The organism is Salinivibrio sp. SS3 (assembly GCF_001722105.1).
Classification (GTDB): Bacteria; Pseudomonadota; Gammaproteobacteria; order Enterobacterales; family Vibrionaceae; genus Salinivibrio; species Salinivibrio kushneri.
On sequence record NZ_MEBQ01000008.1, the window covers coordinates 1 to 57671 of the forward strand.

A 57671-nucleotide genomic window follows, 5' to 3' on the forward strand; every position below is an offset into this window, starting at 1 on the left:
GTAAATCCACCGAAGCTTCAATACTGCCGTTTCCGCTCGACTTGCATGTGTTAGGCCTGCCGCCAGCGTTCAATCTGAGCCATGATCAAACTCTTCAATTTAAGTTCTTTTGTTCGCTTTCCTATAAAGGAAAGACAAACGGCTCGATAAATACTGTTTTGTTCGTCTCTTACGAGACAAACGAATTGACTGTGCCGAACAACTGTAAAAGTTGTCGTTTGGTCACTCAGTTCATCGAATAAATCTTTTTGTCTATTCTCAACGAGTGCCCACACAGATTGCATAGGTCAAATTGTTAAAGAGCGTGTTGACTGAGTGGTTGGCATTTCGTGACTTGCGTCTCGTTGCCCCGTCAACAGGAAGCGCAGTATAGAGATCTCAGTTTTTCCCGCAACCCCTTTTTGCAAAAAAAATGTCACCTGAACAAAAAGCGTACAGAACAAGACATTTTGCCTACTTTACCTGCTATATTTTGCCGCTCGTGTTCACCTTGGCTTACATGTCCGATCGTGTCTTTCACTCTTCTCTACTCAAAATGAGGCATACATCATAAAAATTGGCTGGTAGCATGGCTCACCTGTTTCTCACTTGGGAGTCATCGATATGAAGCATTGGCTTTTTCTAGGGTTTGCTATTGTGGCAGAGGTGATTGCAACCGCATCACTCAAAAACAGTGACGGCTTTTCTAAGCTCGTTCCTTCGATATTAGTGGTAGTGGGATACAGTTTCTCTTTCTATCTACTCGCCCTCACTTTACGCGCCATTCCTGTAGGCATCGCCTATGCGATATGGGCGGGAGCGGGCGTGACATTGATAGCGCTCATTGGTTGGTTGGTGTTCGACCAGAAGCTCGATACGCCGGCGGTGATTGGGATGACACTGATTGTTGCCGGTGTGGCCGTGATGAACTTATTCTCATCCACTTCAACACACTGACGATTAAAATCGATTCTGGCAGCACACAACGAAAAAACCCAGCCGAAGCTGGGTTTTTTCATTTCAGGGGGGAGAGGCGATTACATCATGCCGCCCATTCCGCCCATGCCACCCATACCAGCAGCAGCGCCCATATCAGCACCACCGTCTTTTTGTGGCAGATCGGTAACCATGGCTTCAGTGGTGATCATCAGACCCGCAACAGAGGCAGCGAACTGTAGTGCACTACGTGTTACTTTGGTTGGGTCAAGAATACCCATCTCAATCATGTCACCGTATTCGCCAGTTGATGCATTGTAGCCAAAGTGGTTATCGCCAGATTTCACTTTGTTAGCAACCACTGAGTCTTCATCACCTGCGTTGGTCGCGATTTGACGAAGCGGTGATTCCATGGCGCGCAGTGCAACACGGATACCCACGTTTTGCTCTTCGTTGTCACCTTTCAGCTCGCCAACTTTGCTCGCCGCACGGATTAGGGCAACACCACCACCGGCAACCACGCCTTCTTCAACCGCCGCACGTGTTGCGTGCAGGGCATCTTCAACGCGATCTTTCTTCTCTTTCATCTCGACTTCTGTCGCCGCACCGACTTTGATCACTGCAACACCGCCAGCCAGTTTAGCGACGCGCTCTTGCAGTTTTTCTTTGTCGTAGTCTGAGGTTGCTTCCTCGATTTGCTGGCGAATCTGCGCAACACGCCCTTCAATCGCCGCTTCCTCACCGACACCGTCAACGATAGTGGTGTTGTCTTTAGTGACAGTGACACGCTTGGCTTGACCTAGGTCTTCCAGCGTCACTTTCTCTAGATCCATGCCGATTTCTTCAGAAACCACAGTGCCTGCCGTCAAGGTTGCGATATCTTGCAGCATCGCTTTACGACGGTCACCAAAGCCAGGGGCTTTCACGGCAGCGACTTTGACGATGCCACGCATGTTGTTGACAACCAATGTCGCTAGCGCTTCACCTTCAAGATCTTCTGCAATGATCAGCAGAGGACGAGACGCTTTAGAAACCGCTTCAAGGGTTGGTAGCAGCTCGCGGATATTCGAGACTTTTTTGTCGATCAGTAGGATAAATGGGTTATCCAACTCAACGTTACCGGCTTCTTGGTTATTGATGAAGTAAGGAGATAGGTAACCACGATCGAACTGCATGCCTTCTACGACGCTCAGTTCGTCTTGCAGTGATTGACCTTCTTCAACGGTAATAACACCGTCACGACCGACTTTTTCCATCGCTTGAGCGATAATCTTACCAACAGTGTGGTCAGAGTTCGCAGAAATGGTACCCACTTGCTCAATCGCATTATTGCTGGTGCAAGGCGCAGACAGTTTTTTCAACTCTTCAACCGCCGCAACAACCGCTTTGTCGATACCGCGCTTTAGATCCATTGGGTTCATGCCCGCCGCGACTGCTTTCAAGCCTTCATTGACGATAGATTGCGCCAATACAGTTGCAGTTGTCGTTCCGTCACCCGCAGCGTCGTTCGACTGAGACGCCACTTCTTTCACCATTTGTGCGCCCATGTTCTGGAATTTGTCTTCCAGTTCAATTTCACGCGCAACAGAGACGCCATCTTTGGTGATGGTTGGGGCACCGAATGATTTGTCTAGTACTACGTTGCGGCCTTTAGGGCCTAGTGTGACTTTCACGGCATCAGCCAGAACATTCACACCTTCGAGCATTTTCGCACGCGCGTCGTCACTAAATTTAACGTCTTTAGCAGCCATGATTCTATTCCTTTCTTACATTATTGATTGGAGGTGAAATGAATTATTCAACGATTGCCATAATGTCGCTTTCAGACAAGATCAGAACTTCTTGACCCTCGATTTTTTCCGTCTTGGTGCCAAAGCCTTCAGAGAAGATAACAGTGTCACCCACTTGAACGTCCAATGGCTGCACATTGCCGTTTTCAAGAATACGGCCTTTGCCTACCGCCAGCACTTTACCGCGGGTAGACTTTTCTGCAGCAGAACCAGTTAACACGATGCCGCCCGCTGATTTAGACTCAGCTTCTTGGCGCTCAACGATAACGCGATCATGTAGTGGACGAATGTTCATCGGTCGTCTCCTGAATTAGTAATGATGTTCCGTTTGATGAAGTAAGTATGCACACAGGCCGTACATGCGTCCGGTTCCTGATGTAACTCCCTATGTGGGGACGCCCTTTTTCTTTCCCAAGGGTTTTACAGTAATTTTTTTGTTTTTTTAGACTGGCAACTTTCTCCGATTGTGAGGATCCGCTAGGGTAAGCCGTCCCAACCCAGTGATAAGCGATTATGAACGACAAACACGGGCTGCTCTCCGCCCCGATCAACCTCACATTGCGTAAGATGACCGTGCCCATGGTATTTGGGCTGTTCGCGATCATCATGTTCAATGTGGTGGATACCTTCTTTATTTCACTGCTTGGCACGGAAGCACTCGCTGCGGTGAGCTTCACCTTCCCGATCACCTTTGCGGTTAACTCCATCACGCTCGGGTTAGGGGTCGGCATTGCCGCCTTGGTGGCGCGATTGCTTGGTCAAGGCGATCATCAAGATGCCGCGCGGGTGTCGAGTCACGGCTTGATCTTGGCGGTATTCATAGTGATGGCCGTCGGTTGGCTGGGGGCGGCTACCATCAATCCAGTGTTCTCCGCACTCGGGGCAAGCGACAACTTATTGCCGTTGATCCACGACTATATGCAGGTATGGTACCTCACCATTCCATTACTCGTGGTACCCATGGCAGGAAACGCCGCTATCCGCGCCACGGGCGACACCAAAACGCCGGCGAAAATCATGATGGTCTCCGGCCTGATTAATGGGACGCTCGACCCCTTACTGATTTTTGGCTTGGGTCCGTTTCCCGAGCTGGGCGTAAAAGGGGCCGCCATCGCCAGCGCCGTCAGTTGGGCGGGGGCATTGATAGCCGCGCTAAGTATACTGATTCGCCGTGAACGGCTACTAATCGCACCACAATGGACCAAACTGGCGACTGACGTGCGTCAAATCCTTAAAATTGGCATGCCCGCTGGGATGACCAATGCCTTAAACCCGGCGGCAGGTGCCATTTTAATGATGATGCTCGCCTCGCAAGGGACAGAGAGCGTTGCCGCCTATGGCGCCGCGCAACGCATTGAAGCCATTTTATTAATTGTGATGATGGCGATGACGTCATCGCTCACGCCCTTAATGTCGCAAAACTTTGGCGCGCAATACCATCAACGGGCCTTTCAGGCACTGTTTAGCGCGATGCGCTTTGCCATCTTATTCCAGTTTGCCCTGTACTTGTCGCTGTGGCCTTTTATCGATCTGATTGCGAATTTGTTCAGTGACGATGTGCGGGTTCAACAAGAAATTGCCCACTATTTGATGGTGGTTCCGGCCAGTTACGGCTTACAAGGCACCTTAATGTTATTGGTCGGCGGCCTGAATGCTATGAAGCGTTCATTGCATTCGTTCGCCTGCAACCTCGTCCGTTTGTTTGTCTTCTTGGTGCCCTGTGCGTGGCTGGGCGGCATGGTCAACGGCACCCATGGCCTGTTTGCGGGAATCGCCATTGCTAATCTACTGGCCGGTATTATGGCGTACCTGTATGCCGTGGTGCTGCGCCGTCAGACACTCGCGGCATCATTGTCCGTCTGAGCCAACTCATGAACGCGGTGCTGCAGAGCGTCTAACGCCTGATAAAGCGCTTGATACTGCGCCGCACTGAGTCCCTCAAGCATGGCTGTTTCCCACTCCAATACCTTGGGGACAATAGTCTGATAATGGGTGCGTCCTTTGTCGGTCAAATGGACTAACGCGGCGCGCTGATCACCTTGGCACGCGCGTCGCTCTACCAGTTGGTGCTGCTCTAAACGGGTAAGCAAGCGCGACACTTTTACTTTATCCAGCCGCGTTTCTGCGGCTAAATCTTTCGCCATCACGCCATCCCGTGCCCCCAAAGAGGCCAGCACGCGCCATTCTGGACGCGATAATCCAAACTCTGCTTCATAACGTGCCGCAAGACTATCGGCCACCAACTCCGCCGTGTGAACCAGCTTATAAGGCAAAAAGCTATCGAGCGCTAAATGAGGAAGGGTCATACCAGTTAGTTTCAAGTGAAATCATATAACCTACTTTACGAGAGGCTTCGATAAGATGCAAAGGTAGTGCTTTGTTTACACTTACGATTTTTAGGCGGCAAAAATACTGAACACTCAAAGTAAAATATTTGTTAACAGAGCGTTGCTTTTTCTCGTCTCTGATCGCTAGTATAAACGGATAGATTGTTTCTTTTGAAACTATTTGGCCGTCCCGGTGAGCACGGCCGCCCAGCACAAGGAGCGAGTTATGCGAAAGTGGTTTTCATTCCCCATTCGTGAAGGGGATGCCTCACGTCAAGCCCACTGCGACTTTCCCGAGGGAACCTACGAGCGCGAGTGTGGCAAGGAAGGCTTTTTTGGCCCGGCCAGCCATATGTATCACCGCCATCCCCCGACGGGCTGGAGCGAGTGGGAAGGCCCATTACGACCGCATGCTTTTGATACCAACCGAGTTGAAACGCAAGGCACGTCGCCAATGGATGCACCTGTGCTGTTATCCAATGCCAACGTTCAGGTTCGCTTATGGCGCACCGATACCGCCATGTCTTATCTGGTGCGCAACAGCGATGGCGACGATTGCTTGTTTGTCCATCAGGGCGAAGGCTCGCTGTATTGCGATTATGGCCACTTGCGCTACAGCAAAGGCGATTATTTGATCGTTCCTCGCGCCACCAGCTGGCGACTGGTGCCGGATGAGGCCACCACCTTGCTGATGATTGAAGCGACACATGGCTCCTACATGAGCGCCGAACGAGGCATTGTCGGCGAACATGCGGTGTTTGACCCTGCGGTGTTAGAACATGCGCGCATTGACGATAGTTTTAAAGCCCAGCAATCCGACAGCGAAAGCTGGCAGGTGATGATCAAATCGCGCCAACAGCTTAACCGTGTCACTTACCCTTATAACCCACTTGATGCCGTGGGCTGGAAGGGCAATCTCACCGTATTCCGGCTCAACTGGCGAGATATCCGCCCGTTGATGAGCCATCGTTACCACTTGCCACCATCCGCGCACACCACCTTTGTCGCGCAAGGTTTTGTGATTTGTACCTTTGTCCCCCGCCCGATCGAGTCAGATCCTGGCGCACTGAAGGTGCCTTTTTACCACAATAACGATGACTATGATGAAGTGCTTTTCTATCACCAAGGTGACTTTTTCAGCCGCGATAACATTGATGCCGGCATGGTGACTCTACACCCTTGTGGCTTCCCACATGGTCCTCACCCAAAAGCCTTTGCTGCGGGCAAAAAGCATCAGAAAAAAGAGACCGACGAAGTGGCGGTGATGATTGATACCCGCATGCCACTTGATATGGGCGACGCGGCGAAAGCCACCGAACTGACCGATTATGTTTACTCTTGGCGCACGCCAAGTGACGCAGAATAGCGAAGGAGAAAGCAATGAAACTGGCTTCACTCAAACACGGACGTGATGGCAAATTGATTTTGGTCTCTCGTGACCTTACTCGCGCCGTCCACGCCGACGATATTGCGCCCACACTACAAGCGGCACTCGATCATTGGGCGACTCTTGCGCCCAAACTGACTCAGCGCTACGACGCGCTCAATGACAATCAAGTCAGTGAGTCCTTTGCCTTTGACCCGAGTGTCTGCGACTCTCCACTGCCCCGCGCCTTTCAGTGGGCCGATGGTAGCGCCTACGTTAACCACGTTGAACTGGTGCGCAAAGCACGCGGCGCACAAATGCCTGAGAGTTTTTGGACCGACCCACTGATGTATCAAGGCATGTCTGATGGCTTTCTCGGCCCACGTGACGAGATTGAATTGGTCGATGATGCCTGGGGCTGTGACTTTGAAGCCGAGCTTGCCGTCGTCACCGATGATGTGCCCATGCACCTAAGTGCCGACAAAGCGGGCCAACACATTAAACTGCTGATGCTGGTCAACGATGTTTCCCTGCGCAACCTGATCCCCGGCGAGCTTGCCAAAGGGTTCGGCTTTTTCCAATCCAAGCCCGCCTCTGCCTTTTCGCCGGTGGCGGTTACCCCCGATGAGCTGGGCGATCACTGGCGCGACCATAAAGTCCACCTACCGATGCATGTCACCCTCAACGGCGAATGGTTCGGCTCGCCCGACGCCGGTGTCGACATGACCTTTGATTTTGCCGAGCTGGTCGCGCATGTGGCGAAAAGCCGCCATGTCAGTGCGGGGACCATTATTGGCTCCGGTACTGTGTCCAACACCGATCGCAGCAAAGGCTCATGCTGCTTAGCCGAAAAGCGCATGCTAGAAATTATCGACCAAGGTGAGGCAAAAACCCCGTTTATGACCTTTGGCGATAGCGTCACCATCGATATGCGCGACAGCCAAGAGGCATCTATTTTCGGTGCCATAGAGCAAACCGTGACCCGTTACATCCCGGAGTAACCTTTATGCGCGCCTAGAGTCTCTAGGCGCGCTTGACGTTGACGCCGTCTAGGAGCTTGTATGCTGCTTTATGATTACAGTAAGTCGACCGCGGCCTACCGCGTCCGCATCGCCCTTGGCCTTAAAGGCCTCACCTACCAACGAGAAACCGTGTCCCTGCTGGATAAACACCAGCACAGCGACGCCTATCGTTCGCTCAACCCCGCCGGTTTAGTGCCTACCTTGGTCGATGGCGATATCACCTTGAGCCAATCGCTCGCCATTATCGAATACCTCGACGAGCGCTATCCACAGGTCAAACTGCTCCCCAGTGATCCAGTGCAAAAAGCCCAGTGTCGATCACTGGCGCTCGACATTGCCTGTGATGTGCATCCACTCAATAACTTGCGGGTTCTGCAATACTTAACCGGCCCCTTTGGCCACAGTGATGACGATAAAATCACTTGGTATCACCATTGGCTAAAGCAAGGGTTCGATGGCTTGGAAGCCAAATTACAAGGATTAGACAGCCCCTTTATTGGCGGCGAAGCGCCAAATTTGGCCGATATTTGTTTGGTCGCGCAGCTTTTTAATGCACGCCGATTTGCGTTTGATTTAACGGCCTACCCAACCCTGACGCGCATTGAATCACAATGCCAAACGCTGGATGCATTTATACAGGCACACCCTGATAAGAGCTAAGGAGAGGACATGAAAGACGGATTGTTGTGGGCGCCGGATAAGGAACGTCAAACCCACACCTTACTCGCCGCGTTTATCCGTGCCGTGAATCAGACTCACGACACCCAGCTGAGTGGCTATGACGATCTTTATGCCTGGTCAGTGCGTCAAAGCGGCGATTTTTGGCAACAATTATGGCAATTTGCCGGCGTGATCGGCGATCTAGGCGAGAGTGTGTGCGATATCGACCCCGAGCACCCTAATCGGGATAGCCAGTGGTTTCCCACCGCACGTCTGAACTATGCCGAAAACCTGCTCAAGCACGCAGAGCAGTATGCCGACCAACCGGCGATGATTTTTAGCGGTGAGCATGAGGTAGCACGCACCCTCACTTGGCGTGAGCTCGTCGATCAGGTGGCGGCCATCCGTCACTACTTAGACACACAGGGCGTTCAGCCGGGCGATGTAGTTGCCGGCTATTTACCTAACCTGCCGGAAACCGTGATTGCGATGCTTGCCACAGCGGCACTGGGCGCGATTTGGACCTCAACCTCACCGGACTTTGGCGTCGACAGTGTGTTGGACCGTTTTGGCCAAACCGAGCCCAAAGTGCTGTTTACCACCGACCACTATCACTACAACGGCAAAATCTATGACTGCCTAAGCAAAGCGCAGCAGGTGGTGGATAGGGTACCGGCCATTGATCGCCTCGTGGTGATCCCCTTTGATGGCGAGCGACCTTCTTTACCTGCTGGCGTGGATAATTGGCAAGATTTATTAGCCCACGATGCGCCGCCGCTTCGCTTTACCCGCGTGGCATTCAATGCCCCACTCTTTGTGCTTTACTCTTCCGGCACCACGGGTAAACCTAAGTGCATTATCCATTCAGTGGGAGGAATATTGCTCAATCACCTGAAAGAGCATCAGCTCCATTCGGATGTGCGCCCCGGCGATCGCTTTTTCTACTTCACCACCTGCGGCTGGATGATGTGGAATTGGCAGGTCAGTGCCTTGGCAAGCGGCGCGACCTTGGTGCTTTATGATGGCTCGCCGTTTTATCCGGATGCGGGGGTACTTTGGCGACTGGCCGAGCAGCACCAGCTCACCCTTTTTGGCACGGCGGCGAAATACTTAGAAGCATTGGAAAAACAAGGGGTGGCGCCGAAAGATGATTACTCGCTGGCGTCGCTGCGCGTCCTGTGTTCGACCGGATCGGTACTTGCGCCCGAGCAGTTTGATTATGTCTATCAAAAGATAAAGTCTAATCTGCAGTTAAGCTCGATTGCGGGTGGTACCGACATTTGTGGCTGTTTTGTTCTTGGCAGTCCACTGTCACCGGTTTATCGCGGCGAAAGCCAAAAGCGCGGCTTGGCGCTGGATGTACAAGTGTTTAACCCCCAAGGCCAAGCAGTTGAGGAGCAGAAAGGGGAGCTGGTGTGTTGCAATAGCTTCCCCAACCAGCCGGTTGGCTTTTGGCACGATACCGATGGCAGTCGCTATCACAATGCCTATTGGAACAAGATTGATGATATCTGGTTTCATGGTGACTATGTGCGCCTGACCGCACAAGGTGGCATGGTGTTTTATGGTCGGTCTGATGCGGTACTAAACCCAGGCGGGGTGCGAATTGGTACGGCGGAGATCTATCGCCATGTAAATCAGCTTAGCGAGATCATGGATTCAGTGGTCATCGGTCAGCAATGGCAAAATGATGTCCGCGTGGTGCTGTTCGTCAAACTCGCCGCCGGCGTGACACTGGATGAGCCACTCAAGCAAACCATCAAAAAAACCATCCGCACCCAGTGCACACCGCGCCATGTTCCCGCCGTGATTGTCGAGGTAAGCGATATTCCGCGCACCAAGTCAGGGAAACTGGCCGAATTGGCGGTACGCGATGTGGTCCATGGCCAAGACGTGGCACAGCTAAGCGCCTTGGATAACCCAGCATCACTCGATCAATACCGTCAGCGCCCCGAGCTTACCCAATAAGCGGACGTTATGATCGAAAAAGGCCGCTTCTTCATGCGGCCTTTTTGCTGGGTTTAACTCCGAAATGGCTTAGCGCAGACGATGGTCATCATCGTCGTCATCTTTGCGCTCATATTCCCCCTCAAAGGTGTTGCTATCGTCACCACGGCCTCCGCGACGGAAAGGATCCTCCCCAAAAGGTCCTTGCGCATTGCCCCCTTGATGGAAGCCACTTTGGCTAAAGCCTGCTTGAGAGACAGTGACGCGTTTCATCACTTGTTTGGCGAGCGCGGCACGCGGTGCTGGTAGCAGCACCAACATCCCCATTGCATCGGTCATAAAGCCTGGCGTTAACAGCAGCACGCCAGCGACGGCCAGCATCACGCCTTCAAGGATTTGCTGGGCGGGCAATTCTCCGCGATTAAGCCTGTCTTGCACCGAGGCCAAGGTCATCAGTCCTTGGCTGCGCACCAAGGAGGCTCCGACGAATGCCGTGATCAAAACCAGCGCCAGTGTGGGCCACAATCCCAACCAACCACCAACCTGAATAAACAGGCCGATTTCAATCACTGGGACCAGAATAAATAGCAGCAATAAGATTGGAAACACGATTCACCTCGCGCTGGAAATGGACTTTTCATCCTAACATCAAAATCCGCCAAACGCCGAACAACGAAACCGAATTTAGCGCTTGAATCAATGTGCAAGAAAGCGCATTTTGTCTATGCGCCATGCTACAGCTGTGACCGGGGTCAGCCCTTTTCACCGCATTATATGCTGTAATGGCGGCTGAAAGGATGTAACAGATAATACATCCAGCCAAAATCTCTGAGGAATGGATTCTACAGCAAAATTTGTGGCGACGTTTTAATCATTATAATAACTTGATGTTAAGGCCAACGCATGTCTCAGACGATTGTAACACCCAATGAAACCTCGATCCTCACTACTGCAACCCGTTTAGAAGAAGATTTACTCGGCCAACGCGCGGTACCTGCCGATGCCTACTACGGTATCCATACGTTGCGGGCAGTGGAAAACTTTACCATTTCCGGTACCCGGATTTCTGATATCCCCGATTTCGTTCGCGGCATGGTTTACACCAAAAAAGCCGCTGCGATGGCAAACCAAGAGCTTGGGGTTATTCCTGCCGATGTCGGTGATTACATCATCAAAGCCTGTGACCAGATTTTAGAAACCGGCAAATGCATGGATCAGTTCCCCTCGGATGTCTTCCAAGGCGGCGCAGGCACCTCTGTCAACATGAATGCCAACGAGGTGATTGCCAACCTTGCGCTTGAACTGATGGGGCATGAGAAAGGTGACTATGATGTGATTAACCCCAACGATCACGTCAATAAGAGCCAATCCACCAACTGTGCGTACCCAACAGGCTTCCGTATTGCCGTTTACAACAGCATTCTCAAGCTGATGGATGCGATTGATTACCTGCAAAAAGAATTCGATGCCAAAGCTGAAGCCTATGCGCATGTCATCAAAATGGGCCGCACCCAGCTGCAAGACGCGGTACCGATGACGGTCGGGCAAGAATTCAAAGCGTTCTCAGTACTACTGCGCGAAGAAATCAAAAACATTAAATATACCGCCGCGCTACTGTTAGAGGTCAACCTCGGCGCCACCGCGATTGGCACCAAACTGAATGCCGCAGAAGGCTATCAGCAACTGGCGGTGAAACGCCTAGCTGAAATCACAGGCTTGCCGTGTATCCCAGCAGAAGATTTGATTGAAGCCACGTCAGACTGTGGATCGTATGTGATGGTCCATGGCTCGCTAAAACGCCTGGCGGTGAAACTGTCGAAGATTTGTAACGACCTCCGACTGCTCTCCTCGGGCCCACGTGCCGGGCTCAATGAAATTAACCTACCTGAAATGCAGGCCGGTTCATCCATCATGCCCGCTAAGGTTAACCCGGTGATCCCAGAAGTGGTGAACCAGGTTTGCTATCGCGTGATGGGGAATGACACCACCATCACCTTTGCTGCCGAAGCCGGTCAATTGCAACTTAACGTGATGGAGCCGGTGATTGGCCAGGCGCTGTTTGAGTCTATCTCCATTCTGGCGAATGGCTGCCGGAACTTGGGTGAGAAGTGCGTGAGTGGGATCACCGTTAACCAAGCCGTGTGCGAACACTACGTGCTTAACTCGATTGGGATTATCACTTATCTTAACCCCTTTATCGGCCACCATGAAGGCGATATTGTCGGTAAGATTTGCGCCGAAACGGGCAAGAGCGTCAAAGAGGTGGTACTCGAGCGTGGTTTAATGACCGAGGCGGAGCTGGACGAGATCTTCTCGGTGGAGAACCTGATGCACCCTAAGTATCGCGGTAAACGCTTTAACGCCTAGTGGGTCAGTCATCAGTGGGTCACTCACAACAGACACCAACTACCAACAGAGACAACAAGGGCGCTGACAGCGCCCTTCTTTTATACCTTAAATTGCCGTTACAACACCTGGGTAATCAGCAAACCACAAGCGATACTGAACACCATACTCAGCAAGCCAGGTGCCATAAAGCTGTGATTAAAAATATACTTACCAATCCGCGTGGTGCCGGTTCGGTCAAAGTCGATGGAGGCAATGATCGGCCCGTAGTTAGGAATAAAGAAGTAGCCATTCACTGCTACAAAGGTCGCAATAATCATCGAAGGCGGCAGCCCCAAGGTAATCGCCACGGGCACCAACACCGCTGTCGTTGCACCTTGGCTGTTCACCATGACTGACAAAGCGAACAGCGCAAACGCAAATGTCCACGGTGCCATCTCAACCAAGCCAGACACCGCCTCTTTGACCATCTCGCCATGGCCACCAATCAAAGTATCACCTAGCCAAGCAATACCAAAGATTGCGACAATCGCACGCATCCCGGCATGGAATACCGAACCTTGGCTAATCGCATTGCCGTCCGGCTTACAGGTCAAAATGATCAGTGCCCCCACTGACAACATCACGATTTCAATGGTATGCGCCATCCCCATTGGCTCGCCATCAAAGGCCGGGCGCAGGGTTGGGAATGCCCCCATTATGACCACGGCTAAGGCACCAAATAAGAACAAGCCAACCGATTTCTTCGCCTCCGGCGTGACTTCGATATCTTCAACGGCCAAATCCGCTTCCATTTCTCGACGAAAGTCGGGATCTTGTAAACGGCGTTGATATTCAGGATCGTCTTTAAGCTCTTTACCCAGCTTATTAACAATCACACATGCCAAGGCAAGGCCAATAAAGGTGCTGGGAATGGTAACCGACAGCACATCAGTAAGGGTAATCCCTTGCGGCTCTAAAAAGGCCACACAGGCAACCACCGCGGCGGCAATGGGACTGGCCACAATCGCAAATTGCGAGGCAATGACCGCCATCCCTAACGGACGAGCCGGACGAATGCCGCTTTTACGACTGACTTCAGCAATCACCGGTAAGACCGAATAGGCAACGTGTCCGGTTCCCGCCATCATAGTGAAGACATAAGTCACTAAAGGGGCAACAAAGGTAATGTGACGTGGGTTTTTACGTAATATATTGGTGGCAATTTTAATTAAAAAATCCAAGCCACCTGCTGCTTGCATGGTGGCTGCCGCGGCGACCACCGCCATGATCATTAATAAAACATCAATCGGCGGATGCGTGGGCTGTAAACCAAACCCAAAACTTAAGACAGCGAGCCCGACCCCGCCCATCACACCTAAACCAATGCCGCCGATACGGGCACCAATTAAGATGCAGCTGAGTACCACTAATAACTCAACCAAGAACATAACTTTCTCCTACTTTGGATAGACGTCCCCACGCGTCCGTTCACATGCATTCATTGTCTATGGCACGCCCATGGCGTATTGGGGTAGATACGATATGACGGCTCCTCCGTCGGCCTATCGCCACTAATAAGCACCATCCTTGGTGGGAGATGTGAGCAACCGCGCTCAGCACCATGGCCAAATCCTAACCAGATGCCGTCACGCGCATGTTGATTCAGGTAAGAAAAAGTAACACTTTTGGCGAACTGACAACAAAAAGTTCGGGAAATGAGATCTTTAACCTGGACGCTGATGGACTTTTCATTCTTTCTCACTGATGTTATGTTATATCATAACAAACAACGGAGAGTCGTTATGAAAGCCAATATCCATCCCGAATACCGTTCTGTCGTTTTTCATGACACCAGTGTTGACGCCTATTTTATTGTCGGCTCAACCTTGCAAACATCACGTACCATCGAGTGGCAAGATGGCAAAACCTATCCTTACTACCCACTGGATATTTCGAGCGCCTCACACCCGGTATATACCGGGAAGGCACGAGCGACGAACAAAGAAGGGCGCGCGGCACACTTCGCGCGTAAGTTTGGCCAAGTAGGCCGCCGCAAAAAGGCGTCGTCATGAAGGTCGTTAACTCACTAAAAAGCGCCCGCCAGCGCCACCCTGATTGTCAGGTTGTCCGTCGTCGCGGGCGCATGTTCGTCATTTGCAAAACCAATCCACGTTTTAAGGCGGTGCAAGGGCGCGCGAAAAAACACGCCTAAGCGTCGGCGACGCACTGCCACTGATGGGGCAGTGCTTCTCGGCGTGCAAACATCTTGATGTGGCTACTGACCGTCTCAGTCACCAAGGTTAAGCTCGCTTCATCATCGGCATGGCATGTAACACGCAACTGGGTTCCTTGCACCTGCATATCACACACTCCCGCAGGGAAATGTACGCGTCCTGTTTGCTCATCCCAGCTCGCCTCGACTTTGCGACCAAAGTGACGACACAAGGTCTGCAAGTAACGTGGGGCATGCTCGGAGTCAATCATCGTCGTCATACTAGGCATCAATGCTCCTTGATAGGTGGGCGCAAGCGCCCACCTCTTTGCGATTAAAATTGATAGGATGCCGTCAATTTAATATTGCGACCGGGCTCGTAATCGAGGATTTCTGCGCCTCGTTTACCTGACGTTGACGCATGCGAGCGATAGCGACTGTCAAACAGGTTGTCGACCCCTGCCGTCAAAGTGAATCCGTCTACTGCCATCGGTTGCCACTGAGCGAACACGTTGTGGACTGTGTAGCCCGGCTTGGTCAAGTTGCTATCAGGAACGGTGGTCGATCGCTGAATTTGAGTGTTCCACCCCAGCAAAACATCCCAACGGGTCAACGCGTAATCCGCATTCAAGGCTACGGTATCGCCGAGGTGGCGGGCGCGACCAAAAATCTGATCCAGTTGATACGCCTCTGAATAACTCACATCCGTGCGACTGTAACTGGCTGACGCCGTCCACTGCTGCCATGCCCAATAGGTACTGGCTTCAAAGCCACGATAGGTGACATCGCCACGGTTGGTGGTTTCATAAGCCCAGTTGCCACCGCCATCTTTGTAGCTGCGCACCACAATTTCATCATCGAGTTCAGTGCGAAACACCGTCAAATTGGCGGTCAACAAGTAGTCTTTTTGCGCCGCTGCATTAGACAGGCGCACGCCAGTTTCATCGGTCCGGCCATGCTCGGCTTTCAAGTCTTTATCCGCGCTTTCACTCAGTGCTGTGGTGGTAAATGACTCGCTCAATGGTGGCGCTTTGTGCAGCTCCCGGCTATTGGCAAACACGGTGAGATAGTCGTTAGCGACAAACTCGGCCCCCAATGCCAACGACACATCATCATAACGCTGACTCGAGCTGGTCGCTCGGCGATCAAAGCTGTCATAACGCGCCGCGGGCGTCACCGAAAAACGTGGGGTCAGCGCTATCTTGTCTTCCACATACAGCGCAATCTTGTCGGCCGATTCCAAAATCTGTACACCCGGTTTGGCAAATTGGGTGTCGTTGTCTTGATTTTCATAGTGCGCACCGTACGCGAGTTGGTGATCGCCAATACGCTGTGACACACTGAGTTTTACCCCAAGGTTCGTGTCTTCCGCCACGTTGACGCCTTTGCGGTCAGCCAGAAATGGGTGGGTGGCAAATTCGGTTTCATCACGGGTGAGTGACAGCTGGTTATAATAGGCCAGCGCTTTCAATTCGATAGCTTGTGACGGGGTGTATTCGTAATTGATCGTGGCGGTATCGCGATCGTAGGTCACTGGCAGTATCATTTCACCGGTACGATTGCGGTTGAAGCTTACACCCATATCAGGACGCGGCAGATAGTCGCCCTTATCGCGATACTTATCATAACTGAGTTCAAAGCGATGCCCACTTGCAGGCTCCCAGCCTACTTTTACTAAGCCATTAGTGATCTCTCCCTCACCGCCAAAGGTGCGATTACCGTCACCATCTTTAAAGTTGTCCCGATCAAAACGGCTAATATATGCCATCGCATCCCATTCATCACTCAACAACCCATAAACGGTCAACGAGCCTTGTTGGGAGTCATTACTGCCCCAACCAGCACTTAGGCGTGCTCCAAATGTCTCATTCGCACGCAAGAGATCGTAGGGATCTTTGGTTTCAAACGCGACCGCGCCCCCCAGCTCGCTGGTGAGAATCGACGAGGCGCCCACCGCGACATCAACACGCTGCAAAATGTCAGGGTTTAAAGTGAGGTTGCTGATGTGGTGGAACATTTTACCGCCTTGAGAGGCGCCATCGACGGTGATATCCAGATCTTGTTCGGTAAAACCACGGATATTAATGCGCTGGGTGAGCGAGTGCGTGCCCCCCACATCCACACCGGGGATATCACGCAATAGATCAGAGAGGTGATCCGGTTGCTTGACGGTGAGATCCGTTTCTCCCAGGTAACGGGATGAGCTGGACACTTGCGTCCCCCATACTGAGACAGTTTCTATGCTTTCATCCTCAAGATTATCAGCAGCCACCGCAGGGGCACATAGAGCACTGGCTATACTAAGCGTCAGCAAGCCCAGACGTGCTGGGACAGGTAGTAACAACGTCATACTTCATTTCCTTCGTGGATAACCCAAACAACTAAATGATACTAATTCGCATTTATGTTACTATTTCAGTGCTTTTCAGGAAGAAAAAACAATTATGCGCACGCATCAAGCTTTTATGCGCAGAGCGTTTATGCATAGCACGTTTATGCGGCGTGTTACGGAGGAATACGATGGCAGCACCCGTCTCTGTTGTTTGCACACAGCGAGAGTCCAGCGCAGATGGTCACGCCGAGATCATGGCTAATCACTCAAAACGGACGCAATCCTTGGTACGGGGACAGTTTTCACATACTTCATGTCCGGGTGGGTTGCATATCGATAGCGGGATCACCGATGAATTATGTGATGCCAATGTCCTCCACCGTGCCCATCAGGGGATCATGCTAGTGATAGTCCTCGAGGGCGTGCTGGAGTTTGCCTACGATGACCACACGTATCGGTGCAATGCATGCCACCAGCCCCAAGCACTTGCCGTCTCCGTGTGCCGTGACAGCACCTTTCGTCGTCGCTTAATTGCAGGGAATCACCTTAAAAAAGTGAATATATTGCTTCCGCCCGAGTGGCTTGATGGGTATGCAGACGAGCAAGCCTTGCCACTGCTTAGTGCCTTGCATCGTCATCATTTAGGCTGTGTACGCTGGCAACCTAGTACCGCCATATTCGACCCCATTCACGCCTTATTACCCCGCTTTAGTAGGCAAAACGAGGCTGATCCCCTGACCCAGCACCTCCATGCACTCACCATCATCAAGCACCTGTGTGAGCAAGCCTCTCATCTCACCATTGAGTCTGTTACCGAACTCATCCCTGCCACCTATGAGCCACAAATCGCAAAAGCCGTCGCGTATATTGAAACTAAGCTGCACACCGCATTAACCTTATCGACCATTGCACACGCATGCGGCCTGAGTCGCAGCACACTGCAGCGCCGTTTTCGTACCCATCTAGGCGTGCCCGTTTCAGATTACATCCGTCGTCGTCGGTTGGTGGTGGTCAAAGAAAAGTTACTGCATGAGGCGATTTCAATTGGCGAAGCGGCTTACTGGGCGGGCTACCATCATCCCTCTAATTTTGTTACCGCCTTTAAGCGTCAGTTTGGCATGACCCCCGGCCAATTGATTCAATCGCAAACCCATACAATGTGATCATGGTATGCGTGTATACTCATCCTATTGGCATGAAAAGGAAAAAGTATGAGACAGGGTCGCCGCTTTGCACTAACGGCTGGGTTATTGATTGCCGCACTGGGTGCTGGTGCGCTTTACATCGTTCGCTCGCAACAAGTCACCGCACCGCCGAAAGCGTCTGATAGCGCACCGGCATTTATCACCGTCAACTCGCAAGCCGCGCTTGATGCAGAGCTCGCCAGCGCCGCGGCTAATCAACAAATCGCTTTGGTTGATTACTACGCCGATTGGTGCATCCCGTGTAAACAATTCGCGCAAAAAACCTTCACTGACCCGGCAGTGGCTCAGCAGCTTAGCCACATGCACCGGATTAAAGTGAACCTGAGTGATAATCGTCCGGAAGATTTTGCGTTAATGCGCAGCCAAGACGTGGCCGGGCTACCCACACTCGACTTTTGGTTAGCCAATGGAGAGCGTCATGCGACCGCCCGCATTACCGGCTTTTTAGCCCCTCAAGCTTTCATGGCGCACCTACGTCAGCATGGATTGCAGCATGAAGTAAAAAGCGAGCACTGATCAATCTCTTAGTTCTCTTGTTACAAAATTGATAAACCCCATATCTGGTGGTAGTTTTATTGAAAACAAAGGGAAGATAGCCGCATTATGGAAGCGCAACACACCATCGTTATCGCCGACGATCATCCACTGTTTCGGAATGCCCTCTTTCAATCCGTGCATATGGCGATAAGCGGTGCCAATCTGCTAGAGGCAGACAGCTTAGACAGTCTAAATCAGATCTTAGCGCGAGAGGCTGAGGTCGACTTGGTGCTGCTCGACTTAAAAATGCCGGGCGCCAATGGCATGTCGGGCTTAATTGCGCTGCGTCACCATTATCCTACCCTGCCGATTGTGGTGATCTCTGCCAGTGAAGAGCCGAGCGTGATCCGCCAGGTACGCGCTCATGGTGCCTTTGGCTTTATTCCTAAATCCAGCGATATGCGTGCATTGGTACAATCGTTAACCCAAGTGCTAGAAGGCACCCCCTGCTTTCCTGATGATCTCGGCGAAGACGATGAAAGCGAGCGCTTATCTGACAAACTCGCCACACTGACGCCACAGCAGTATAAGGTGTTGCGGATGCTATGCGACGGGCTTCTGAACAAACAAATCGCCTACGACCTGTCGGTTTCCGAGGCGACTATTAAAGCGCACATGACGGCCATCTTTCGTAAGCTAGGAGTAAAAAACCGCACTCAAGCGGTGATTTTATTGCAGCAATCTAATATCGAACTTTGATACGCTAGCGCCCCAGACACCGACTTTGGAGCGCTTATGTTAAGTATTCTTGCTACGCAATTCGTGATTTTATGGGCCGTGATCGACCCTGTCGGTAGCGTGCCCATTTATCTCTCACAAACCAGCCACATGTCCGCCAAACAAAAACGCCGTGTCGCGGTGAAAGCCGTGGCAATTGCCTTTGCTATTTTGCTGTTCTTTTTAATTGTCGGTCAGATTTTGCTCGAAGCCATGCAAATCCCCTTGCCCGCGTTCCAAGCAGCTGGTGGTTTGGTATTACTGTTGTTTTCGTTAACCATGATTTTCGGTGAAGGAAAACCCGGCCAAGAAGCCAAAATGCTGAGTGAAAACGTGGATAAAGCCGAAATTGCCGCCACCGCAGTTTATCCGCTCGCCGTCCCTTCCATTGCTTCCCCTGGTGCCATGATGGCGGTGGTCATGCTCACAGATAACAATCGGTACGCCATTGCTGAACAAGCGGTGACCGCTGGGGTGATGTTTTTTGTATTGGTCGCGACCTTGGTCTTACTCCTCGGGGCCAATGTGATTCACAAAGTGATTGGCAACGTCGGCGCGTCGATTATCAGCCGCGTCATGGGGCTGATACTTGCCTCGGTCGCCGTTGCTAATTTGCTCGAAGGGATCCAAAAGTTTTACCACTTAACTTAGACCTTTGGCGCAAATCTTGGCTGGCTCAACCCGAGCCAGCCGTACCTAGCTCACAAAAACCCTGCTTTTTCCGATCATTATCACTTACTGCGCTCGACTAAAGTTGCAATGTCGCGCTGTTCATCCCCTGCTATCGTCTTCAAGTAACATTCCATTAACGTGCTAAACAAGGAGAAGGCGATGGCGTTTCAAAGCAAGGAACACGCGAAAGCCTACTGGGACAGAAACGTAAAACTGATGATCAGTCTGCTGATTGTCTGGTTTGTTGTCTCATTCGGCTGTGGGATCTTATTCGTGGATGCCCTCAATACCATTCAAATTGGTGGCTATAAACTTGGATTCTGGTTTGCTCAGCAAGGATCGATTTATACCTTCCTCGGCATCATATTTGTGTATGCCAAACAAATGCGCAAACTCGATCGCGAGTTCGGCGTGGACGACGAGTAAGAGGACTAACACATGGATTTAAGAACCATTACTTATATTGTTGTCGGGTTCACGTTCGCCCTCTATATCGGGATTGCGATCTGGGCACGCGCAGGCTCCACCAAAGAGTTTTATGTCGCCGGTGGCGGGGTTAACCCTGTGGCCAACGGGATGGCAACCGCTGCCGACTGGATGTCAGCCGCGTCCTTTATCTCTATGGCTGGCTTGATCTCATTCATGGGCTATGGCGGTTCGGTGTTTTTGATGGGCTGGACCGGCGGCTTTGTGCTTCTCGCACTGTTGCTCGCCCCTTATCTACGTAAATTTGGCAAATTTACCGTGCCAGAGTTTGTCGGTGAACGCTTCTACTCAAAAACCGCGCGCATTGTTGCCGTCGTTTGCTTGATCATCGCTTCTGTCACCTATGTTATCGGCCAGATGAAAGGGGTCGGGGTGGCTTTCGGTCGCTTCCTAGAAGTGGACTATTCCACCGGGCTATTAATCGGGATGGTGATTGTGTTTATGTATTCCGTGATGGGCGGGATGAAGGGCATTACCTACACCCAAATTGCTCAGTATTGCGTACTCATTTTGGCTTACACTATTCCCGCAATCTTCATCTCCCTCAAACTGACAGGCAACCCATTCCCACAGCTTGGTCTAGGCAGCACCATGGCAGGCACGGATCAGTACTTGCTCGACCGGCTTGATCAGGTGGTGACCGAACTCGGCTTTGTCGAATACACCACCGCGGTGCGCGGCAGTACACTCAACATGTTTGCCTACACCATGTCACTGATGATAGGTACCGCCGGTTTGCCCCACGTTATTATCCGCTTCTTTACGGTGCCTAAAGTGCGTGATGCACGGACATCCGCCGGTTGGGCGCTGTTCTTTATCGCGATTTTATACACCTCAGCACCTGCGGTGGCGGCGATGGCGCGCTTAAACTTAATGGACACCGTCAATCTGCCTAATGGCGACAACCTTGTCTATGACGAGCGTCCAGACTGGTTTAAAAACTGGGAAACCACCGGGCTTTTGGGCTTTGAAGACAAAAACGGTGACGACAAGATCCAATACACTTCGAACCCAGACACCAATGAGCTACGTGTTGACCGCGATATCATGGTGCTGGCAAACCCAGAGATTGCCAAACTCCCTAACTGGGTGATTGCCCTGGTCGCCGCCGGGGGCTTAGCCGCTGCCTTGTCGACCGCGGCTGGGCTGTTACTCGCGATCTCGTCAGCGATATCCCATGACTTGATAAAGGGGGTCGTCAATCCGAATATCAGTGAAAAAGGCGAGCTACTGGCAAGCCGGATATCCATGGCATTAGCGATAGCGGGTGCAGGCTATTTGGGGCTCAACCCACCAGGCTTTGCGGCCGGGACAGTGGCCCTGGCGTTCGGCTTGGCCGCATCATCGATTTTCCCGGTGCTGATGATGGGGATCTTCACCAAAACCATTAACAAGGAAGGGGCGATTGCAGGTATGGTCGCGGGGATCAGCGTCACCCTGTTCTATGTATTCCAGCATAAAGGGATTCTGTTTGTCGCGGATTGGACCTACTTAGAAAGCCTGGGTAGCAACTGGATACTGGGTATCGAGCCAAATGCCTTTGGCGCGGTGGGCGCTGTATGTAACTTTGTGGTGGCAATCATTGTTTCACGCCTGACCAAAGAAACACCGCAAGAGGTACAAGATTTGGTCGAGCACGTTCGTATGCCATCTGGAGCCGGTGATGCGCAATCACACTAATCCGGTGTTCATCTATCAAGCCCCTTCGGGGGCTTTTACACGGTTTGTAACTTCCAGCCAAGGAGAGGCATGATGTCAACGGTCACGCGTTTACTCACCAATAAACATGTGGTTATTGCGATGCTGGTTGCGCCAGTATTAGCGGTGATCACCTATTTTGCCGTCGATGCCAGCGTGTCTGAGCCGCCTAAAGCCGCTCAGCCAGGACAGAGTTACCCGCTGGCGGTCCGTTCTAACTGTCGCTATACCAGTGGCTTCTGTCAGCTCGAAAATGGTGATATGAAACTCAAACTGGAATCGCAGGGGGTTGATAACAACCGGCTAACGCTGCGGTTAGTCAGCGAGCTGCCGTTGGAGGGCGCACAAATCGGCCTGACAGACATCACACCGCAAACCATGCAAATCCGCGATGAAACAGGCACGACCTGGACGGTTAGCCTCCCCGCTCCAAGCAGTGAGGAGACGCAAATTCGTCTAGCCGTCAGTATGAAGGGGAGCCACTATTACGCAGAAGCGCCAGTGACATTTATCGAGCATAAAACATTTTATACCGAGCACCAACAATCTCAGGACGCTTCATAGCGTCAGCCTCGGCATACGGCGTCAGTACGAAAGGTAACCACTTACGCATCAGGCGACATCAAGGACGCTCGGATCGCCGCCACGATGGTGGCGATTTTGTTTTCATACGCTTGCTCCGTTAGCCAATGACTGACATCCGCCCAGCCATCACCGTCCAGGTGAGCGAGTTCATCAAGGTCAATATGTCCATCAACCGGATTAAAGTGCCCTGCCACTTTAACGATGCCAACATCGGTTTCTAAACGGGGTAACGAAAAAGGGGTCATGATTTTCCTCGCTGTTGTAGTAACGCACGCAACTTGAGCGGCTTTACCGGTTTGGAGAGATACATAAAGCCTAGTCCAGTCACGGTCTGTTGTGTCTCGGCACTGCGGTCAGCACTGATGATCACTCCCTGAAAGCAACACCCTAGTTTTAATTGGCATTGTTGAAGCACTTGCAGCCCGGTTTGCTGGTTCGCCAAATGGTAATCGCTCAGCACAAACTCAGGCTGCCATTGGTCACCGATCGTCTTGATCGCGCCACTCACATCGGGGGCGCAGCGAACGTCGCATCCCCACCGTGATAAAAGCTGCGCCATTCCATCTAAGATCTCTTGTTCATTGTCTACACATAAGACACGGCAACCTTCGAGCTCTCGCGCCGAAGCGGTGGCAGGCACCACCGGGCTTGACTCAATCTTTTCCGCTTGGCTCGCATTCACTGTCATTGAGAACACCGTGCCCCGACCCGGCCAGGACTGCAATGCCAGAGGCTGAGAGAGGATTTGGCTAATGCCCTTCGCGATCGCCAACCCTAAGCCCAGCCCTTGCTCGGCCCCTTCGCGGTCAATGCGGGTGAACTCTTGAAAGATATCTTGCTGACGCTCAAGGGGGATCCCATCACCGTCGTCCCACACCTCAATACGGTAGTCGCGTCCTGCCCGTCGCACACCTAACACCACTCGGCCCTCAGGATTGTAGCGAAAGGCATTGGTCAAAAAGTTTTGTAGTACTCGGCGCAGCAAGTTCTTATCAGACTGAACCCAAACCTGGCTGGTCACAACGCGAAAGTCCAATCCTTGGCGACGCGCTAACACCCCAAATTCCGCTTCAAGCGCATCAAAGACTTCACACAATGGAAAGGACTCAATCCGTGCTTTCATTTTACCCGACTCCAGGCGCGAGATATCGAGCAAGTCACCAATCAACACTTCCGCACTTTCTAGTGCGCTCTCTATATGCTGAGCAACGGCTTCGGTATCTCGATTGGCCGCCATTTCACTGAGTGATGAAGCAAACAAACGTGCCGCGTTAAGTGGCTGCATCAAGTCGTGACTGACGGCGGCTAAAAAGCGACTCTTCGACTGTGAGGCGGATTCGGCCTTGCGGGTGGCATCAATCAACTGGCTATTCAGTCGCTCCAATTCCCGCGTTCGCGCTGTCACTCGTGCTTCAAGGGTTTCATTAGACTGCTTGAGCGCCGCTTCCGCATCCCGAAACGCGGTAATATCGGTGAAGGTCATGACAAACCCCCCGCCTGGCATCGGATTGCCCTGCAACTCAATGACCCGTCCGTCTGGATGCACACGCGAAGAGGTATGCGGCTTTCGTCGTGTTAAGTGCAGCACCCGCTTGCTGACATGTTCTTCCGGATCACCCGGCCCACAGAGTCCGCGCTGGGCATTGAATCGAATTAAGTCCGCGACCGGTCGCCCGACCTGGATAAGCCCGAGTGGAAACTGAAACATATCAATGTAGCGCTGATTCCATGCCACCAGCCGCAGTTGCTTATCCACCACAGAGATCCCTTGATTGATATGCTCAATCGCCCCTTGCAGTAATCCCCGCGAGAAATCGAACAACTCAGAGGCTTCATCAACAATGGTGGCAATTTCTTCCAATTGCATGTTGCGCCCCTGCAGGGCTGATGAAAGGACTAAGCGTGCCGATGACGAGCCAAATACCCCAGCCAACACCCGCTCGGTGTGACGGATCAGCGGTGCACTGGCTTGTTGCTGGGGCATCAGCTCTTCACCACGCTGCTCGGCAAATTGGCTAAACGCCTGACGCATACGCCGACGGCCAACAAAGCGTGCCGCGAGCATTTCCAGCTCAGCCACGGTGACTCGGCTTTGATACAAGCGCGCGTCATCGTTTTCCGGCAGTGGCATGCCAACAAACGCAGCGGCCTGTAAACGCTCACTGAGTGAGGGTCGCGTGAGTAAAGACACCACCACAAAGCCCAGGGCATTCATTAACACACTGAAGGCCAGCCCCCAATCCACGGTATTGAGGTGAGTAAAAGGTGCAAAGTCGGGAGGGGTAATAAGCCAAATCAATAGATTCGATTGCCCATCCCCTGCCAGCATGCCGGTTTGAGTCATCATGGTCACCAGCCATAGTGAAAACCCTATCAGTAAGCCCGCATACACGCCTTTTTTGTTGCCTTGACGCCAGTACAAGGCAACAATCATCGCAGGGGCAAACTGCGCAATGGCCGCGAAGGAGAGAAAGCCGATTTCCGACAACGTGGGCACAGTGAGGATGAGATGATAGAAGCCCCACGCTGCAATTAAGATCAAAAAGATCAGCGCACGGCGAACATTGAGTAACAGCCCAGAGAACTGCGCAAAGTTACGTGATTTCAGTTTCATGCGCCGCAACAACAGTGGCATCACCAAGTCATTGGATACCATGATCGCCAGCGCAATGGTGGAAACAATCACCATCCCGCTGGCAGCCGATGCCCCACCCATAAACGCTAGTAGCGCCACTCCCTCAGCTCCTACCGATAGCGGCAACCGAATCACGTGCGTATCGGCAGGCGCCCCAGGTAACAACGCTTGCCCCGCGTAGGCGAGCGGCAGGACAAAAATCAACATCAGCAACAAGTAGGTCGGGAAGACTTTACGCGCGGTATTCAAATCACTCGCGCGCGTGTTCTCCACCACCATGGTGTGAAACTGGCGCGGCAAGCAAATGATCGCCGCGCCCGTCAAAAACGTGTGGATGATTAAGCTACCCACATCCGGGCGACCAATCACGCCAGAGTCCTCCAAACTCACAGGCAGGCTCGGCGCTTGAAATAACAGCCACACCACAAAGATCCCCACCCCAAGAAATGCGACCAGCTTGACGATCGACTCGAACGCGACTGCCATCATCATCCCTCGGTGGTGCTCCGTACTGTCGATATGCCGCGTACCAAATAACACGGTAAATACGGCCAAGGAGATACACACAAGCCAGGCGATTTGGGGTTGAGCCAAGCCAACGCTTTGCCCTAGCTCTGGGGAAAGCACATCAAGTCCCATGGCGATCCCGCGCAGTTGCAACGCGATATAAGGCAGCACGCCCACCACGGCAATCAAGGTCACCATCACCGCCAAGCCCTGCGATTTGCCATATCGCGCCGCGATAAAGTCGGCAATAGAGGTAATGTGCTCGCGCTTGGCGATCAAAATCATGCGGGCAAGAAAACGCCCCCCAAGGGTAAACACCAGAATAGGGGCAAGATAAATCGGAAGAAATGACCATGGCGAGCTGGACGCTTGCCCAACTGTGCCGAAAAAGGTCCAAGAGGTGCAATACACCGCAATAGAAAGGCTATAAATCCATGGACGCCATGAGCGTAACCAGCGCGGCTGACGATCACCATACCAAGCAATCGCAAACAGTGCGCCCATATAAAGCAGTGAAACAGAGACAATTACCCAGCCTTGTGTCATGGCTCCCTTCCTGACGCAATCCTTTGCCGAATCCTTGAGCTGGGTGTAACACGGTATCGGCGCCCACTCAATCGTCTCGTATTCGCTTTGTGGGCACCCTAGCTAACTTTACTGCAAGCCTAAACATGGTCTATTACAGTTTAGGTCTGCCTATGCCACCTTAGCTTGCTTGGCACGCCAAAATGCCGGTTCACGCAGCGGTAAAACAAAAACAGGCAGCGCGAGCAGTGCCATGGTATAGAAGGTGCCAGAGGGCGATACGGCATAAATCCACCCGCTTGCCGTGGTCAGCGCCGCCACCACTGCGCCCATTGGTAACGCATTGTACGCCGCTTGTGTGGCCACCAATCGCGCCCCACACTCGCGCTGAATATACTGCATCGCGCCCAGGTGCGCGCCGGCAAACGTAATGCCGTGGAGCAGTTGCACCAGGATCACTGGCACCGCGGCGGTCGTCGTCCCTGTGATCCCCCAACGCAGCAATACACCCACAGCCGCCAATTGGAACAAGGCTTTGGATGACCAGCCATTAAAAAGCCGCGCGCCTAAGGCAAAGACGGCTACTTCCGCCACCACCCCGAGGCTCCACAAATAGCCGACAATGCTCTCACTATATCCAGCCTGCTTCCAGTAGATCGCACTAAAACTGTAATACGCTGCGTGGCTGCCTTGCAGCAGGGAGGCGATTAACAAGAACACGACCACCTGACGGTCGCGGAAAAGCTGACGCATCGAGACTTTGCTATTGGTCATATCGCGCTCGCTTTGTGGCATCAATGTCGGCCGACGCAACGTCAGCAACAAACAGGCAGACAAGCCGCCAATCGCGACCCAAGGAATAATCGCCGCCGATTGCTCGGTCACCAGCCACCCGGTCAAACTCGACCCAACAATAAAGGCGATCGATCCCCAAAGACGGGTTCGACCATAGTCGATAACTTTATGGCGCGCATAATAGTTGGCAAGCGCATCTGACAGCGGTACGGAGGGACCAATGGCAAGATTAAACAACACAGTCACCAAAGCAAGCCACCACACATTGGCTCCCATTAAGGGGTGCAATACACACGTCACTAACGCCATGAGCGTCAATGCCCTCAGAGCGGGCAGCAAGGCTTCAACCTGTTGCACACGCGGTGTAAAGACTAAGTTAGCCACACAACGGGTCGCGAAACCGAGTCCTATCAAGGTGCCGATCACACCTGAATTTAGGCCTAGGTACTCAAACCATACCGCCCAAAACGGCAGATACACACCATAGGAAAAAAAGAAGCCACCAAAGTATTCTGACAGCCAGCGAAACGGAGAACATTGGGTTACGGTCATCTCATTACTTCACATTAAGATAGATACCCGCTAAGTGTCGCAGCTCTGTGCGAGGAAAAAAAGACACGTGCACCACGAATGTCGACAAATGCGTGGGGGTGGCCAATCCGTATACGTCCTTGGCTAGACTAAAGTCGGCTAGCGAGATCGAAAAGGGTGAGACACACTGTGAATACCACAGTGAGGAGTGCGACTATGCCTGAACCTTTTGACACCTCTCATGCGCCCTTTGACTGCCTAACCGCATCACAAGTCAAACAATGCCGCCAAGCACTCGACGTTGCCTACTTTCGCCGTGGCGACACCCTGATCCAACCCGGTGATACGGGCGAGCAGCTCTTTATCATTATTAAAGGCAGCGTGGAAGAAGTGTCAGAAGACGGTAAGGAAGTATTTTCTCATTATACCACCGACGACTTATTTGACGTGCCAGCGCTGCTTAATGGCACCGCCAAACATCGATACCGTGCGCTAGAAGATACCCTCTGTCATTTATTGCCTGCTGAGGTGTTTCTCGCCATTTATCATCATAATCACGCGTTTCGAGGCTACTTTGATACCAACCTTCAGCGCCGACAAACGCTGATGGTGCAAGCGCGTCAGCAGCAAAACCTCGCCGAGTTTATGCTCACTCGGATTGATGACAGCAATATTCAACCTGCCTTGTGTGTCGCCTCCGACGTACCCCTGCATGTTGCCACCGCCCAGATGAAAGCCGAGCGCTGCGACTGCGCCTTGGTAGATGATGAAAAGGGCGACTGCGGCATTATCACCCGCACCAATTTGCTTCATGCGCTCGTGCTAGAGGGCTACGATCAATCCGTACCTGTTGGCGAGGTGGCCACACGTCCGGTGATCAGTGTGGAACGCGGCGACTTTCTCTTTCACGCCATGATTAAGATGACACGCCAGCGCGTAAAACGTGTCCGGGTCGTCAATGAACACGGAAACACAGCAGGGATGCTCGACCTTCCTCAGGTACTGAGCCTCTTTTCCACTCACTCTCACGTGCTGAACTTACAAATAGCCCGCGCACAAACCATTGACGAACTGGTGATCGCCGCAAACAGCCAGAGCAAGCTGGTACACACCTTATTTAATAATGGCATTCACACCCGCTTTGTAATGCAGCTTATCGCCACCGTGAATGAGCAAATCATGGAAAAAGCCTTCCGCTTGTTAGTGCCCGAGGCTTACCAAAGCCAGTGTTGCTTGGTGGTAATGGGCTCTGAAGGGCGCGGCGAGCAAGTGCTTAAAACCGACCAAGACAACGCCTTGATTCTCGCCGACGATCTCAACTGGCCCGATTGCCAACAAGTGATGGAGACCTTTTCACACACGCTCTATCAACTCGGTTATCCGCCCTGTCCGGGTCACGTGATGGTCAGTAACCCCAAATGGGTGAAAACCGCCACGCAATGGCAGCAAACCGTGCGTAATCTGGCACAAAGTGCCAATCATCAAAGCGTCATGGACTTGGCGATCCTCGCTGACAGCCAGCCGATCGCCGGCGATCTGAGTCTGATTGATGCGATCCAATCCCCCCTCAACGACACCTTGACCGACAATATGTTGACGCTCAACACCTTTGTCCGCCCTGCGCTCGCCTTTCGCGTCCCTCTTACCGTGTTTGGCTCGCTCAAAAGCAGTAAAGAAGGGCTAGATATCAAAAAAGGCGGGATTTTCCCCATCGTCCATGGCGTGAGAACCATGAGTTTAGAGAAGGGCGTGCGCCACACCAACACCTTTGAGCGGCTGGAGCAGCTTGCCAACCTAGGGGCACTGGCGGAAGAAACGGCGGAAAACCTCTCCGAGGCCTTGAAGTTGTTTATCCGATTACGTTTAAGGCAACAATTGAGTGGCGAGCCACAAAGCAATTACCTCGACGTGGCTCACCTCCCTTCGAGCGAACGCGACTTGCTACGCCACGGGCTGCATGTGGTGAAAAAGTTTAAAGAGTCACTCGCTTTCCATTATCACGTGAGGGACTAATTTGAATTGGCTGACTCGGCATTGGTACCGTCATCGTCTACGACACTCACCCTATCGGGACTTATTTTTGCCCCCCGACTCAAACACGCTGATTTCACTGGACTGTGAGACCACCAGCTTGGATCCGCATCGTGCAGAGTTAGTTACGATTGCGGCCACCCCGATCAAAGGCAACCGGATCCTCACCAGTCACGCCCTCACCTTGACACTGGCCGCGCCAGAAAGTCTGAGCGCCGGCTCGGTCAGAATTCACCAACTCCGCCACCAAGATCTCACCCATGGAGTCAGTGGGGAACAGGCGATCACTGCGCTGGTCGACTTTATTGGTAACCACCCCTTAGTTGGTTACCATATCCGTTACGATAAATGCATTCTTGATCGTTACGCGCGCCAGTACCTTGGCTTTCCACTGCCCAATCCTCTGATTGAAGTCAGTGATATTTATCAACGCAAACTCGAGCGCCTGCTCCCTAATGCCTATCACGACATCAGCATGGAAGCCATTAGTCGTCACCTCGATGTCCCTTTGCCGGCCCGGCATGATGCGTTGGATGATGCGCTCGCCGCGGCATTGATTTATGTCCGCCTCACCCAAGGTGAGATGCCCATGCTGCAATCCAAATAACGCATCGACGCGCGACTGGCGCACGAACGCAACGACAAAGTGGGATCCAGCCCCCACTATCTGGCCTGACAACTGCGCAAATCGCTTAAAAATCAATGGGGTCATCCTAAAGTCTAATTGTCGGACGACCCGATATGTCACACCTTTACTGCATGGTTTTCGTTTGCCAGGCAGCGGTAACGCCTGACATCTCATGACATGGAAGCGCCGCGTGGAGCATCGCGGACACGAGGAGAAACAGGATGAGCGATAGTCACGTATACCCCGTCATGCCTTCAATTGCACAAAAGGCACACGCGGATGAAGCCAAGTATCAAGCACTCTATCAGCAGTCAGTGACCGACCCGGAAGGCTTTTGGCGCGAGCACGGGCAAATTCTGGATTGGATGACACCTTATACCAAAGTCAAACACACCTCGTTTGATACCGGCCATGTGGATATCCGCTGGTTTGAGGATGGTACCTTGAACGTGGCAGCCAACTGTATTGACCGTCATCTTAAAGACAAAGGCGATCAGGTTGCCTTAATTTGGGAAGGCGACGATCCAAAGGACGATGCCACGCTCACTTATCACCAACTCCACCAGCAAGTATGCCAATTTGCCAATGTCTTAAAAGACAACGGTGTCAGAAAAGGCGATGTGGTGTGTCTGTACATGCCAATGGTGATGGAAGCGGCGGTGGCGATGCTGGCCTGTGCCCGTATTGGTGCCGTGCATACCGTGGTGTTTGGCGGCTTTTCTCCCGAAGCACTGGCAGGCCGGATTATTGATTCCAATGCTAAGGTAGTGGTGACCGCCGATGAAGGAATACGTGGTGGCCGTGCGGTGCCCCTGAAGAAAAACGTCGATGATGCCCTCGCCAATCCCAATGTAAAGTCGATTGAAAAAGTGGTGGTCTACCAACGCACTGGCGGCGATATTGACTGGCACAATCATCGTGATGTCTGGTGGCACGAGGCCACTGCGAAGGTGTCTGATAACTGCCCTGCCGAAGAGATGAAAGCCGAAGATCCTTTGTTTATTCTCTATACATCTGGCTCCACAGGCACGCCAAAAGGGGTACTGCATACGACCGGTGGCTATCTGGTGTATGCGGCGATGACCTTTAAATATGTCTTCGACTATCAAGAGGGAGACGTGTTCTGGTGTACCGCGGATGTTGGCTGGATCACCGGCCACAGCTACTTGGTATACGGGCCGCTGGCCAACGGCGCGAAAACAATCTTATTTGAAGGCGTTCCCACTTATCCAAGCACCGCACGAATGAGTGAAGTTGTCGATAAGCACCAAGTGAATATTCTTTACACCGCGCCGACCGCCATCCGTGCATTGATGGCCAAAGGCAATGAAGCGGTCGCTGGCACCCAACGCGACTCACTGCGGATCATGGGCTCGGTGGGTGAACCTATTAACCCAGAGGCGTGGGAGTGGTATCACAGCACCATTGGCAACCAAGCATGTCCGATTGTCGACACCTGGTGGCAAACGGAAACCGGTGGGATCTTGATCACCCCACTGCCCGGTGCCACCGCACTGAAACCGGGCTCTGCAACGCGTCCTTTCTTTGGCGTACAGCCGGCCTTGGTGGATAACATGGGCCATATACTCGAGGGCGCCACCGAGGGTAACCTCGTGATGCTCGACTCGTGGCCAGGACAGATGCGTACCGTCTTTGGCGATCACGACCGCTTCGAGCAAACTTATTTCTCCACCTTTAAAGGCATGTACTTTACCGGTGACGGGGCGCGTCGTGATGAAGACGGCTATTACTGGATCACCGGGCGCGTCGATGATGTCCTCAATATCTCGGGTCACCGAATGGGTACCGCCGAAGTCGAATCCGCGCTCGTCGCATTCGATAAAATTGCCGAAGCCGCGATTGTTGGTGTGCCACACGATATCAAAGGCCAAGCGATCTATGCCTATATCACCCTTAATGCCGGTGAAGTGCCCAGTGCCGAACTCCACAAGGAAGTCAAAGAGTGGGTGCGCAAAGAAATTGGCCCGATTGCGACGCCCGACTTTATCCACTGGACGGATGCACTGCCTAAAACCCGTTCAGGCAAAATCATGCGTCGTATTCTGCGCAAAATCGCCACCGGTGATACCGGTAGTCTGGGCGATACCTCGACATTGGCCGATCCCAGTGTGGTGGATAAGCTTATCGCAGAAAAAGAAAGTGTGGTCTAACCCTCACGAAAGATTGCTTAGCAACCTTTGCCGCCTGCGGGCGGCTTTTTTGATCCCCAGCACACGGGAAACGGAACTCTTTCCCTCCCTCGCAATCACACAAAAAGTAGGGGCATGAGGGGTCACCTCGCGTCAAACCGCCCGTCACTCACCATTTTTTGATAGCAAAAGGACAAAGTGTGCTGATTAGACCAGTATTTTGCTGCGATTTGCGCTGAAGTCTCTATAATTGCTGTCAGTAAGGACAAATTTGCATGGTATGCGCCGTCATAACATGCCCACCGGCTGGAATCCGCATTAAGCTGCACAATAACAGCGAATAGGAGAAGTAAGCGTCAAGATGTCTACAAAAAACCAAGTTTTAGTTTTAAATGGCCCAAACCTCAATTTGCTTGGCAAGCGTGAGCCCGAGCATTACGGCGCCCAGACCCTTAGCCAAATCATGGCGGGCTTAGAGGCACAAGCCGCTACCTTGGGTCTCAGTCTTGAACACTTTCAATCCAATAGCGAAGCTAGCCTCATCGATAAAGTCCACCAAGCCATGGAGACCGTGGACTTTATCATTATCAACCCAGCAGCGCTGACCCATACCTCTGTCGCCCTGCGTGACGCCCTATTAGGGGTCGACATCCCTTTTATCGAAGTGCACTTGTCGAATGTCTACGCACGTGAGTCCTTCCGGCATCACTCGTACTTTTCGGATAAAGCCGTCGGGGTGCTCAGCGGCTTTGGTGCTGATGGTTATGAATTCGCCTTAACAGCGGCCGCGCGTCATTTGGCGTTTGCGGCTGAGTAAAACAAAACATAAAGAAGAGACCTATCATGGATATCCGTAAGATTAAGAAACTGATCGAGCTTGTTGAAGAGTCAGGCATCTCTGAGCTAGAGATTGCCGAAGGCGAAGAGTCAGTTCGTATCAGCCGCTCTTCCCCAGCGGCGCCTGCGCAAATGGCTGCGCCACAATACGCACCGGCACCCGCCCCGGCACCCGCCGCGCCTGAAGCGCCGGCCGCTGAACCTGCAAGCGCACCGCAACCGAGCGGGCATCAAGTGCTTTCACCGATGGTCGGTACCTTCTATCGTGCACCAAGCCCAGAATCGGCCGCATTTGTCGAAGTCGGTAGCCACGTGCAAGAGGGCGACGCCTTGTGTATTGTCGAAGCGATGAAGATGATGAACCAAATCCAAGCCGACAAGAGCGGTGTGGTCAAAGCGATTCTCTGTGAAGACGGTCAGCCCGTTGAATTCGACGAACCACTCGTGATCATCGAATAAGCGAGGGCGCATGTTAGATAAAATTGTAATTGCTAACCGCGGTGAAATTGCATTGCGCATTTTGCGTGCGTGCAAAGAGCTGGGGATTAAAACCGTCGCGGTGCACTCGACCGCTGACCGCGATCTTAAACACGTGTTGCTCGCCGATGAAACCGTCTGTATCGGCCCTGCACCGAGTAACCAAAGCTATCTGAATATTCCTCGCATCATCAGCGCCGCTGAAATTACCGGCGCGGTGGCCATTCACCCCGGTTACGGCTTCCTATCCGAAAACGCTGATTTTGCCGAGCAGGTTGAGCGTTCAGGGTTTGTCTTTGTCGGCCCCAAAGCCGAAACCATCCGCCTGATGGGCGATAAGGTATCGGCGATTGAAGCGATGAAGAAAGCAGGGGTGCCCTGTGTCCCCGGTTCAGATGGCCCGCTGGGTAGCGATCAGGAAAAAAACAAAACCATTGCCAAACGTATTGGCTATCCGGTGATCATCAAAGCATCCGGTGGCGGCGGTGGCCGGGGGATGCGCGTGGTGCGCTCTGAAGCGGAGCTTATCGATGCGATTGCCATGACCCGCGCCGAAGCCAAATCTGCATTTAGCAACGACATGGTTTACATGGAAAAATTCCTTGAGAACCCTCGCCATGTTGAAGTGCAAGTCTTGGCCGACGGTCAAGGCGGGGCGATTCACCTGGGTGAACGCGATTGCTCAATGCAGCGCCGTCACCAAAAAGTGGTTGAAGAAGCGCCAGCCCCTGGAATTACCGCAGAGATGCGTAAATTCATTGGCGAGCGCTGCTGCCGCGCATGTGTTGAGATCGGTTATCGCGGCGCAGGTACCTTTGAGTTCTTATATGAAAACGGCGAGTTCTACTTTATTGAGATGAACACTCGCATCCAGGTCGAGCACCCCGTTACCGAAATGGTGACTGGCGTCGACTTGGTCAAAGAACAACTCCGCATTGCGGCGGGTCAGCCACTGTCGTTCACCCAAGACGACATCCAAATTCGCGGCCACGCGGTGGAATGCCGGATCAACGCTGAAGATCCAGAGCGCTTTATCCCGAGCCCAGGCAAAATTGAACGCTTCCACTCTCCAGGCGGAATGGGCGTGCGTTGGGAGTCACACGTGTACGCGGGCTATCAGGTTCCGCCCCATTATGACTCCATGGTTGGCAAGCTTATCTGTTACGGAGAGAACCGTGACGTCGCGATTGCGCGTATGCGGAATGCCCTCGCGGAAACCGTGATTGATGGGATTAAAACCAACATTCCTCTCCAGCTCGATATTATGAATGACGAGCACTTCCAACACGGCGGTGCCAACATTCATTATCTCGAGAAGAAACTCGGCTTGTCGTAATCATGCCGTTGGCCATCACCGAGGCCATGCCATCAACGTTAGCAACCAAACCGCCGTTAATCGGCGGTTTTTTGCATAAAACCCGCGCTAACTGGCAAAAAATCCCACCCACCCTCAATGCTCATCATGCTGTCATCATCTTGTGCAGCGAGCACAGTATGGATCTGGTAAAATCGCCATATTCCTTTTCCGACACGAGACTCACCATGCCTTGGATCCAACTCAAATTGAATGCAACGTCTGATAACGCCGAAGCGATTGGCGACCTGCTAATGGAAGAAACCGGCGCGCTGTCTGTCACCTTCTTAGACGCTAAAGACACACCGGTTTTTGAGCCCTTACCCGGTGAAACCCGCTTATGGGGCGAGACAGATATCATGGCCTTGTATGATGCGCACACTGACATGCGTGATGTATTGGCTATGATCAGCACCAGCCCACTTCTCGCTGATGACTTTGCCCATAAAGTAGAGCAACTGGAAGACAAAGACTGGACGCGCGCATGGATGGATAACTTTAAGCCCATTCAATGTGGCCAGCGACTTTGGATCTGTCCAACCTGGTGTGAAGTGCCTGATGATAAAGCTGTGAACGTGATGCTCGATCCGGGCCTCGCCTTTGGCACCGGCTCACACCCAACCACCGCACTGTGCTTGGAATGGCTTGATAGCCTAGATCTAAGTGGCAAAACCGTGGTCGATTTTGGCTGCGGATCCGGCATTCTCGCGATTGCGGCGATTAAACTGGGTGCCGAGCGTGTGATTGGTATTGATATTGACCCACAAGCGCTGTTGGCATCAAAAGACAACGCCGAGCGCAATGGTGTCGCCGACCAACTTCACCTCTATCTTCCTAAGGACCAACCGGCCGATCTCAAAGCCGATGTGGTGGTTGCTAACATTCTTGCCGGACCGTTGCGTGAATTATCGAGTGTCATCAAAGGCCTTATCAAACCCGGCGGTCAGCTAGCGATGTCTGGCGTGCTAGAAACTCAAGCGGATGATGTGGCGAACCATTACCGTGACAGTCTCACTATCGACCCGATTGTCGAGCGCGAAGAGTGGTGCCGCATAAGTGGGGATTTACCTGCTTAAACAGCTCATTGGCACCCATAAAGCCTGACACACTCGCCACGCCAGTGCATCAGGCTTATTTAATGAGCATACCGAACTGCTTGATTAATCAGCGAAACGCCATCGATACAAAAAGAACTGTAAAAATCAAGCCATCAATGCTCAAATATTGTCCTTTTCAGATACTGAAAAAATGCGTAAAATGCGCGCCCTTGCTGACTCAGAGCGGCTGAAGAGGATTTAGAGCTTTTGCGTATCGGACCCTACACCCTGGATGTCCCCTTGATCGTGGCCCCAATGGCCGGCGTGACAGATAGACCATTTCGTGAGTTATGCCTTGCACATGGTGCGGGCATGGCGATCAGTGAAATGATGTCGTCGAATCCGGCGTTGTGGCGAACGAGCAAGTCGCAAAAGCGCATGGTTCATATTGACGAATCCGGTCTGCGTTCAGTGCAAATCGCGGGGGCTGAACCCGAGCTTATGGCTGACGCGGCGCAGTTTTGTGTGGAGAACGGGGCGCAAATTATTGACATCAACATGGGTTGTCCAATGAAAAAGGTCAACAAAAAGTTAGCAGGCTCTGCCTTGCTAACGCGGCCTGATCTCATTGAACAAATCCTCAAAGCCACGGTAAACGCGGTGGATGTTCCCGTGACACTCAAAACACGTACAGGCTGGGATCCGGACAATAAGAATTGTGTTGAGATCGCCCGGATGGCGGAAGATTGTGGCATCCAAGCCCTTGCACTACATGGCCGCACGCGTGCCTGTATGTACAAAGGTGAAGCAGAATACGACAGCATTAAGGCTGCCAAGGCAGCGGTATCCATTCCGGTGATTGCCAATGGCGACATTGACTCACCAGAAAAAGCCCAGTATGTCCTCGACTACACGGGTGCGGATGCGGTAATGATTGGTCGCCCTGCTCAGGGACGCCCGTGGATTTTTCGCGAAATCCACCACTATCTCACCACAGGTGAGCACTTGCCTGCCCCTTCGTTAGAAGAGGTTAGGACGATTTTGTTGGGTCATGTTCAAGAGCTTCATCAGTTTTATGGGGAGCTCAAAGGGTTACGTATTGCCCGTAAACACGTGGGCTGGTACCTAAAAGAGCATGACCAAATTGGCGACTTTCGCCGCACCTTCAACGCAATCGAAGATGCACCACAGCAGATCGATGCGCTGCAAGGCTACTTCGACAACGTTGCATAAATACGAGAAGAGCTGACAGAATATGTTCGAACAAAACCTGACTTCCGAAACATTGACAGTAACGACTGTAACTTCACAAGATCAAATTACGCAAAAGCCACTTCGTGACTCTGTAAAAGCGTCCTTGAAGAACTACCTCGCGCAATTGAATGGCCAGGAAGTCAACGATCTGTATGAGCTTGTCCTCGCAGAAGTTGAGCAGCCACTGCTGGATACCATCATGCAATACACGCGCGGCAACCAAACCCGCGCAGCCACCATGATGGGCATCAACCGCGGTACATTGCGTAAGAAACTGAAAAAATACGGCATGAACTGATTGCCGAGGAATAAATCCTTGATAATAAAGCCGTGCCACCTTCTTGGGGACACGGCTTTTTTGTTATCTGTTCCCCTAACATGTCCATTCGATAAAGGCTTAAGGCTTTGCATATCAACCAATTAACCCTGACCGGCTACAATAACTGTTTTACTGCTTCGGCTTTTATTTTACTGCTTCGGCTTTTAATGGTTTGGGATCACGTTTATGCTCATAGACACCTCTTTTAGCGAGTTTAGATAACTAAAAGCTGCCTAACAAATCAGTGGCGATTCAGGCACAAGCATGACACTCAGACTGAAGTTGACCATTTAAGATAACTCCATGCACCTCAGCTGGCGTTTCATGTCTCTGCGCTTAGCCTTGTCTCCCAGAAGTTTTTCGGACCGCTGTCAGCCTCTCATAAAGAATAATCTAGATCGTTGATTTGAAGAACATCACTTGTGGCACGCAAGCTATTTCAGTTGGTCATAACGACAGAGATCATACAATCTGCTGCTTCACCAGCAGATCGAGCCTTTAAAAAACAGTATCATATTAAGTCTTATCAAGCTGAACAGACACCACCATACGCAGCGGCGAGCAAATGAACATAGCTATCGAGGATATCCTAGACCTTAAAACCCTGGTTGAGTCTGACCAAGTCGAGTTCAAACTGGCTGGCGGTAGAGACGGTAAAGGAGCATTGCCCAAAGACTTCTGGTCATCCTACTCGGCCATGGCCAACGGCCGTGGCGGGTGGGTTATACTCGGTGTTCTAGAAAAACATGGTGAGTTCACTCCTGTTGGCGTCAGCGAACCCGAAAAAGTGAAAACAGACCTTTTCAATCAACTCAATGATCGCGACAAGGTCAGTAGCAATGTAATATCCAATCAGGATGTACAACATGTAATGCTACAGGATAAGCCTGTACTGGCTGTTCACGTTCCACCTGCATCTCGCAAGCAAAAGCCTGTTCATCTGAAGAAAACGCCTTTCGGAAATACTTACTTACGTATACACGAGGGAGATCGTCGCTGTGACGATGAAACAGTCAAGCGCATGCTCGCTGAACAGCTCTATGACAGTCGCGACAATGAAGTTCTTTCGGATCATTACAGTTTTGCTGATGATATCAGCATTGATAGCTTGAAGACCTACCGCAACCTGCTCGCAGCACATAGTCCCCAGCATCCATATCTTGAATATGAACTCTTCGAATTATTCAAAAAGATAGGTGGATGGCGAAAAGACCGTGAAACAGGCAAGCAAGGGATCACCATAGCAGGCATACTCATGTTCGGTAATTGGGAAGCTATTACCGCAGCAGCGCCTAATTACTTTGTCGATTATCAAGAACGACCCGAAGCCAAGACTGAACTACGATGGATTGATCGTGTCTGCCCTGATGGCACTTGGTCAGGCAACCTTTTTGATTTCTATCGCAAAGTCTACCAAAAGCTTACAGCCGAACTAAAAGTACCATTCACGCTAGAACAAGGACAACGCAAAGCTGATACGCCTGTTCACACAGCACTTCGTGAAGCACTAGTCAATTGTATCGTCCATGCAGACTTTACTGAGCGCGTTTCTATTTTAGTCGTCAAACGGCCGGATATGTTCGGTTTTCGAAATCCCGGTCTAATGCGAATACCTCTGGAAGAGGTAATTGCAGGGGGAACCAGTGATTGTCGCAACCGTCTGCTACATCAGATGTTTCTTCTGATAGGCTTAGGCGAACGAGCGGGTTCTGGTATGCCAAAAATCTTTAGTGGGTGGAAATCCGTAAACTGGCGCACTCCAAAGCTCTGGGAGAAAATGCCGCCGGCTCAAACATTATTAGAGCTATCTACAGCGAGTTTAATCCCAAATGACATTCGTAAGCTTCTACACCAACAATTTGGTGAGAGCTTTAACAGATTGGATGACTTTGAACAACTCATTGTGACAACCGCAGCGGTGGAAGGGTGGATCAATCATGAACGTGCTTGTCAGCTTACAACTCGTCACTCAAGGGAAGTGACACTCGCTTTACCTCGTTTAGAAGCTAAAGGGTTTCTTGTTTCAAATGGGGAGCAGAAACAAAAGACCTACACATTGCCCGGCGTAACGCTACCTACTCCAGACGAAGTATTTGCCTCTATTAGTACTAGAAATATTGCAAGCTCTCTCGAAACCTCCACATATAACAAGCCTAGCTCCACACATAACGGTTTTAACTCCACATATAACGAAGAGAGCTCCAAACATAGTGCCCCCCCATCAAATAGAGATAACCACGGCCGTCTCATCGCTCTAGAGCATTTTGACTTACCATTTATAGACAGAGTGGAAGAATTGAGCAGTAGCCTCAGAGAAGAGCTAATGGCTTTTGCTCAAGCACCTAGAAAGAAAAAGCGTCTCAGAAAAGAACAGATGACCTCTGCTATCGCCAATGTATGCCAGGGGCACTACGTTTCCGCCGCTGCCTTAGCTGTCATTTTAGATAGAGACCAACAATCAATACGGCAGCAGTACCTTAAGGCTATGGTAGACAATGAGCAGCTTGGTCTGGCCTTCCCTCAGTACAAAAATCATCCAAGACAAGGCTATACCTCATTAGTCCAAGAGGACTAAGGTAAAAGCCAAACAAACACAAGAAACCTGACAATATGGCACGAGCTAATCAATCATTCGTTTGGTTATGATAAAACGGGCTAGCCGTCAATCGGTTAGCCCGTTTTAGTTATCTATGAGCGCACAAAGCGCCCCACCCTAGCAACATGAATTGGAGTCTTCGCTGTCCGCCAGGGTTTCTAATATCGAGCAATGGGTCGCGTCATCGTCGTCCATACCGCAGCAGGCGGCATTTAAACGTGTCAGTGCATGCTTGACCCGCTCAAGCGCGGCTATCTTCTCTGAGACCTCATTCAGGCGCCGCTGGGTGATCCCTTTTACTTCTGCACAGGTGTGTAGCGTCGCCTCTTCGCGAATGTCAGACAGCTCGTGAATTTCATCAAGCGATAACCCCATCTCTTTGCCGCGTAAAATGAACATCACTTGGCTAATGGCCTCATCGGCATAAAGCCGGTATCCACCCTCTGTGCGTGCACTCGGTGCGAGCAAGCCAGATTTTTCATAAAAGCGCAGCGTATCGGTGGAGACACCACAGTGCTTGGCTAGCTCACCTATTTGCAGCAACTTGGTCATCACCGCTCCTTTTCATGTTGGATGAACTCTCTTTTTGTAGCAAAGGCGGGCCCTTATGACCAGCGTTGCATGAGAACCAGAAAGCACTGAGGTGTAAAAACAATAAAAATGTCGCCATCAGCAAATAGCAATCGATTGCGCAGACAAAATCAGATAGAATGGCGCCGTTTTGGCGCTTGCCGGTTTAATAAAGCTCACCCCTGTTGTTATACATAGTGAGCTTTGATAAGCATTCAATCTGTCAGTGAAGAGAACTAAGCCATGGAAAATCTGCGTCCTATTCGTCGCGCGTTACTGAGCGTGTCTGATAAAACCGGTGTGGTCGAGTTTGCCCAAGCACTCGCCCAACGCGGTGTCGAACTGCTATCGACCGGCGGCACGGCCCGTTTACTCGCAGAAAACGGCCTTGCGGTCACCGAAGTGTCCGATCATACCGGTTTCCCCGAAATGATGGATGGTCGTGTGAAAACCCTCCACCCGAAAATTCACGGCGGCATTTTGGGCCGACGCGGTCAAGACGATGCGGTGATGGAACAGCATCAGATCGCACCGATTGATATGGTGGTGGTGAATCTCTACCCGTTCGCACAAACCGTTGCCAACCCAGATTGCACACGCGAGCAAGCCATCGAGAATATCGATATTGGCGGCCCGACCATGGTGCGCTCAGCGGCGAAAAACCATGCCGACGTCACCATTGTGGTGAACAGCCAAGATTATGATCGCGTGCTCACCGAGATGGATCAGCACCAGCAGTCTTTGACACATGCCACGCGCTTTGATTTAGCGATTGCCGCGTTTGAGCACACCGCGGCCTACGATGCCATGATTGCGAATTACTTTGGCACCCAAGTGCCTGCCTACCATCACGCCGAAGACAGCCAAGACTCGCCATTCCCACGTACCCTGACCCAACACTGGGTCAAAAAGCAAGACATGCGCTATGGCGAGAACAGCCATCAGGCAGGCGCGTTTTATACTGAAGCCCAACCGCAAGAGGCCTCGGTGGCGACGGCGACCCAGCTACAGGGCAAGGCGCTGTCTTATAACAATATCGCTGACACCGATGCGGCATTAGAGTGCGTGAAAGAGTTTGAACAGCCTGCCTGTGTGATTGTAAAACACGCCAACCCCTGTGGCGTCGCCATTGGCGAAGACTTACTCAGTGCCTATCAGCGTGCGTATCAAACCGATCCGACCTCAGCATTTGGCGGCATTATTGCCTTTAACCGTGAGCTGGACGGCGACACGGCACACGCCATTGTTGAACGTCAATTTGTTGAAGTGATCATCGCACCTCGCGTCAGTGACGCCGCCAAAGCGGTGGTTGCGGCTAAGAAAAACGTCCGTCTTCTCGAGTGTGGCCAATGGCAAGCGCGCACCACAGGGTGGGATAGCAAGCGCGTCAATGGTGGCTTGTTAGTCCAAGCCCGCGACCAAGGCATGGTCGGTTTAGACGATTTGCGTATTGTCACTGAGCGTCAGCCCACAGACAAAGAGCTAAGCGATGCGCTATTTTGCTGGAAAGTAGCAAAATACGTGAAATCAAACGCGATTGTGTATGCCAAAGACAGCATGACCATTGGCGTGGGCGCCGGCCAAATGAGCCGCGTCTACTCGGCAAAAATAGCCGGCATCAAAGCGGCCGATGAGCAGCTCGAAGTGGCCGGTAGCGTGATGGCCTCTGATGCTTTCTTCCCTTTCCGTGACGGCATTGATGCTGCGGCAAAAGCCGGGATCACCTGCGTGATCCAACCAGGTGGCTCGATGCGTGATGAAGAAGTGATTGCCGCCGCCAATGAGCATGGCATGGCGATGGTCTTTACCGGTATGCGCCATTTCCGCCACTAAGTGGGTGATGAAGGAGAAAACATGAAGGTTTTAGTAATTGGTGGCGGTGGCCGCGAACATGCCCTAGCGTGGAAAGCCGCGCAGTCATCGAACGTCGACACCGTTTACTGCGCACCGGGTAATGCCGGCACCGCCCATGAGAAAAAAGTCAGCAATATTGCCATCGCCGCTGATGACGTCGAGGGGTTGCTGGCCTTTGCCCGCGAGCAGAAGATTGATTTAACCATCGTCGGCCCTGAAGCGCCCTTGGTGTTGGGCGTGGTCGATGCCTTCCGTGAACACGGCTTGGCCATTTTTGGCCCCACCCAAGCAGCAGCGCAACTTGAAGGCTCCAAAGCCTTCAGCAAAGACTTTTTGGCGCGTCACGGCATTCCCACTGCCGCCTACCAAACCTTTTCGACGGTTGAGCCCGCGCTAGCCTACATCGCGGAAAAAGGTGCGCCCATTGTGGTCAAAGCCGATGGCTTGGCCGCCGGGAAAGGGGTCATTGTGGCGATGACCGAGCAAGAAGCCACCGAGGCGGTGCGCGATATGCTCTCAGGCAATGCGTTTGGTGAAGCCGGCCACCGCGTGGTCATCGAGGAATTCCTGCAAGGTGAAGAAGCAAGCTTTATCGTCATGGTCGATGGTGAGCATGTGCTCCCCATGGCCACCAGCCAAGACCACAAACGGGTTGGAGAGGGCGATACTGGCCTCAATACCGGCGGGATGGGCGCATACTCGCCTGCGCCTGTGGTGACCGATGCAATTCATCAACGCGTGATGGATGAAGTGATTATGCCCACCGTAGAGGGAATGCATCAAGACGGCACCCCTTACACCGGCTTTTTGTACGCGGGACTCATGATTACCGCCGATGGCAAGCCAAAAGTGATTGAGTTTAACTGTCGCTTTGGCGATCCGGAAACCCAGCCGATTATGATGCGCTTGCAATCAGACTTGGTTGCGCTTTGCTTGGCAGGTAGCGAAGGGCGTCTTGATAAGGTCGAGTCCCACTGGGATCCGCGTGCAGCCGTGGGTGTGGTCTTAGCCGCTGGCGGCTATCCAGGTGAGTATCGAAAAGGCGATCGCATCACGGGTTTACCCACCGATAGTGAGACGGCCAAAGTGTTTCATGCCGGTACCGCGCTGAAAGACGGTGATATCGTGACCGCTGGCGGACGTGTGCTCTGTGCGACCGCATTAGGTGAGAATGTTACTACGGCAAAACAAGGGGCTGACGCGCTCGCGGCCTTGATTCATTGGCCAGGTTGCTTCTACCGCAATGACATCGCCCACCGCGCCGTTTCCCGCGAGCAAACGGCATAATTGTCGCAACATGATTTAAAAAATGCGCCCTGTTGGCGCATTTTTTATTCATCCAATAAGCGAGGGCGCTGTAAACAACGCTTTTCCCCCTCGACATGCACCAAAAAGTCTATCTGGTCGCGACCGATACTAGGGCTGCCTCCCGCAATCACAAAGGTGCCAGGCTGGTTAATACGTTGCACCAAAGACGGTGTCATCGTCTCGGGCAATGCCCAACGCTGACGATCGCCGTCGCAATCAACCCAATGTTCACCTTGTCGCTGCGCTTGCAGCACCGAGACATTGTTGGCTAATTGCGCCTGCGCTTGGCGCTCAATGTGATTCGCTTCTTGATACAAGCGGGATAACGTCGCACTGTCTAAAGGCAACAGCGCATCACCTTGATGATAGCGCTGGAACACCGGCTCACCATTGGCGTCAAACCGTACGTGCATCGAAAAGGGCACCAAGCGGTTATCGACCCGCTTTTTTCCTTCACGCTTTAACGCACGCAGACTACCCGCTCGCCAAGCATATTCGCTGCGGTACTGGCCGTAATCGCCTTGCCACGCTCTCTCCGCTAAGCCGATAACCTGCCCCTGTTGGCTATCTAGCCAATAAACGGCGCGATAATCGCCCGCGGCGAATGCGGTGGTATGAGTGACGGGCTTTGGCGGCTTACCACTAGAACAGCCTGTCAGTGCCATCACTAAGGCAAGTATACAGAGGTGAAAGCGCATGGCGGGCTCAGAGATAAAAACGCCATAGCGGGAGGCTATGGCGACATCAGCATGCGTGCTTACTTAACAGCGTCTTTTAACGCTTTACCTGCGACAAACGCAGGGACGTTTGCAGCAGCGATTTGAATTTCTTGACCCGTTTGTGGGTTACGACCGGTGCGTGCTGCACGGTGGTTAAGCTTAAACGTACCGAAGCCAATCAGTTGTACCTGCTCGCCTTCTTTCAAGGCGCCTTCAATACCGCCCAAAGTCGCTTCCAAAGCTGTTTTCGCTTGTGCTTTTGAAAGGTCCGCTTTTTCTGCGATCAGGTCGATCAGTTGGGTCTTGTTCATTATGTCTTCCCTTCTAGGTTTTTTAGAGACGAAGTCACTCTAATTCAAAAGAAGCCCGGCTGGCAAAGGTTTGTGGCGATGAGTGTGGCTGTATGGAGGCTCTTTAACCACAAACTGAGCGCGATCTCACAATTTGTTGCGTTTTTTCTCAGTTGAATGGTTGTAAAAGCCCGCCAATGGCCTGATCTTTAGGGTGTTGATTGGCTTTTAACTCCGGAAATCTATGCTCATTCTGGTTCTTTTTATCTCGCTTTCGATTGGCGTCTCCTTCATTTGCTCCGTACTTGAGGCGGTACTGCTCAGTATCACACCCAGCTACATTGCGAACCTGCGCCACCAAGGGCACCCTGCGGCCGAGCGCCTCAATGCGCTTAAAAAGGATATTGATCGCCCCTTGGCCTCGATTCTGACCCTCAACACCATTGCACATACGGTGGGGGCAGCCGGCGCGGGGGCGCAAGCGGCTCACGTGTTTGGTGACGCGTGGGTCGGCGTATTCTCCGCCGTATTGACGCTTGCCATTCTACTTCTCTCAGAAATCATTCCCAAAACCATTGGCGCCAACTTCTGGCCCCAATTAGCCCCTGGCGCGGCACTGGTACTCAAGTGGATGGTGTGGGCGCTGACGCCATTCGTTTGGCTGTCTGAGCAGATCACCAAGCGGCTTAGCGCGGATACCACCCATGTCAAACTACGTGATGAAATCTCAGCGATGGCAATGCTGGCATCAGAAAGTGGGGAAATGGGGGAAGACGAAACACAAATGCTTCATAACATGTTGAAGCTGAGGGACCTTCCCGCCACGCAACTGATGACTCCACGCCCGGTCCTATTTCGTACTCCTGCCGAGATGGATGTAAATACCTTCCTTGCCGAGCACGGTGACTGCCCGTTCTCTCGCCCGCTGGTTTACGGTGAGCAGCGTGACGATATTCTAGGCTTTGTCCACAAGTCCAATATCTATGAAGCCAAAACCCAAGGCGCTGGCCAAACGCCGATAGGCAATCTTATGCGCCCCCTCGCGGTGATCCTTCCCGGGAACAGTGTTTTGCAAGCGTTTGATATCTTAATGATCCGCCGCGCCCAGTTGGCGATGATTGTCGATGAATATGGCACGGTGCAAGGTATTATCACCTTGGAGGATGTGTTTGAGTACTTAACCGGGCGAGAAATTATCGATGAGGCGGACACGGTCACTGATATGCAACAGCTCGCGTATCAACGTTGGGATGCTTGGAAGAAGCAGCACAACATGATTGAAAGCCAAGATGACGATGAACCACCGGTCCAGCGACATACGGATGAGTCATGATCAGAAAAGGCGGCTCGCGCCGCCTTTTTATCGGGTGACGCGTGCTTACTCGACACCTAATCCAAGGTTACTGACGCCCGCCTCACGCAGCTCTTGGCGGATGCTTTTGATCATCTCCACATCACGGCTTTCCGCACTTTTTAGCACACGGAAAATCGCCCATTGGGCATCCCACTCTTCGCAAACCGCTTCAAACATCTTTTGATTCTCATCCGTCACCGCCTCACCGGTCTGCGCTTCTTCTAGCTGCGCTACGCTGTGGATAGATTGCTGAGAGACTTTCAGGGTAATAGGGAGTATTTCATCACGATCCAACAAGGCGTGAAGAAGCTGAGACAAGGCGATGCAGGCATCAATCGCCGGATAAGTCAGATAAATGGCATCCTCATCAGCGACCGGAATTAATGGCTCTAGCTTTTCCAATTGCCGTTCGAAGTCAATTTTGGCACTTTTAACCGTCTGCGATTCCCATACCGCATCGAGAATATTGCGAAACGCTTGCGGGTCGGCAAATTCAGTTTGGGCACAGTAGAGCGCATAGTTAGGGACCATACGTTCCACCAGCGCAGCCATAAAACTAATGTGCTGCCAGTTTTCACATTTTTCCAAACGCAGTTGTAAAGGGTTTCGTAACATAGTCAGTGAGTCTTTAATAACGGGAAGGTATGTTGTCCTCATGGAATGCGGCCAGTGTACTTGATTCCCCTCACCATAAAAAGGAGCCTTTGTGGATAAAATCTACGTTATCAGCGAGCATGTCGAGACGTATCACCAGTTGCTTGAAACGGCTCAACTTCCCGATCTCGCTATCACCTCATCCGCAGAGGAGGCCAGTATCTGGTTGGCCGATCCGCCGCTTGCGGCCCCGCTATTACCCAACGCCAAGGCATTGCGTTGGCTTCAGTCGACCTTTGCCGGTACCGATGTCCTGATTAAAGCCCCTTTCCGCGACTATCAGCTCACCAATGTGCGAGGTATTTTCGGCGCATTGATGGCCGAATATGTCTTCGGGTTTGTGCTCAATGAAAGCCGGCATATAAGCCAGTATGCCGAACAGCAAGCACAGCGTTGCTGGCAGCCTCAGCCCTATCAGTCGTTGCGAAGACAAACGCTCGCCCTCTTAGGCACAGGGGCGATTGGCCAGCATATCGCGACCGTCGCACACGCCTTTGGCATGACCGTACTTGGCGTCAACCAAGATGGGCGGCCCGTCGATAGTTTTGATCACACTCTGACACTGCCAGCATTAGAGCAACGCTTAGACAAGGTGGATGTGCTGGTCAGTACCTTGCCCGCCACGCCTGAGACGGATAAATGTTTGAATGCGGATTTTTGGCGACAGGCACAAAACCTCATATTCATCAACGTTGGACGGGGTGCCACCTTGGATGAGGCCGCCCTGCTCCACGCGTTAGATAACAAAAAACTCGGCTTGGCGGTCTTGGATGTAATGCAACAAGAGCCACTGCCGAAGCAGCATCCCTTTTGGACACACCCCAACGTGAGAGTGACTCCCCATATTGCGGCGGTCAGTTTTCCTGAGCAGGTGTTTGCGCTATTTGCCGATAACTATCGCCGCTGGCATGCAGGCGAACCGCTCATGCACTCAGTCGATTTTGACAAAGGTTACTAGATGCTTTTCGAGGATTTAGACACGGCTTTAGCCGCGGCCCGAGCGTGTCGGTTATGCCAACACTGGCTACCCGATGGACCTCGCCCTGTTATCCAAGCCAGTGCTAACGCGCGAGTACTGATTATCGGCCAAGCACCAGGACAACGTGTGCATGAGAGTGGGCTGCCATTTAATGACCCTAGTGGTGATCGTTTGCGGGAATGGCTGGGGGTCACTCGCGAGCAGTTTTACCAGCCAGATTTATTTGCCATCATGCCCATGGGTTTTTGTTATCCCGGCAAAGGTCAATCGGGCGATTTGCCACCGGCACGTATCTGCGCGCCTGTTTGGCACCAGGCAATCAAAGCGCATCTTCCTCACGTTGCGGTGACCTTGCTGATTGGACAATATGCACAGCGGTACTATTTAGCCAATAAACCAAAAACATTGACCGAGACCGTCAAGCACTGGCAAAAGTGGGCGCCTCACACCTTTGCGCTGCCTCACCCTTCCCCCAGAAACACCTTGTGGTTACGTCGCAATCCGTGGTTTGAAGAGGAGGTGGTGCCCGCCATGCGCTATCACGTTCAGCAGGCTTTATACGATTGAGGCTAAAAAGAACAACGCTCGCCAGTTGGCGAGCGTTGTTCTTAATCGTGGTAAGGACGCGAGAGTTCATGCACCGCATCAATGAAGGCACCTGCGTTTTCTGGCGGCACATCCAAATGAATGCCATGTCCAAGGTTAAACACATGGCCCGTGCCTTCTCCAAATCCTTCTAAGATGGTGGAAACTTCTTGGCGAATGCGTTCTGGGCTCGCATAGAGCATTGATGGATCCATATTGCCTTGCAGCGCCACTTTGTCGCCAATTCGCGCTTTGGCATCCGCGATGTTAATGGTCCAATCAAGCCCCACACCGTCACACCCTGTGGCCGCAATACGCTCTAACCACATGCCGGCATTTTTGGTAAACAGCGTCACTGGAACACGACGACCGTCGTTTTCGCGAATAAGACCATCCACGATTTTCTGCATATACTGCAAAGAAAAGTCGTTATAGTCGCGTGGCGTGAGCACGCCCCCCCAGGTATCAAACACCATGACCGACTGAGCGCCGGCTTTAATTTGGGCATTCAAATAGCTGATCACGCTATCGGCAAGTTTATCGAGCAAGGCATGCAGCGTTTGAGGCTCGGCATACATCATCTTTTTGATTTTGGTAAAGGCTTTTGAAGTGCCACCTTCGACCATGTAGGTCGCCAGCGTCCACGGACTTCCCGAAAAACCAATCAAGGGCACGTCACCATTTAACTCGCGACGGATGGTACGCACAGCGTTCATCACATACTGCAACTCCCCTTCGGGATCGGGCATGCCAATTTTATCCACATCAGCTTTACAGGTGATGGGGCGGGAAAACTTGGGGCCCTCGCCCGTTTCAAAGTACAGCCCGAGCCCCATCGCATCAGGAATGGTGAGGATGTCTGAGAACAAGATCGCCGCATCTAAATCGAAACGACGCAGTGGCTGCATGGTGACTTCGCAAGCCAGCTCGGCGTTTTTACACAATGACAAAAAGTCCCCCGCTTGCGCGCGCAGTTCACGATACTCCGGCAGATAACGACCCGCTTGACGCATCATCCATACCGGCGTGCAATCGACTGGTTGCTTGTAGAGGGCGCGTAAATAACGATCGTTTTTTAATTCGGTCATTGTGTTAAACCTGTATGCGAATAGTGGCGCTCATTGTATCACTGTGCGACAGCAACAACAGCTAAGCTTTGTTAACAGGATCATAAAACTGTCACCTAGGAACGGCAAAGGATTGCTGATCATTTAACCACATGTTACAACCAACCTATAACGACAATAGGTCTACGAAAGACAACATGTTCGCATCTTACCCCGGCTCCCCTACGGCCGGGTTTTTTTATGCCTGTGCCAAGGTGCAGCTGGCTTCAATCAAGCGTCAGGCTTTACTTTATTAGCTCCTAAGAAGCAATGTAAAAATTTAGTACGGTCATCAGCCCTGGATGGAAATAGTCATCACTTACTTGAAAAATATTGACCTTCGCATCCCATAGTAAGGCCTCAACACGATCCTTTCTCGGCCCACATTCGACTGACTGGAAACACAGGAGCATCGCGCGATTGAATCCTATCTTCACTAGGTGCACAATCGAAAAATCGGCGATAAGTTCTTGAAAAGTGCTCCTGCGAGGTAAAGCCGCTACTCACGGCTACATCTGAAACACTCAAGTCAGTTTGCTGTAGAAGACGATGAGCCCGATTAATTCGAAGCTTTAGATAATACTGTTTTGGAGAGAGACCAACTTCTTTTCGGAAGCGTCGCTCTAGCTGGCGAACCGATAGTCCAACAAACTCAGCCAGCGCTTTTGCATTTAAAGGTGACTCAAGTGTCTGGTGCATCATTCTGACTAGACGCCGCATCTGAGCTGAAGTAGCCACGTGATGTTCTGGCGCATGGGAAAGCTGCTTCGCATCACTACGGCGCTGACGCCGCTCAAGTAGATGGTCTCGTAATGTATCAACCAACGCTACTTCAATTTTCGTCACCAGCCAGGCCAGCATCATGTCTATTACAGCCGTTCCCCCAGCACAGGTCATGCGATCCCCTGATAGGTTATATAGCTCGCTGACTGGTTCAATTTTTGGGTAAAGCTCTTGAAAAGCCTCAAGATTATCCCAGTGCACTGCGGCTCTATGTCCATCCAGTAATCCTGCTGCGGCGAGAACATCGACGCCCATTTCTATACCGACAAGCCTAACGCCCGCTGTATCACAATGTCTCAACCACATACTGATCTGTCGATCGCTACGAAAAGCCTTAGTTTCAAAACTGGCTACTACAAATACAGTATCGAACTCGCTCGGCGCGGGCCACTCTGTTTCAACTGCAATGGGAACACCGTTTGAGGCCGGAACAGTAGGCTCAATACCTAAAAGATTCCATTCGAAGCGCGTTTCTTGCGCCAACCAATTAACAATAAAAAGCGGATCCAAAAGACAGCCGAGACCAGAAAAAGAAAACTCAGGAAACAGCAATATACCAATACGATGAGTAGAGCTTTTTAGAGGCATCCGTTATTTAGCTCCGGTAATCGCTTTCTTCCCGATCAAGGACTCGCATCAAAGCAGCAAGGTGCGCCTGCGGTGAGCCCATTTTTATATAGTCATCCCACTGCTCTGCTGTAAGTCGCGCCACCTCTTTAGAAACAGGGGATAACGGCAAACCACTGGCACGAGCCACTAAATAATAACGGCAGGCTCGCTCAAAATAGTAGAGGTTATCGAAAGCGGTTGCCACGTCCGGGCCGATAGCAATGACACCATGATTACCGAGTAATAGGATCTGTTTTCGATTATCAGCCATAGCAGCTAAACGTTCTGCTTCATCGCCCAGCCCCATCCCCTCAAAGTCGTGATCAACGCTAAATCGTTCAAAGAAACGCATAGAACTCTGCTCAATCGGAGGAAGCTCTGGGTTATCAAGACAAGCTAAAGCAGTAGCATAAAGACTGTGGCAATGTAGGATGCAGCCTACATCTCTATTTTGCCGATGCATTGCACCATGTATCGCCCACGCTGTAGGATCTATATTAGCAGGTTCAGCTTCCGTGTTTGCCGCAACTTCGAGTAAATCACTCGCTTTTATCTCGGAAAAATGCCTACCGGCAGGATTTATCAAAAATTTTTTTTCTCGGTAGTTGGTCATCACGCTACAGTGGTTCGCTGCTGCCTCATGCAAGTCTAAACGCGCCATCCAGCGAAACACACATGCTAGCTGCTCACGCAATGTTCCTAAAGTACCCTCCTGATTCAATATCATTGTGCTGTCCTTAATCATTAATAATGAATCCAGCGTGTTTTCAACGCCATATATTTGTGCATACCAGCCAGACCATAGTCTCTACCAATCCCTGACTGTTTCATACCTCCAAAGGTCGTTTGTGGACTAACCGCATCAACACCGTTAACTGTAATCGTCCCTGCTTGAATTAAGTCGCAAAGACGGTGAGCTCGGCTAAGTCGTTGCGTCCATAGAGAGGCAGCTAGGCCGTAGCAACTATTATTCGCTAAAGCCACTGAATCCATATCCTTTTGAAAGCGCGTAACTGTCAAAACCGGGCCAAATATCTCTTCTTGGAAGATTCGATGCTTCGCTTCTACCTCGGTAAAAATGGTGGGCATGACAAAAAGAGAGCCCTCACCTACAGTGCCCACATCACCACCGACTAGCAAGTTTGCCTCATGCTTTCCCACCGTTAGATAGTCTATGACTTGTTCAAATTGCGACCTGCTCACGATAGGTCCAAGATTTGTGTCAGGGTTTAGTGGATGACCAGGGATCAATTGCTTAATTTTTTTTTGAAGTAAGGTGAGAAACTCTTCGGCTATACCGTCTTGAAGTAAAAGTCGAGAATGCGCAGAGCATACTTGTCCCGCGTTGGTAAAAACGCCTGAAATAACCGCGTCTGCTGCTGCATCAAGATCTGCGCAGTCGTCAAAAACGATATGAGGACTCTTACCGCCACATTCGAGCCAAACGGGTTTCATGTTGGACTCACCAGCGTACACTAGGAATCGTTTTCCTATTTCTGTTGAACCAGTAAACCCGATAGCGTCAATATCTGGATGACGACCTAATGCCTCGCCGGTAACGTGACCATATCCAGGTAAAACATGAAGTACTCCGCGGGGTAATCCTGCCTCCTCACAAAGCTCCGCTAGCCGCAATGCTGACAAAGAAGACTCCTCAGATGGCTTGAGTACCACACTATTCCCACCCGCTAATGCTGGCGCGAGTTTTACCGAGGCATTATGTAAAGGATAATTCCAAGGAACGATAGCACCAATAACGCCTAATGGCTCGTAAGAGACGGTCGCCTGCACGCCATCAGGAGAAGCAGCGACTTGATCGTAGTGTTTATCTTGCAACTCACCATACCAATCAAACAAAACCGCTGACTCTTCGACATCTTCTAAAGCTTCGCTAATACATTTTCCTACTTCCAAGCAATCTAATAGCGCCAGCTCTTGTTGATGTTCTCGGATTGTTTGAGCAATATTTTTCATAATTGCGCGACGTTCACTTGGAGCAAGTCCAGACCATAGCCGCCTTTCAAAAGCATCTCTAGCTGAAGCAACCGCGTGATCAACATCTTGAGTACTGGTCGCGGCAATCTGAGCTAATGGTTGCTCTGTCATTGGGTTAATAGTAGGTAGTGTCGTACCATCGCTAGAAGGGCAACGAACGCCATCTATCCAAGCATTTCCATTAACGCGAATTTCGGCAGCTCGAGCCTGCCATTCCTGAAATGTAAAAGACATGTCAACTCACCATTGTAACCTGTTTTAAAAATATACGCTTACGCAAATGGGCTTTACAGCTAACGCTGTTTATTCTGCCATTCTGGGTGAACCCAAGTAGGTGCGTCTGATAGAGGTAAAGGAGGACGGCCTAGAATTAGATCTGCAGCTTTTTCAGCAATCATGATCGTGGGGGCATTCGTATTCCCGCTTACAATCACTGGCATAATGGAAGCGTCAACCACACGCAAGCCTTCAACGCCATAAACTCGAAGGTTAGGATCAACAACCGCTTCGTGATCTTCCGCCCCTCCCATTTTACAAGTACCTGCCGCATGATAACCGGTTTCGGTCGTTTGGCGTGCCCAATTATCTAACTCATCATCACTTTGATATTCGACGCCAGGTGATATCTCTTTTCCTCTAAAGACATCAAATGCCGGCTGCGATACTAATTCACGTACGAGTCTGACGGCCGAGCGCATATCTGCGCGATCACGCTCAGTACTTAAATAGTTAAAAACAATCTCTGGTGCGTCTGCTGGATCCTTGCTATTTAAGCGTACTCGGCCCAGACTTGTTGGCCGCATGAGATCGATATGTATTTGAAAGGCGTGTTCTTTTAACGTATCTACGGTTCCCGGTTTAACCGCCAGCGACATAAATGTAAGTTGAATATCAGGGTACTGAACCCCTTTTCGCGAGCGGATAAAAGCACCAGCCTCGAACTGATTGCTCGCTGCCAGACCCGTTTTTTGAGCGAACCAGCGCAGACCCGTCCATGCTTTGAGAGGGAATCGTGTCCAAGGGGCATTGGATACCGGCTTGGGGCATCGGTAAGCGATAACCGTATCAGGATGATCACTTAGTCGGCGACCAACACCTTCCAGTGAGCACTGAACAGGAATTGACCAACGTGCTAACTCTTCTTTCGGTCCAATACCAGACAACATTAGCAGTTGCGGTGTGTTGATTGCACCACCACAAAGTAACACTTCACGCTTGGCCATTATTTCGTGGGACTCGCCACTTCGCTGGTAACGAATACCAACCGCACGTCCCTTTGAAACTAATACTCTCTCCGCAAGCGCACCTGTGATAACGGTCAAGTTGTTCCGTTGGCTAGCACGTCTTAAGTATCCTCTCGCAGTACTCCAGCGACGCCCCTGCCAAGTCGTCTTGTCGACTCGTCCGAAACCTTCTTGACAATAACCGTTGACATCATCAGACAACACATATCCCGCCTGCTCTCCAGCAGCGAGAAAAGCCTGAGAGAGAGGGTCATGTGGTTGTCCTGCGCTAACTTTTAAGGGCCCACGGTCACCGTGGTAATGATCTGCGCCCAACTCATGACATTCCGCGCGCATGAAATAAGGCAAGACTTCTCGATAGCTCCAACCATCACATCCACTCGCGGACCAGGTATCATAATCAAGCGCATGCCCCCTAATATAGACCATACCATTAATGGACGACGAGCCTCCTAAGGCTTTTCCTCTAGGTGTAGCAACGGACCGCTGGTTAAGCCAAGGCTCTGGTCCCGACCAGTAATGCCAATTAAAACGATCAGAATCAATTGCAGCTCCCATAGCAGCTGGCATATCGATTTTCCAAGATTTATCACATGGCCCCGCTTCCAACAGTAAAACTTTATTTTTGCCATCTTCCGTGAGTCGGTCAGCAAGAACGCAGCCAGCCGAACCTGCACCGACAATGATGTAGTCATATTCAAACTCATTGCGCATAGCGCGTTCGTCCCTTTTTACTGGTGTGACTGATTAATGCCATGAAGAGCTCGGAAAACGAGCCGATGAAAGTGTAAAACTAAATGCTCACTTTCATTACTGCGCTCACTATCAATCATATAGCGCCCCTGATCATAACCCAGAGAGTGAAGGCCTTTCTGAACCGAAATATTAAGATCAATGTCTTCTGGACCAAGGTCATTATTCATCCAGTCAATTGCCGCACGCGATACCTCAGGGAGTTCATCGTATGGTGTATAATAACCAAAGCGTAAGATCGTGTGCTCCTCATCCAAAGGAATCATCATAAACGTGCCCATACACTTTGAGTAAGGAAATTGATAAAAGGTGTTATGAGGCCAAAGACCTATATTGAAGAAATCACTTGCATCAATATCGCTATCAACAGGCACGCCATATGCTGATTTGGCTTCTCTGTTAGCAGGAGCTGAATACGTCCACCAGTTATCCTTATGAACTAAATTGTATTCCGAGAAATCAATTAATGAGGCTAGGTCAACGTGATGCGGGCCGGATAACTGAAAATGGTATCCTTCAATAGAGTTATCCATGATGACTTTCCAGTTCGCTGGAATAATTACATCATCCTCTTGGACCAGCTTCATTTCATCCATCTTAGGAATTGACTGACGAATTGCGGCTTCCGCATCGGGAAAAAGCGTCTCCATATCAATTGCATTACTGTCTAAATTGAAGAAGACAGAGCCTGCAAACTCTTGCACACGCACGGGCGGAATCCGATGCTCGTCAATATTGAACGTTGGAATATTCTGGCTACGAGGAGCCCCTTTAAGCGCGCCGTTTTGACCATAGCACCACGAGTGATAGGCACAGCGAATTAAACCTTTTTGCACACCTCGAGTTTCATTGAGTAGGCGATTTCCTCGATGCTGACAAACATTGTGAAATCCATGAATATCCCCTGCCTTATCGCGCATCAGAATCACACTCTGATCAAATATGTCGCGCACAACATATGCACCTGGCTCGGACAGTTCATTAACGTGACAGCCAAAGTGCCACGCCCCCATGAAAATGCGGTCTCTCTCGGCTTCAAAGATAGTTCGGTCATAAAAGTAGCGTGAAGGAAGTGTAAGTGCCTGCTCAGGGATCTGCTCATCCCAACTGGTTTGACTCTGTGACATGTTTTACCTCTCACTATTTAATAGAAAAGGGAATTATAAAGATGCCACACGAAAGAGCATGATTAAAAACGACACTCAATCCAAAGATATATGGTTATTACGGGCAAAATATTGTCGATTAAAATCATAAGACTCGGTAAGGCACATAAAAAGCAATTGACTAAAAACGACATATAGACAAATTTTACCACCTTGAATATGGTCACCTTCACTTAAAGCTACTATCCATATCTCGATAGAAAGCAGTCGATACGAAAGCATTATAAACACGCACCGACAACCAACCATTTTAATAGTCATTGATGAAGAGCTCGGTGAATAACTTGCAAACAACCGCTAGAGCATATAGGGTTCGAAATTGTTACAAGTCAGCAAATTTAAGATATTGAAAAAGAGCCACAATAAAATTGTGCACTCAAAAAAATCTGTATGTGTGGGTTAGGATATCCCATCACACATGGATAGCCATTGCTGACTTCCCATTGAGGGATTAGGCCCTGCGCCTCTTTATTTTAATAATACACATGGAAAGGAAAGCATTATGAAATTACGTTCGATTATTGCTATGAGTATGTTGGTAAGTAACGGCGCGCTAGCCCAGCCTGAACGATGTGAGACCATTAGTTTTGCTGATGTAGGCTGGACAGACATTACTGCTACGACTGCATTGGCCTCAGTAGTTCTAGATAGCATCGGCTATAAAACTGAGAGTAAGCTACTTACCATTCCAGTAACTTTGAAGTCATTAGCAAATGGAGACGTTGACGTTTTTCTTGGCAACTGGATGCCAACAATGGAGGCTGATATTGCGCCTTACCGCGATGCGAACTCTATAGACTTGCTAGGTAAAAACCTTGATGGTGCCAAATATACATTATCAGTGCCTCAATATGTCTACGATGCAGGAGTGACCAATTTCAAAGACATCTCCGAGTATGCTGATAAATTTGAAGAGAATATTTACGGTATTGAGCCTGGCAATGATGGTAATCGCCTCATTCAATCTATGATCGATAAAAATGCTTTTGGGCTTAAGGACTTCGAACTCGTATCCTCTTCTGAAGCGGGAATGCTTTCTCAGGTCAGTCGCGCCGTGAAGCGAGGCGATTGGATCGTTTTCCTAGGGTGGGAGCCTCATCCGATGAATGCCCGCTTCGATCTGGCATACCTTGATGGCGGAGATGATTATTTTGGCCCTAATTATGGCGGAGCCACGGTACATACCAATACGAGGAAAAACTTCACAAAGGAATGCCCTAACGCTGG

General features: G+C 51.3%; 53 protein-coding genes (1 of these 53 running past the window's edge). 33 read left to right on the forward strand and 20 right to left on the reverse strand.

The features are described 5' to 3' along the window. The coding region (locus BGL48_RS16665; RefSeq protein ID WP_425589742.1) for a hypothetical protein at positions 1-242 on the forward strand (242 nt) is incomplete at its 5' end. 361 nt (positions 243-603) lie between these two features. Further along, entirely contained in the window at positions 604-936 is a 333-nt protein-coding gene (locus BGL48_RS04290; RefSeq protein ID WP_046074556.1) for an SMR family transporter, read from the forward strand. Between the two features lie 80 nt (positions 937-1016). Here BGL48_RS04290 and groL read toward each other — a convergent pair whose 3' ends face one another. Together groL and BGL48_RS04300 are read right to left on the reverse strand one after the other, a co-directional pair. Continuing rightward, a complete protein-coding gene (gene groL, locus BGL48_RS04295; RefSeq protein WP_069361508.1) occupies positions 1017-2666 on the reverse strand; it encodes a chaperonin GroEL in 1650 nt (549 codons plus the stop codon). Between the two features lie 43 nt (positions 2667-2709). Further along, entirely contained in the window at positions 2710-3000 is a 291-nt protein-coding gene (locus tag BGL48_RS04300; protein WP_046074554.1) for a co-chaperone GroES, read from the reverse strand. 218 nt (positions 3001-3218) lie between these two features. Between BGL48_RS04300 and BGL48_RS04305 the strand changes: the two genes are divergently transcribed. Next, complete coding sequence (locus tag BGL48_RS04305; RefSeq protein ID WP_069361509.1) at positions 3219-4568, forward strand: MATE family efflux transporter; 1350 nt, start codon at positions 3219-3221, stop codon at positions 4566-4568. On the opposite strand, the gene BGL48_RS04310 is transcribed toward BGL48_RS04305, so the two are convergent. Then, a complete protein-coding gene (locus BGL48_RS04310; protein WP_338418109.1) occupies positions 4538-5026 on the reverse strand; it encodes a MarR family winged helix-turn-helix transcriptional regulator in 489 nt (162 codons plus the stop codon). The two genes, BGL48_RS04305 and BGL48_RS04310, sit on opposite strands and share 31 nt — an antisense overlap. A 232-nt stretch (positions 5027-5258) precedes the next feature. Between BGL48_RS04310 and BGL48_RS04315 the strand changes: the two genes are divergently transcribed. The 4 genes from BGL48_RS04315 to BGL48_RS04330 are packed head-to-tail and all read left to right on the forward strand — an operon-like array spanning position 5259 to position 10048. Continuing rightward, positions 5259-6398 (forward strand): homogentisate 1,2-dioxygenase, encoded by a 1140-nt coding sequence (locus tag BGL48_RS04315; RefSeq protein ID WP_069361511.1) that lies wholly within the window; start codon positions 5259-5261, stop codon positions 6396-6398. 14 nt (positions 6399-6412) lie between these two features. Then, a complete protein-coding gene (locus tag BGL48_RS04320) occupies positions 6413-7399 on the forward strand; it encodes a fumarylacetoacetate hydrolase family protein (RefSeq protein WP_069361512.1) in 987 nt (328 codons plus the stop codon). 60 nt (positions 7400-7459) lie between these two features. Continuing rightward, entirely contained in the window at positions 7460-8080 is a 621-nt protein-coding gene (maiA, locus tag BGL48_RS04325; protein ID WP_069361513.1) for a maleylacetoacetate isomerase, read from the forward strand. 9 nt (positions 8081-8089) lie between these two features. Beyond that, on the forward strand, positions 8090-10048 hold the full coding sequence (locus BGL48_RS04330) for an acetoacetate--CoA ligase (RefSeq protein ID WP_069361514.1): 1959 nt from the start codon (positions 8090-8092) through the stop codon (positions 10046-10048). A 69-nt stretch (positions 10049-10117) separates the two neighbouring features. Here BGL48_RS04330 and BGL48_RS04335 read toward each other — a convergent pair whose 3' ends face one another. Beyond that, a complete protein-coding gene (locus BGL48_RS04335) occupies positions 10118-10636 on the reverse strand; it encodes an FxsA family protein (RefSeq protein ID WP_069361515.1) in 519 nt (172 codons plus the stop codon). 294 nt (positions 10637-10930) lie between these two features. Between BGL48_RS04335 and aspA the strand changes: the two genes are divergently transcribed. Continuing rightward, positions 10931-12394: an aspartate ammonia-lyase gene (gene aspA, locus BGL48_RS04340; RefSeq protein WP_069361516.1), complete on the forward strand. Its 1464-nt coding sequence runs from the start codon at positions 10931-10933 to the stop codon at positions 12392-12394. Between the two features lie 98 nt (positions 12395-12492). Here aspA and BGL48_RS04345 read toward each other — a convergent pair whose 3' ends face one another. After that, positions 12493-13803 (reverse strand): anaerobic C4-dicarboxylate transporter family protein, encoded by a 1311-nt coding sequence (locus tag BGL48_RS04345; protein ID WP_069361517.1) that lies wholly within the window; start codon positions 13801-13803, stop codon positions 12493-12495. A gap of 354 nt (positions 13804-14157) precedes the next feature. Here BGL48_RS04345 and BGL48_RS04350 point away from each other — a divergent pair, with 354 nt between their 5' ends. Together BGL48_RS04350 and ykgO are read left to right on the forward strand one after the other, a co-directional pair. Beyond that, positions 14158-14427, forward strand: a complete 270-nt coding sequence (locus tag BGL48_RS04350; protein WP_069361518.1) for a type B 50S ribosomal protein L31 — start codon at positions 14158-14160, stop codon at positions 14425-14427. Beyond that, positions 14424-14567, forward strand: a complete 144-nt coding sequence (gene ykgO / locus BGL48_RS04355; protein WP_069361519.1) for a type B 50S ribosomal protein L36 — start codon at positions 14424-14426, stop codon at positions 14565-14567. Before BGL48_RS04350 ends, ykgO begins: the two co-directional genes overlap by 4 nt. Here ykgO and BGL48_RS04360 read toward each other — a convergent pair. Further along, positions 14564-14857 carry a DUF2218 domain-containing protein gene (locus BGL48_RS04360; protein WP_069361520.1) on the reverse strand — a complete coding sequence of 98 codons (294 nt, stop codon included), beginning with the start codon at positions 14855-14857 and terminating at the stop codon, positions 14564-14566. The two genes, ykgO and BGL48_RS04360, sit on opposite strands and share 4 nt — an antisense overlap. Positions 14858-14901: 44 nt before the next feature. After that, complete coding sequence (locus BGL48_RS04365; RefSeq protein WP_069361521.1) at positions 14902-16917, reverse strand: TonB-dependent receptor domain-containing protein; 2016 nt, start codon at positions 16915-16917, stop codon at positions 14902-14904. Between the two features lie 170 nt (positions 16918-17087). Here BGL48_RS04365 and BGL48_RS04370 point away from each other — a divergent pair, with 170 nt between their 5' ends. The 7 genes from BGL48_RS04370 (at position 17088) to BGL48_RS04400 (ending at position 22778) form a co-directional block, all read left to right on the forward strand. Beyond that, positions 17088-18062 (forward strand): helix-turn-helix transcriptional regulator, encoded by a 975-nt coding sequence (locus BGL48_RS04370; protein ID WP_069361522.1) that lies wholly within the window; start codon positions 17088-17090, stop codon positions 18060-18062. 48 nt (positions 18063-18110) lie between these two features. Then, complete coding sequence (locus BGL48_RS04375; protein ID WP_069361523.1) at positions 18111-18620, forward strand: thioredoxin fold domain-containing protein; 510 nt, start codon at positions 18111-18113, stop codon at positions 18618-18620. 87 nt (positions 18621-18707) lie between these two features. Continuing rightward, a complete protein-coding gene (locus BGL48_RS04380; protein ID WP_069361524.1) occupies positions 18708-19340 on the forward strand; it encodes a response regulator in 633 nt (210 codons plus the stop codon). Between the two features lie 36 nt (positions 19341-19376). Further along, the gene (locus tag BGL48_RS04385) at positions 19377-20009 is read left to right on the forward strand and encodes a MarC family protein (protein WP_069361525.1); all 633 of its coding nucleotides are present in this window, start codon (positions 19377-19379) and stop codon (positions 20007-20009) included. 180 nt (positions 20010-20189) lie between these two features. Next, the gene (locus tag BGL48_RS04390) at positions 20190-20456 is read left to right on the forward strand and encodes a DUF4212 domain-containing protein (protein ID WP_046074540.1); all 267 of its coding nucleotides are present in this window, start codon (positions 20190-20192) and stop codon (positions 20454-20456) included. A gap of 12 nt (positions 20457-20468) precedes the next feature. Then, on the forward strand, positions 20469-22196 hold the full coding sequence (locus BGL48_RS04395) for a sodium:solute symporter family protein (protein WP_069361526.1): 1728 nt from the start codon (positions 20469-20471) through the stop codon (positions 22194-22196). Between the two features lie 69 nt (positions 22197-22265). Then, positions 22266-22778, forward strand: coding sequence for a hypothetical protein (locus BGL48_RS04400; protein WP_069361527.1), 513 nt, complete (start codon positions 22266-22268; stop codon positions 22776-22778). A 41-nt stretch (positions 22779-22819) separates the two neighbouring features. Here the strand turns inward: BGL48_RS04400 and BGL48_RS04405 are convergent, their stop codons facing one another. The 3 genes from BGL48_RS04405 to BGL48_RS04415 all read right to left on the reverse strand — a co-directional run bounded on the left by BGL48_RS04405 (position 22820) and on the right by BGL48_RS04415 (position 27813). Further along, on the reverse strand, positions 22820-23044 hold the full coding sequence (locus tag BGL48_RS04405) for a hypothetical protein (RefSeq protein ID WP_069361528.1): 225 nt from the start codon (positions 23042-23044) through the stop codon (positions 22820-22822). Next, the gene (locus BGL48_RS04410) at positions 23041-26487 is read right to left on the reverse strand and encodes a PAS domain-containing hybrid sensor histidine kinase/response regulator (protein WP_069361529.1); all 3447 of its coding nucleotides are present in this window, start codon (positions 26485-26487) and stop codon (positions 23041-23043) included. Before BGL48_RS04410 ends, BGL48_RS04405 begins: the two co-directional genes overlap by 4 nt. A gap of 150 nt (positions 26488-26637) precedes the next feature. Further along, entirely contained in the window at positions 26638-27813 is a 1176-nt protein-coding gene (locus BGL48_RS04415; protein WP_069361530.1) for a 3-phenylpropionate MFS transporter, read from the reverse strand. Positions 27814-28008: 195 nt separating this feature from the next. Here BGL48_RS04415 and BGL48_RS04420 point away from each other — a divergent pair, with 195 nt between their 5' ends. From BGL48_RS04420 to BGL48_RS04465, 10 genes are all read left to right on the forward strand, one after another. Then, on the forward strand, positions 28009-29805 hold the full coding sequence (locus BGL48_RS04420; protein ID WP_069361531.1) for a DUF294 nucleotidyltransferase-like domain-containing protein: 1797 nt from the start codon (positions 28009-28011) through the stop codon (positions 29803-29805). A 1-nt stretch (position 29806) separates the two neighbouring features. Beyond that, positions 29807-30430 (forward strand): 3'-5' exonuclease, encoded by a 624-nt coding sequence (locus tag BGL48_RS04425; protein WP_069361532.1) that lies wholly within the window; start codon positions 29807-29809, stop codon positions 30428-30430. Between the two features lie 242 nt (positions 30431-30672). Then, positions 30673-32622: an acetate--CoA ligase gene (gene acs / locus BGL48_RS04430; protein ID WP_069361533.1), complete on the forward strand. Its 1950-nt coding sequence runs from the start codon at positions 30673-30675 to the stop codon at positions 32620-32622. 340 nt (positions 32623-32962) lie between these two features. Then, positions 32963-33418: a type II 3-dehydroquinate dehydratase gene (gene aroQ / locus BGL48_RS04435; RefSeq protein ID WP_069361534.1), complete on the forward strand. Its 456-nt coding sequence runs from the start codon at positions 32963-32965 to the stop codon at positions 33416-33418. A 26-nt stretch (positions 33419-33444) separates the two neighbouring features. Then, complete coding sequence (gene accB, locus BGL48_RS04440) at positions 33445-33897, forward strand: acetyl-CoA carboxylase biotin carboxyl carrier protein (RefSeq protein ID WP_069361535.1); 453 nt, start codon at positions 33445-33447, stop codon at positions 33895-33897. 10 nt (positions 33898-33907) lie between these two features. After that, entirely contained in the window at positions 33908-35251 is a 1344-nt protein-coding gene (accC, locus tag BGL48_RS04445; RefSeq protein WP_069361536.1) for an acetyl-CoA carboxylase biotin carboxylase subunit, read from the forward strand. Between the two features lie 206 nt (positions 35252-35457). Continuing rightward, positions 35458-36345: a 50S ribosomal protein L11 methyltransferase gene (prmA, locus tag BGL48_RS04450; protein ID WP_069361563.1), complete on the forward strand. Its 888-nt coding sequence runs from the start codon at positions 35458-35460 to the stop codon at positions 36343-36345. A 228-nt stretch (positions 36346-36573) separates the two neighbouring features. Beyond that, entirely contained in the window at positions 36574-37539 is a 966-nt protein-coding gene (gene dusB / locus BGL48_RS04455) for a tRNA dihydrouridine synthase DusB (RefSeq protein ID WP_069361537.1), read from the forward strand. A gap of 22 nt (positions 37540-37561) precedes the next feature. Next, the gene (gene fis / locus BGL48_RS04460; protein WP_021024113.1) at positions 37562-37858 is read left to right on the forward strand and encodes a DNA-binding transcriptional regulator Fis; all 297 of its coding nucleotides are present in this window, start codon (positions 37562-37564) and stop codon (positions 37856-37858) included. 586 nt (positions 37859-38444) lie between these two features. Next, on the forward strand, positions 38445-40454 hold the full coding sequence (locus BGL48_RS04465) for an RNA-binding domain-containing protein (protein WP_069361538.1): 2010 nt from the start codon (positions 38445-38447) through the stop codon (positions 40452-40454). Between the two features lie 138 nt (positions 40455-40592). On the opposite strand, the gene zntR is transcribed toward BGL48_RS04465, so the two are convergent. Further along, positions 40593-41018 carry a Zn(2+)-responsive transcriptional regulator gene (gene zntR / locus BGL48_RS04470; RefSeq protein WP_369801946.1) on the reverse strand — a complete coding sequence of 142 codons (426 nt, stop codon included), beginning with the start codon at positions 41016-41018 and terminating at the stop codon, positions 40593-40595. 270 nt (positions 41019-41288) lie between these two features. Here zntR and purH point away from each other — a divergent pair, with 270 nt between their 5' ends. Together purH and purD are read left to right on the forward strand one after the other, a co-directional pair. Then, the gene (gene purH, locus BGL48_RS04475; RefSeq protein WP_069361540.1) at positions 41289-42878 is read left to right on the forward strand and encodes a bifunctional phosphoribosylaminoimidazolecarboxamide formyltransferase/IMP cyclohydrolase; all 1590 of its coding nucleotides are present in this window, start codon (positions 41289-41291) and stop codon (positions 42876-42878) included. A gap of 21 nt (positions 42879-42899) precedes the next feature. Beyond that, the gene (gene purD, locus BGL48_RS04480) at positions 42900-44186 is read left to right on the forward strand and encodes a phosphoribosylamine--glycine ligase (RefSeq protein WP_069361541.1); all 1287 of its coding nucleotides are present in this window, start codon (positions 42900-42902) and stop codon (positions 44184-44186) included. Between the two features lie 44 nt (positions 44187-44230). On the opposite strand, the gene BGL48_RS04485 is transcribed toward purD, so the two are convergent. Both BGL48_RS04485 and hupA read right to left on the reverse strand, forming a co-directional pair. Then, positions 44231-44905, reverse strand: coding sequence for a DUF1481 domain-containing protein (locus BGL48_RS04485; protein ID WP_069361542.1), 675 nt, complete (start codon positions 44903-44905; stop codon positions 44231-44233). A 59-nt stretch (positions 44906-44964) separates the two neighbouring features. Beyond that, positions 44965-45237 (reverse strand): nucleoid-associated protein HU-alpha, encoded by a 273-nt coding sequence (hupA, locus tag BGL48_RS04490; protein WP_046074522.1) that lies wholly within the window; start codon positions 45235-45237, stop codon positions 44965-44967. Between the two features lie 223 nt (positions 45238-45460). Between hupA and BGL48_RS04495 the strand changes: the two genes are divergently transcribed. Further along, positions 45461-46549, forward strand: coding sequence for a CNNM domain-containing protein (locus tag BGL48_RS04495; RefSeq protein ID WP_069361543.1), 1089 nt, complete (start codon positions 45461-45463; stop codon positions 46547-46549). A gap of 45 nt (positions 46550-46594) precedes the next feature. Here BGL48_RS04495 and BGL48_RS04500 read toward each other — a convergent pair whose 3' ends face one another. Next, positions 46595-47185 (reverse strand): YjaG family protein, encoded by a 591-nt coding sequence (locus tag BGL48_RS04500; RefSeq protein ID WP_069361544.1) that lies wholly within the window; start codon positions 47183-47185, stop codon positions 46595-46597. Positions 47186-47276: 91 nt separating this feature from the next. Between BGL48_RS04500 and BGL48_RS04505 the strand changes: the two genes are divergently transcribed. Next, on the forward strand, positions 47277-48182 hold the full coding sequence (locus tag BGL48_RS04505; RefSeq protein WP_069361545.1) for a D-2-hydroxyacid dehydrogenase: 906 nt from the start codon (positions 47277-47279) through the stop codon (positions 48180-48182). After that, positions 48183-48770, forward strand: a complete 588-nt coding sequence (locus tag BGL48_RS04510; protein WP_069361546.1) for a uracil-DNA glycosylase family protein — start codon at positions 48183-48185, stop codon at positions 48768-48770. It abuts the gene before it with no gap. Positions 48771-48811: 41 nt separating this feature from the next. Here BGL48_RS04510 and hemE read toward each other — a convergent pair whose 3' ends face one another. The 6 genes from hemE to BGL48_RS04540 all read right to left on the reverse strand — a co-directional run bounded on the left by hemE (position 48812) and on the right by BGL48_RS04540 (position 56405). Further along, positions 48812-49876, reverse strand: a complete 1065-nt coding sequence (hemE, locus tag BGL48_RS04515) for a uroporphyrinogen decarboxylase (protein ID WP_069361547.1) — start codon at positions 49874-49876, stop codon at positions 48812-48814. A gap of 378 nt (positions 49877-50254) precedes the next feature. Next, a complete protein-coding gene (locus tag BGL48_RS04520; RefSeq protein ID WP_069361548.1) occupies positions 50255-51265 on the reverse strand; it encodes a GlxA family transcriptional regulator in 1011 nt (336 codons plus the stop codon). A gap of 7 nt (positions 51266-51272) precedes the next feature. After that, on the reverse strand, positions 51273-52013 hold the full coding sequence (locus tag BGL48_RS04525; protein WP_069361549.1) for a class II aldolase/adducin family protein: 741 nt from the start codon (positions 52011-52013) through the stop codon (positions 51273-51275). Between the two features lie 17 nt (positions 52014-52030). Further along, complete coding sequence (locus tag BGL48_RS04530) at positions 52031-53515, reverse strand: aldehyde dehydrogenase family protein (protein ID WP_069361550.1); 1485 nt, start codon at positions 53513-53515, stop codon at positions 52031-52033. A 59-nt stretch (positions 53516-53574) separates the two neighbouring features. Continuing rightward, positions 53575-55239: a choline dehydrogenase gene (locus BGL48_RS04535; protein ID WP_069361551.1), complete on the reverse strand. Its 1665-nt coding sequence runs from the start codon at positions 55237-55239 to the stop codon at positions 53575-53577. 17 nt (positions 55240-55256) lie between these two features. Beyond that, on the reverse strand, positions 55257-56405 hold the full coding sequence (locus BGL48_RS04540; RefSeq protein WP_069361552.1) for an aromatic ring-hydroxylating oxygenase subunit alpha: 1149 nt from the start codon (positions 56403-56405) through the stop codon (positions 55257-55259). A 541-nt stretch (positions 56406-56946) separates the two neighbouring features. Between BGL48_RS04540 and BGL48_RS04545 the strand changes: the two genes are divergently transcribed. Beyond that, positions 56947-57671: the 5' portion of a choline ABC transporter substrate-binding protein gene (locus BGL48_RS04545; protein WP_069361553.1), read on the forward strand. It continues 202 nt past the right edge of the window; the window shows 725 of its 927 coding nt (coding positions 1-725); it begins with the start codon at positions 56947-56949; the stop codon falls past the right edge of the window.

What these genes read in the sequence shown, in the direction of transcription:
- BGL48_RS04290 (WP_046074556.1), top strand. Translation starts at nt 604, where the DNA reads ATGAAGCATTGGCTTTTTCTAGGGTTTGCTATTGTGGCAGAGGTGATT.
- groL (WP_069361508.1), bottom strand. Translation starts at nt 2,666, where the DNA reads ATGGCTGCTAAAGACGTTAAATTTAGTGACGACGCGCGTGCGAAAATG.
- BGL48_RS04300 (WP_046074554.1), bottom strand. Translation starts at nt 3,000, where the DNA reads ATGAACATTCGTCCACTACATGATCGCGTTATCGTTGAGCGCCAAGAA.
- BGL48_RS04305 (WP_069361509.1), top strand. Translation starts at nt 3,219, where the DNA reads ATGAACGACAAACACGGGCTGCTCTCCGCCCCGATCAACCTCACATTG.
- BGL48_RS04315 (WP_069361511.1), top strand. Translation starts at nt 5,259, where the DNA reads ATGCGAAAGTGGTTTTCATTCCCCATTCGTGAAGGGGATGCCTCACGT.
- BGL48_RS04320 (WP_069361512.1), top strand. Translation starts at nt 6,413, where the DNA reads ATGAAACTGGCTTCACTCAAACACGGACGTGATGGCAAATTGATTTTG.
- maiA (WP_069361513.1), top strand. Translation starts at nt 7,460, where the DNA reads ATGCTGCTTTATGATTACAGTAAGTCGACCGCGGCCTACCGCGTCCGC.
- BGL48_RS04330 (WP_069361514.1), top strand. Translation starts at nt 8,090, where the DNA reads ATGAAAGACGGATTGTTGTGGGCGCCGGATAAGGAACGTCAAACCCAC.
- aspA (WP_069361516.1), top strand. Translation starts at nt 10,931, where the DNA reads ATGTCTCAGACGATTGTAACACCCAATGAAACCTCGATCCTCACTACT.
- BGL48_RS04345 (WP_069361517.1), bottom strand. Translation starts at nt 13,803, where the DNA reads ATGTTCTTGGTTGAGTTATTAGTGGTACTCAGCTGCATCTTAATTGGT.
- BGL48_RS04350 (WP_069361518.1), top strand. Translation starts at nt 14,158, where the DNA reads ATGAAAGCCAATATCCATCCCGAATACCGTTCTGTCGTTTTTCATGAC.
- ykgO (WP_069361519.1), top strand. Translation starts at nt 14,424, where the DNA reads ATGAAGGTCGTTAACTCACTAAAAAGCGCCCGCCAGCGCCACCCTGAT.
- BGL48_RS04360 (WP_069361520.1), bottom strand. Translation starts at nt 14,857, where the DNA reads ATGCCTAGTATGACGACGATGATTGACTCCGAGCATGCCCCACGTTAC.
- BGL48_RS04365 (WP_069361521.1), bottom strand. Translation starts at nt 16,917, where the DNA reads ATGACGTTGTTACTACCTGTCCCAGCACGTCTGGGCTTGCTGACGCTT.
- BGL48_RS04370 (WP_069361522.1), top strand. Translation starts at nt 17,088, where the DNA reads ATGGCAGCACCCGTCTCTGTTGTTTGCACACAGCGAGAGTCCAGCGCA.
- BGL48_RS04375 (WP_069361523.1), top strand. Translation starts at nt 18,111, where the DNA reads ATGAGACAGGGTCGCCGCTTTGCACTAACGGCTGGGTTATTGATTGCC.
- BGL48_RS04380 (WP_069361524.1), top strand. Translation starts at nt 18,708, where the DNA reads ATGGAAGCGCAACACACCATCGTTATCGCCGACGATCATCCACTGTTT.
- BGL48_RS04385 (WP_069361525.1), top strand. Translation starts at nt 19,377, where the DNA reads ATGTTAAGTATTCTTGCTACGCAATTCGTGATTTTATGGGCCGTGATC.
- BGL48_RS04390 (WP_046074540.1), top strand. Translation starts at nt 20,190, where the DNA reads ATGGCGTTTCAAAGCAAGGAACACGCGAAAGCCTACTGGGACAGAAAC.
- BGL48_RS04395 (WP_069361526.1), top strand. Translation starts at nt 20,469, where the DNA reads ATGGATTTAAGAACCATTACTTATATTGTTGTCGGGTTCACGTTCGCC.
- BGL48_RS04400 (WP_069361527.1), top strand. Translation starts at nt 22,266, where the DNA reads ATGATGTCAACGGTCACGCGTTTACTCACCAATAAACATGTGGTTATT.
- BGL48_RS04405 (WP_069361528.1), bottom strand. Translation starts at nt 23,044, where the DNA reads ATGACCCCTTTTTCGTTACCCCGTTTAGAAACCGATGTTGGCATCGTT.
- BGL48_RS04410 (WP_069361529.1), bottom strand. Translation starts at nt 26,487, where the DNA reads ATGACACAAGGCTGGGTAATTGTCTCTGTTTCACTGCTTTATATGGGC.
- BGL48_RS04415 (WP_069361530.1), bottom strand. Translation starts at nt 27,813, where the DNA reads ATGACCGTAACCCAATGTTCTCCGTTTCGCTGGCTGTCAGAATACTTT.
- BGL48_RS04420 (WP_069361531.1), top strand. Translation starts at nt 28,009, where the DNA reads ATGCCTGAACCTTTTGACACCTCTCATGCGCCCTTTGACTGCCTAACC.
- acs (WP_069361533.1), top strand. Translation starts at nt 30,673, where the DNA reads ATGAGCGATAGTCACGTATACCCCGTCATGCCTTCAATTGCACAAAAG.
- aroQ (WP_069361534.1), top strand. Translation starts at nt 32,963, where the DNA reads ATGTCTACAAAAAACCAAGTTTTAGTTTTAAATGGCCCAAACCTCAAT.
- accB (WP_069361535.1), top strand. Translation starts at nt 33,445, where the DNA reads ATGGATATCCGTAAGATTAAGAAACTGATCGAGCTTGTTGAAGAGTCA.
- accC (WP_069361536.1), top strand. Translation starts at nt 33,908, where the DNA reads ATGTTAGATAAAATTGTAATTGCTAACCGCGGTGAAATTGCATTGCGC.
- prmA (WP_069361563.1), top strand. Translation starts at nt 35,458, where the DNA reads ATGCCTTGGATCCAACTCAAATTGAATGCAACGTCTGATAACGCCGAA.
- fis (WP_021024113.1), top strand. Translation starts at nt 37,562, where the DNA reads ATGTTCGAACAAAACCTGACTTCCGAAACATTGACAGTAACGACTGTA.
- BGL48_RS04465 (WP_069361538.1), top strand. Translation starts at nt 38,445, where the DNA reads ATGAACATAGCTATCGAGGATATCCTAGACCTTAAAACCCTGGTTGAG.
- purH (WP_069361540.1), top strand. Translation starts at nt 41,289, where the DNA reads ATGGAAAATCTGCGTCCTATTCGTCGCGCGTTACTGAGCGTGTCTGAT.
- purD (WP_069361541.1), top strand. Translation starts at nt 42,900, where the DNA reads ATGAAGGTTTTAGTAATTGGTGGCGGTGGCCGCGAACATGCCCTAGCG.
- BGL48_RS04485 (WP_069361542.1), bottom strand. Translation starts at nt 44,905, where the DNA reads ATGCGCTTTCACCTCTGTATACTTGCCTTAGTGATGGCACTGACAGGC.
- hupA (WP_046074522.1), bottom strand. Translation starts at nt 45,237, where the DNA reads ATGAACAAGACCCAACTGATCGACCTGATCGCAGAAAAAGCGGACCTT.
- BGL48_RS04495 (WP_069361543.1), top strand. Translation starts at nt 45,461, where the DNA reads ATGCTCATTCTGGTTCTTTTTATCTCGCTTTCGATTGGCGTCTCCTTC.
- BGL48_RS04500 (WP_069361544.1), bottom strand. Translation starts at nt 47,185, where the DNA reads ATGTTACGAAACCCTTTACAACTGCGTTTGGAAAAATGTGAAAACTGG.
- BGL48_RS04510 (WP_069361546.1), top strand. Translation starts at nt 48,183, where the DNA reads ATGCTTTTCGAGGATTTAGACACGGCTTTAGCCGCGGCCCGAGCGTGT.
- hemE (WP_069361547.1), bottom strand. Translation starts at nt 49,876, where the DNA reads ATGACCGAATTAAAAAACGATCGTTATTTACGCGCCCTCTACAAGCAA.
- BGL48_RS04520 (WP_069361548.1), bottom strand. Translation starts at nt 51,265, where the DNA reads ATGCCTCTAAAAAGCTCTACTCATCGTATTGGTATATTGCTGTTTCCT.
- BGL48_RS04525 (WP_069361549.1), bottom strand. Translation starts at nt 52,013, where the DNA reads ATGATATTGAATCAGGAGGGTACTTTAGGAACATTGCGTGAGCAGCTA.
- BGL48_RS04530 (WP_069361550.1), bottom strand. Translation starts at nt 53,515, where the DNA reads ATGTCTTTTACATTTCAGGAATGGCAGGCTCGAGCTGCCGAAATTCGC.
- BGL48_RS04535 (WP_069361551.1), bottom strand. Translation starts at nt 55,239, where the DNA reads ATGCGCAATGAGTTTGAATATGACTACATCATTGTCGGTGCAGGTTCG.
- BGL48_RS04540 (WP_069361552.1), bottom strand. Translation starts at nt 56,405, where the DNA reads ATGTCACAGAGTCAAACCAGTTGGGATGAGCAGATCCCTGAGCAGGCA.